The organism is Microbulbifer agarilyticus (genome assembly GCF_001999945.1).
GTDB classification, from domain to species: Bacteria; Pseudomonadota; Gammaproteobacteria; order Pseudomonadales; family Cellvibrionaceae; genus Microbulbifer; species Microbulbifer agarilyticus_A.
In genome coordinates, this window is record NZ_CP019650.1 from 1,095,757 (window position 1) to 1,153,427 (window position 57,671).

At 57.1% G+C, this 57,671-nt stretch carries 46 protein-coding genes and 3 tRNA genes; 29 read left to right on the forward strand and 20 right to left on the reverse strand.

What is annotated here, in order from left to right:
- Nucleotides 1-42: 42 nt before the first annotated feature.
- The 7 genes from gap (at nucleotide 43) to Mag101_RS04480 (ending at nucleotide 10,624) form a co-directional block, all read left to right on the forward strand.
- Nucleotides 43-1,056 carry a type I glyceraldehyde-3-phosphate dehydrogenase gene (gene gap, locus Mag101_RS04445; protein ID WP_077401374.1) on the forward strand — a complete coding sequence of 338 codons (1,014 nt, stop codon included), beginning with the start codon at nucleotides 43-45 and terminating at the stop codon, nucleotides 1,054-1,056.
- Between the two features lie 177 nt (nucleotides 1,057-1,233).
- Complete coding sequence (gene pyk, locus Mag101_RS04450) at nucleotides 1,234-2,670, forward strand: pyruvate kinase (RefSeq protein ID WP_077401377.1); 1,437 nt, start codon at nucleotides 1,234-1,236, stop codon at nucleotides 2,668-2,670.
- Between the two features lie 406 nt (nucleotides 2,671-3,076).
- Entirely contained in the window at nucleotides 3,077-5,620 is a 2,544-nt protein-coding gene (locus tag Mag101_RS04460; protein ID WP_077401382.1) for a TonB-dependent receptor, read from the forward strand.
- A 116-nt stretch (nucleotides 5,621-5,736) separates the two neighbouring features.
- A complete protein-coding gene (locus tag Mag101_RS04465; RefSeq protein ID WP_077401385.1) occupies nucleotides 5,737-6,453 on the forward strand; it encodes a SapC family protein in 717 nt (238 codons plus the stop codon).
- A 22-nt stretch (nucleotides 6,454-6,475) separates the two neighbouring features.
- A complete protein-coding gene (locus Mag101_RS04470) occupies nucleotides 6,476-8,041 on the forward strand; it encodes a tryptophan halogenase family protein (RefSeq protein WP_198040087.1) in 1,566 nt (521 codons plus the stop codon).
- A gap of 6 nt (nucleotides 8,042-8,047) precedes the next feature.
- The gene (locus Mag101_RS04475) at nucleotides 8,048-9,562 is read left to right on the forward strand and encodes a tryptophan halogenase family protein (protein ID WP_077401388.1); all 1,515 of its coding nucleotides are present in this window, start codon (nucleotides 8,048-8,050) and stop codon (nucleotides 9,560-9,562) included.
- Nucleotides 9,563-9,583: 21 nt separating this feature from the next.
- Nucleotides 9,584-10,624, forward strand: coding sequence for a sulfite exporter TauE/SafE family protein (locus Mag101_RS04480; protein WP_077408049.1), 1,041 nt, complete (start codon nucleotides 9,584-9,586; stop codon nucleotides 10,622-10,624).
- 102 nt (nucleotides 10,625-10,726) lie between these two features.
- Here Mag101_RS04480 and Mag101_RS04485 read toward each other — a convergent pair.
- The 11 genes from Mag101_RS04485 to Mag101_RS04535 all read right to left on the reverse strand — a co-directional run bounded on the left by Mag101_RS04485 (nucleotide 10,727) and on the right by Mag101_RS04535 (nucleotide 19,621).
- Nucleotides 10,727-10,801 (reverse strand) — tRNA-Gln (locus Mag101_RS04485).
- Between the two features lie 36 nt (nucleotides 10,802-10,837).
- A tRNA-Met gene (locus Mag101_RS04490) sits at nucleotides 10,838-10,914 on the reverse strand.
- Nucleotides 10,915-11,042: 128 nt separating this feature from the next.
- Complete coding sequence (locus Mag101_RS04495) at nucleotides 11,043-11,957, reverse strand: DMT family transporter (RefSeq protein ID WP_077401391.1); 915 nt, start codon at nucleotides 11,955-11,957, stop codon at nucleotides 11,043-11,045.
- A 136-nt stretch (nucleotides 11,958-12,093) separates the two neighbouring features.
- The gene (gene ychF / locus Mag101_RS04500) at nucleotides 12,094-13,185 is read right to left on the reverse strand and encodes a redox-regulated ATPase YchF (RefSeq protein WP_077401394.1); all 1,092 of its coding nucleotides are present in this window, start codon (nucleotides 13,183-13,185) and stop codon (nucleotides 12,094-12,096) included.
- Between the two features lie 77 nt (nucleotides 13,186-13,262).
- Nucleotides 13,263-13,862, reverse strand: coding sequence for an aminoacyl-tRNA hydrolase (pth, locus tag Mag101_RS04505; RefSeq protein ID WP_077401398.1), 600 nt, complete (start codon nucleotides 13,860-13,862; stop codon nucleotides 13,263-13,265).
- A gap of 39 nt (nucleotides 13,863-13,901) precedes the next feature.
- On the reverse strand, nucleotides 13,902-14,534 hold the full coding sequence (locus tag Mag101_RS04510; RefSeq protein WP_077401401.1) for a 50S ribosomal protein L25/general stress protein Ctc: 633 nt from the start codon (nucleotides 14,532-14,534) through the stop codon (nucleotides 13,902-13,904).
- Between the two features lie 255 nt (nucleotides 14,535-14,789).
- A complete protein-coding gene (locus Mag101_RS04515) occupies nucleotides 14,790-15,722 on the reverse strand; it encodes a ribose-phosphate pyrophosphokinase (protein ID WP_077401404.1) in 933 nt (310 codons plus the stop codon).
- A gap of 219 nt (nucleotides 15,723-15,941) precedes the next feature.
- Nucleotides 15,942-16,016, reverse strand: a tRNA-Gln gene (locus Mag101_RS04520).
- A 21-nt stretch (nucleotides 16,017-16,037) separates the two neighbouring features.
- Nucleotides 16,038-16,943, reverse strand: a complete 906-nt coding sequence (ispE, locus tag Mag101_RS04525; RefSeq protein WP_077401408.1) for a 4-(cytidine 5'-diphospho)-2-C-methyl-D-erythritol kinase — start codon at nucleotides 16,941-16,943, stop codon at nucleotides 16,038-16,040.
- 82 nt (nucleotides 16,944-17,025) lie between these two features.
- The gene (gene lolB / locus Mag101_RS04530) at nucleotides 17,026-17,679 is read right to left on the reverse strand and encodes a lipoprotein insertase outer membrane protein LolB (RefSeq protein WP_077401411.1); all 654 of its coding nucleotides are present in this window, start codon (nucleotides 17,677-17,679) and stop codon (nucleotides 17,026-17,028) included.
- Nucleotides 17,663-19,621, reverse strand: a complete 1,959-nt coding sequence (locus Mag101_RS04535; RefSeq protein WP_077401413.1) for a tetratricopeptide repeat protein — start codon at nucleotides 19,619-19,621, stop codon at nucleotides 17,663-17,665. Before Mag101_RS04535 ends, lolB begins: the two co-directional genes overlap by 17 nt.
- Nucleotides 19,622-19,991: 370 nt before the next feature.
- On the opposite strand from Mag101_RS04535, the gene hemA reads away from it, so the two are divergent.
- The 4 genes from hemA (at nucleotide 19,992) to Mag101_RS04555 (ending at nucleotide 24,210) form a co-directional block, all read left to right on the forward strand.
- Nucleotides 19,992-21,308: a glutamyl-tRNA reductase gene (hemA, locus tag Mag101_RS04540; RefSeq protein ID WP_077401416.1), complete on the forward strand. Its 1,317-nt coding sequence runs from the start codon at nucleotides 19,992-19,994 to the stop codon at nucleotides 21,306-21,308.
- On the forward strand, nucleotides 21,308-22,393 hold the full coding sequence (gene prfA / locus Mag101_RS04545) for a peptide chain release factor 1 (RefSeq protein ID WP_077401419.1): 1,086 nt from the start codon (nucleotides 21,308-21,310) through the stop codon (nucleotides 22,391-22,393). Before hemA ends, prfA begins: the two co-directional genes overlap by 1 nt.
- Nucleotides 22,394-22,398: 5 nt before the next feature.
- Nucleotides 22,399-23,226 carry a peptide chain release factor N(5)-glutamine methyltransferase gene (gene prmC / locus Mag101_RS04550; protein WP_077401422.1) on the forward strand — a complete coding sequence of 276 codons (828 nt, stop codon included), beginning with the start codon at nucleotides 22,399-22,401 and terminating at the stop codon, nucleotides 23,224-23,226.
- 72 nt (nucleotides 23,227-23,298) lie between these two features.
- Complete coding sequence (locus tag Mag101_RS04555; protein ID WP_077401424.1) at nucleotides 23,299-24,210, forward strand: cation diffusion facilitator family transporter; 912 nt, start codon at nucleotides 23,299-23,301, stop codon at nucleotides 24,208-24,210.
- A 76-nt stretch (nucleotides 24,211-24,286) separates the two neighbouring features.
- Here the strand turns inward: Mag101_RS04555 and Mag101_RS04560 are convergent, their stop codons facing one another.
- Together Mag101_RS04560 and Mag101_RS04565 are read right to left on the reverse strand one after the other, a co-directional pair.
- The gene (locus tag Mag101_RS04560) at nucleotides 24,287-25,780 is read right to left on the reverse strand and encodes a succinylglutamate desuccinylase/aspartoacylase family protein (RefSeq protein WP_077401428.1); all 1,494 of its coding nucleotides are present in this window, start codon (nucleotides 25,778-25,780) and stop codon (nucleotides 24,287-24,289) included.
- Between the two features lie 174 nt (nucleotides 25,781-25,954).
- Complete coding sequence (locus tag Mag101_RS04565; RefSeq protein WP_077401431.1) at nucleotides 25,955-27,322, reverse strand: MATE family efflux transporter; 1,368 nt, start codon at nucleotides 27,320-27,322, stop codon at nucleotides 25,955-25,957.
- Between the two features lie 155 nt (nucleotides 27,323-27,477).
- Here Mag101_RS04565 and Mag101_RS04570 point away from each other — a divergent pair, with 155 nt between their 5' ends.
- Together Mag101_RS04570 and rhlB are read left to right on the forward strand one after the other, a co-directional pair.
- Nucleotides 27,478-28,104, forward strand: a complete 627-nt coding sequence (locus tag Mag101_RS04570; protein ID WP_157520163.1) for a DoxX family protein — start codon at nucleotides 27,478-27,480, stop codon at nucleotides 28,102-28,104.
- A gap of 176 nt (nucleotides 28,105-28,280) precedes the next feature.
- Nucleotides 28,281-29,798: an ATP-dependent RNA helicase RhlB gene (gene rhlB / locus Mag101_RS04575; RefSeq protein ID WP_077401434.1), complete on the forward strand. Its 1,518-nt coding sequence runs from the start codon at nucleotides 28,281-28,283 to the stop codon at nucleotides 29,796-29,798.
- Nucleotides 29,799-29,859: 61 nt separating this feature from the next.
- On the opposite strand, the gene cysZ is transcribed toward rhlB, so the two are convergent.
- The 5 genes from cysZ to gatC form a co-directional block, all read right to left on the reverse strand.
- Nucleotides 29,860-30,765 carry a sulfate transporter CysZ gene (gene cysZ, locus Mag101_RS04580; protein WP_077401437.1) on the reverse strand — a complete coding sequence of 302 codons (906 nt, stop codon included), beginning with the start codon at nucleotides 30,763-30,765 and terminating at the stop codon, nucleotides 29,860-29,862.
- 3 nt (nucleotides 30,766-30,768) lie between these two features.
- Nucleotides 30,769-31,065 (reverse strand): PA4642 family protein, encoded by a 297-nt coding sequence (locus Mag101_RS04585; RefSeq protein WP_077401440.1) that lies wholly within the window; start codon nucleotides 31,063-31,065, stop codon nucleotides 30,769-30,771.
- 99 nt (nucleotides 31,066-31,164) lie between these two features.
- Nucleotides 31,165-32,628 (reverse strand): Asp-tRNA(Asn)/Glu-tRNA(Gln) amidotransferase subunit GatB, encoded by a 1,464-nt coding sequence (gatB, locus tag Mag101_RS04590; RefSeq protein WP_077401443.1) that lies wholly within the window; start codon nucleotides 32,626-32,628, stop codon nucleotides 31,165-31,167.
- Nucleotides 32,629-32,639: 11 nt separating this feature from the next.
- Nucleotides 32,640-34,094, reverse strand: a complete 1,455-nt coding sequence (gene gatA, locus Mag101_RS04595) for an Asp-tRNA(Asn)/Glu-tRNA(Gln) amidotransferase subunit GatA (protein WP_077401446.1) — start codon at nucleotides 34,092-34,094, stop codon at nucleotides 32,640-32,642.
- A gap of 75 nt (nucleotides 34,095-34,169) precedes the next feature.
- The gene (gene gatC / locus Mag101_RS04600; protein WP_077401449.1) at nucleotides 34,170-34,457 is read right to left on the reverse strand and encodes an Asp-tRNA(Asn)/Glu-tRNA(Gln) amidotransferase subunit GatC; all 288 of its coding nucleotides are present in this window, start codon (nucleotides 34,455-34,457) and stop codon (nucleotides 34,170-34,172) included.
- A gap of 376 nt (nucleotides 34,458-34,833) precedes the next feature.
- Here gatC and Mag101_RS04605 point away from each other — a divergent pair, with 376 nt between their 5' ends.
- The 7 genes from Mag101_RS04605 to Mag101_RS04635 all read left to right on the forward strand — a co-directional run bounded on the left by Mag101_RS04605 (nucleotide 34,834) and on the right by Mag101_RS04635 (nucleotide 44,998).
- Complete coding sequence (locus Mag101_RS04605) at nucleotides 34,834-35,868, forward strand: rod shape-determining protein (RefSeq protein WP_010132216.1); 1,035 nt, start codon at nucleotides 34,834-34,836, stop codon at nucleotides 35,866-35,868.
- Nucleotides 35,869-36,105: 237 nt separating this feature from the next.
- Nucleotides 36,106-36,897: a rod shape-determining protein MreC gene (mreC, locus tag Mag101_RS04610; protein ID WP_232325133.1), complete on the forward strand. Its 792-nt coding sequence runs from the start codon at nucleotides 36,106-36,108 to the stop codon at nucleotides 36,895-36,897.
- Between the two features lie 4 nt (nucleotides 36,898-36,901).
- Nucleotides 36,902-37,381 carry a rod shape-determining protein MreD gene (gene mreD / locus Mag101_RS04615; protein WP_077401455.1) on the forward strand — a complete coding sequence of 160 codons (480 nt, stop codon included), beginning with the start codon at nucleotides 36,902-36,904 and terminating at the stop codon, nucleotides 37,379-37,381.
- Between the two features lie 243 nt (nucleotides 37,382-37,624).
- Nucleotides 37,625-38,281, forward strand: coding sequence for a Maf family protein (locus Mag101_RS04620; protein ID WP_232325134.1), 657 nt, complete (start codon nucleotides 37,625-37,627; stop codon nucleotides 38,279-38,281).
- A 7-nt stretch (nucleotides 38,282-38,288) separates the two neighbouring features.
- The gene (gene rng, locus Mag101_RS04625; RefSeq protein ID WP_077401463.1) at nucleotides 38,289-39,776 is read left to right on the forward strand and encodes a ribonuclease G; all 1,488 of its coding nucleotides are present in this window, start codon (nucleotides 38,289-38,291) and stop codon (nucleotides 39,774-39,776) included.
- A 63-nt stretch (nucleotides 39,777-39,839) separates the two neighbouring features.
- Entirely contained in the window at nucleotides 39,840-43,940 is a 4,101-nt protein-coding gene (locus Mag101_RS04630) for a YhdP family protein (protein ID WP_077401465.1), read from the forward strand.
- Nucleotides 43,941-44,146: 206 nt separating this feature from the next.
- Nucleotides 44,147-44,998, forward strand: coding sequence for a hypothetical protein (locus tag Mag101_RS04635; protein WP_077401469.1), 852 nt, complete (start codon nucleotides 44,147-44,149; stop codon nucleotides 44,996-44,998).
- A gap of 201 nt (nucleotides 44,999-45,199) precedes the next feature.
- On the opposite strand, the gene Mag101_RS04640 is transcribed toward Mag101_RS04635, so the two are convergent.
- Nucleotides 45,200-45,481 (reverse strand): peptidylprolyl isomerase, encoded by a 282-nt coding sequence (locus tag Mag101_RS04640; RefSeq protein ID WP_077401472.1) that lies wholly within the window; start codon nucleotides 45,479-45,481, stop codon nucleotides 45,200-45,202.
- A gap of 75 nt (nucleotides 45,482-45,556) precedes the next feature.
- The gene (locus Mag101_RS04645) at nucleotides 45,557-46,462 is read right to left on the reverse strand and encodes a neutral zinc metallopeptidase (protein WP_077401475.1); all 906 of its coding nucleotides are present in this window, start codon (nucleotides 46,460-46,462) and stop codon (nucleotides 45,557-45,559) included.
- 188 nt (nucleotides 46,463-46,650) lie between these two features.
- Here Mag101_RS04645 and Mag101_RS04650 point away from each other — a divergent pair, with 188 nt between their 5' ends.
- The 9 genes from Mag101_RS04650 (at nucleotide 46,651) to mltB (ending at nucleotide 57,518) form a co-directional block, all read left to right on the forward strand.
- On the forward strand, nucleotides 46,651-47,226 hold the full coding sequence (locus Mag101_RS04650; protein WP_077401478.1) for an LON peptidase substrate-binding domain-containing protein: 576 nt from the start codon (nucleotides 46,651-46,653) through the stop codon (nucleotides 47,224-47,226).
- A 118-nt stretch (nucleotides 47,227-47,344) separates the two neighbouring features.
- Nucleotides 47,345-50,014: a DUF2339 domain-containing protein gene (locus Mag101_RS04655; protein WP_077401480.1), complete on the forward strand. Its 2,670-nt coding sequence runs from the start codon at nucleotides 47,345-47,347 to the stop codon at nucleotides 50,012-50,014.
- Between the two features lie 253 nt (nucleotides 50,015-50,267).
- A complete protein-coding gene (locus tag Mag101_RS04660) occupies nucleotides 50,268-51,506 on the forward strand; it encodes a glutamate-5-semialdehyde dehydrogenase (protein ID WP_232325195.1) in 1,239 nt (412 codons plus the stop codon).
- The gene (gene nadD / locus Mag101_RS04665) at nucleotides 51,503-52,159 is read left to right on the forward strand and encodes a nicotinate-nucleotide adenylyltransferase (RefSeq protein WP_077401486.1); all 657 of its coding nucleotides are present in this window, start codon (nucleotides 51,503-51,505) and stop codon (nucleotides 52,157-52,159) included. Before Mag101_RS04660 ends, nadD begins: the two co-directional genes overlap by 4 nt.
- Before the next feature lie 33 nt (nucleotides 52,160-52,192).
- Nucleotides 52,193-52,555: a ribosome silencing factor gene (gene rsfS, locus Mag101_RS04670; RefSeq protein ID WP_077401489.1), complete on the forward strand. Its 363-nt coding sequence runs from the start codon at nucleotides 52,193-52,195 to the stop codon at nucleotides 52,553-52,555.
- 36 nt (nucleotides 52,556-52,591) lie between these two features.
- Entirely contained in the window at nucleotides 52,592-53,068 is a 477-nt protein-coding gene (rlmH, locus tag Mag101_RS04675; protein WP_010132200.1) for a 23S rRNA (pseudouridine(1915)-N(3))-methyltransferase RlmH, read from the forward strand.
- Between the two features lie 158 nt (nucleotides 53,069-53,226).
- On the forward strand, nucleotides 53,227-55,149 hold the full coding sequence (gene mrdA / locus Mag101_RS04680) for a penicillin-binding protein 2 (RefSeq protein ID WP_077401492.1): 1,923 nt from the start codon (nucleotides 53,227-53,229) through the stop codon (nucleotides 55,147-55,149).
- Nucleotides 55,142-56,287, forward strand: coding sequence for a rod shape-determining protein RodA (gene rodA / locus Mag101_RS04685; protein WP_077401495.1), 1,146 nt, complete (start codon nucleotides 55,142-55,144; stop codon nucleotides 56,285-56,287). Before mrdA ends, rodA begins: the two co-directional genes overlap by 8 nt.
- A gap of 241 nt (nucleotides 56,288-56,528) precedes the next feature.
- Nucleotides 56,529-57,518 carry a lytic murein transglycosylase B gene (gene mltB / locus Mag101_RS04690; protein WP_077401497.1) on the forward strand — a complete coding sequence of 330 codons (990 nt, stop codon included), beginning with the start codon at nucleotides 56,529-56,531 and terminating at the stop codon, nucleotides 57,516-57,518.
- Nucleotides 57,519-57,671 lie beyond the last annotated feature (153 nt).

The window sequence follows — 57,671 nt, forward strand, 5'->3', positions numbered from 1 at the left end:
ATACAAAATTCATAAACTTTACAAGACAAAGGGTGTAGCGATATGAAACTCAAAATTGCTATTAACGGATATGGTCGTATTGGCCGCAATGTCACTCGTGCAATTTACGAGTCTGGCTATAACGACCGTATCCAACTGGTTGCGATTAACGATCTGGCACCGGTGGAAGCCAATGCCCATCTGACCCGCTTCGATACCGTACACGGCCGCTTCAATACCGAAGTTGTGGTTGAGGGTGAGAACCTGGTTATTGGTGGTGACACTGTGAAAGTTTGCCAGGAGCGCGATCCTGCCGCCTTGCCATGGGCGGAACTGGAAGTGGATCTGGTACTTGAGTGTACCGGTCTGTTCACTGATAAAGCTGCAGCGTCCAAGCACATGGAAGCTGGTGCAAAAGCGGTACTGATTTCTGCTCCGTCCAAAGACGCAGATCTGACCGTGGTTTACGGTGTGAACGACGACAAGCTGACGGCAGAGCACAAAGTTGTGTCCAACGCTTCCTGTACCACTAACTGTCTGGCACCGGTTGCCAAGGTGCTGAATGAAGCGATTGGTATCGAGCGCGGCTTTATGACCACCGTTCACGCTTACACCAACGATCAGAACACCCAGGATGCGGTGCACAAAGATATCTATCGTGCACGTGCAGCCGCAGACAACATGATTCCGACCAAGACTGGCGCGGCTGCCGCGGTAGGTCTGGTGCTGCCGGAACTGCAGGGCAAGCTGGACGGTATGGCGGTACGTGTACCAGTGAACAATGTTTCCCTGGTGGACTGCCAGTTTATTGCTAGCCGCGAAACCACTGCAGACGAAATCAATGCGATTCTGCAGGACGCTGCCGGTACCATGAAAGGCGGTGTGCTGTCCTACTGCGATCAGCCTCTGGTTTCTGTGGACTTTAACCACACCGCAGCTTCCAGCCACTTTGACGCCAACCACACCCGTGTAAACGGTAACCTGGTGAAAGTGATGTCCTGGTACGACAACGAGTGGGGCTTCTCTCACCGTATGCTCGACACCAGTCTGGCCATGGCCAAAGCCCAGGGTCTGTAATTACTTCTGTAATAGCAGCCGGATAACCTTGCGTTATCCCGCCCGGGTGAGTGCAAGACTCACTCGGGCCTGTTCTTGACCTTGCTAGCGGGTTTGGTAGCGAGGTAAGCGGTCAACGATGACTGCGATCACAATGAATCGGTCTCACTTCACATTCAAATACAAAAAACCACCACTATGATTCGCCATACAAAAATTGTTGCCACACTCGGCCCGGGCACGGACAAGCCGCGTGTAATTGACGAGATTATCCGCGCCGGCGTAAATGTTGTACGCCTGAACTTTTCCCACGGCAGTGCCGATGACCACCGCAAACGTGTGGAAGAAGTGCGCCGCGCCGCTGCAGAGCAAAACAAACTGGTTGCTGTTCTGGGCGACCTGCAGGGCCCGAAAATTCGAATTGCCCGTTTTGCGGAAGGCAGTATCTTCCTGGAAAACAACGCCGAGTTCACCCTCGACGCCGATTGCCCGAAAGAGGGTGGTAACCAGCAGCGTGTGGGTGTCGATTACCCTTCACTGATCGCAGACTGTAAGCCCGGTAATATTCTGCTGTTGGACGATGGCAAGATTCGCCTGGAAGTCACCGGTGGTACCAATAGCAAGCTGTTCTGTCGTGTACTGCAGGGCGGCAAGCTGTCCAATAACAAGGGTATTAACCTGTTAGGCGGTGGCCTTTCCGCGCCGGCGCTTACCGAAAAAGACTACGGCGATATCAAACTCGCTGCTGAATTGGATGTGGACTTCCTCGCTGTGAGCTTCCCGCGCAGCGGTGAAGACCTGGATATCGCGCGCAAGGCGATGCGTGAAGCGGGTAGCAATGCCGCGATCGTTGCCAAGGTGGAGCGCGCTGAAGCGGTCAACGATGATGCGCAGATGGACGGTATTATTCTGGCGTCTGATGTGATCATGGTGGCCCGTGGTGACCTGGGTGTAGAAATCGGTGATTCGGCGCTGGTAGGCGTGCAGAAGAAACTGATCAACCGAGCCAATGAACTGAACCGCGGTGTGATCACTGCGACTCAAATGATGGAATCCATGATCACCAACCCGACCCCGACCCGCGCCGAAGTGATGGACGTGGCCAACGCGGTTCTGGATGGCACCGATGCAGTGATGCTGTCTGCGGAAACCGCCGCTGGCGACTTCCCGGTAGCGGCGGTAGAGTCCATGGCGGAAGTAGTTGTTGGTGCGGAGCAGTACCTGGGTACTACCTCTCGCCCGGCTGCTGATCGCTCTTCTTCCGAGACCATCGATACCGTGATTGCTCAGGCAGCAATTGAGTCTGCGGCCCGCGTTGAGAACCTGTGTGCGGTAGCAGCACTGACCGAGTCTGGCCGTACCCCACGTATCATGTCTCGTGCCACCAGTCAGTTGCCGATCTTTGCAATGACTCGCCACTCGCGTGTTGCCCGTCAGTTGGTACTGCTGCGTGGTGTGGAGCCGATTGAGTTTGACCCGGCGTCTGTGCCGCTCGGCCACCTGACCGACGCGATCGTTGAGGTATTGGGTTCCCGTATCGATCTGGAAAAAGGCCAGCGTATCCTGATTACCCAGGGTGAGCGCCTGAACATGGGCGGTGGTACCAGCTCCATGCGCATCAAGGAAATCGAATAGGTCAAGATTGACCTGTCGTTTGAAAACCCCGGTCTTGCCGGGGTTTTTTTATGGGTGGTTGTTTTACATTCTGCCCTGTGTGGTCAAGGGGCATGAGCCAGTCGGCCTCTCATGTGGGGTCCGCCCAAAAAGTTTGTACAAATTTTGTACTGCACCTGCCCGAAATTAGAGTAAATCTCACTTCGAACTGTCATAAATGACAGTTAGTGAGATTAGAAAGACGGCAATTACCCAGATATTTTCCTTCCCGAGCGGTAGCTTTTTCTTTCCAGAGTGTGTATTGTCGATCGTGAGAATGACAGCGCTATCAAAGCTATCAAATGACAGCGCTATCATTTGGCGGTACAAGGTGAATAAAAAATTTCTAACCAAACCTTTATATCTATAAAAAAGGAAGGGGAAATCGATGCTTAAGCGCAACAAACTCGCTCTCTCGATCAGTGCGGCTGTACTGAGTGGTGGCCTGATGGCTCCGCTGGCAGTTGCTCAAACTGATGCTCTCGAAGAAGTTACCGTTACCGGTATTCGTGGAGCTCTACAGGATGCAATCAGCACCAAACGCGATTCCTACTCTATTGTGGACGCGATCTCTGCAGAAGATATTGGCAAGTTCCCAGACAAAAACGTTGCAGAATCACTGCAGCGCGTTCCTGGTGTAACTATCCAGCGCCAGTTCGGTGAAGGCGCAGCGGTATCTATCCGTGGTGCCGGTAATGACCTGACTCTTACCACGCTGAACGGCCAGAACGTTGCGTCTACCGGTTGGTTTGTACTGGAGCCTGCCAAGCGTAGCTTCAACTATGAACTGCTGCCGTCCGAGCTGGTTGGAAACATCGAAGTGTACAAAACTTCCCAGGCTGACCTTGCTGAAGGCGGCGTGGGCGGTACCGTAGTTATTAATACTCGCAAGCCTCTGGATCTCGATCCGCTGACTCTTCAGGCTTCAGTCGAAGCTTCTCGTCAGTCTGATTCCGACTCTACCGACCCGCAGTTCTCCGGTCTGGCGAGCTGGAAAAATGATTCCGAAACTTTCGGTGTTCTGGTTTCCGCTGTTTCCCAAGAGCGTCTGCTGCAGCGTCAAGGTAACGAAGCGTTCTGGGAGTGGGGTGCCGGCCCAGTTGCATTTGAGCAGGAGCGTAAGCGCTCTGCGTTGAACGCAACTTTCCAGTACCAGCCTACTGAAAACCTGGATATCGTGCTGAATGCCATCGATATGCAGATGGAGGCAGACAACACCAACTACGCACTGTGGCTGACTCAGGGTAACTGTGGCTGGTGTGGTGTTGATGTCGATCCGGCAGACCAGCTGAATGGCACCACTGCACGTGGTCCGTTGAACGTGGCGTTCCTGCAGGCGCGTCCGCGTGAAGCAACCATGAATTCCGACGTGTTTGACCTGTCTGTCACCTATTCTGGTGAAGGTTACGAAGCGAGCTTCCAGGCTGGTTCGACTTCTTCAACCGGTGGAACCGACTTTGAAATGGCTGTCGACGACGGCTCTGGTGGCTTTGCACTGGACGGCGCTAGCTACGACTTCTTCGGTGGCGGTCAATCCTGGGATCTGAACGGTTTCGACTTGGGTAGCTACGATCCAGGTTCCCTGTCTATGCAGACTGGAGCTAACTTCAATGCGACCCCGAAAACCGACGAAGAAACTTACTTCCAGGCGGACGTAGAGTTTGACGTGGAATTTGGTGCGATTAACGCAATCAAGACCGGTATTAAAACTGCTGATCACAACTCCACCAGCCGTCGCTTTGAGTTCACCCAGGTAGATGGCTTTGATCCGATTATCTCCACCGACGGCATTATCAACGGCACAATCGATGCGGGTGCTGGTAGTTACCAGATTCCTCGCCTGAATGACGATGCGCTGAAAGCGTGGGCCAAAGCTTCCGTTACCGGTAAGGTTGAGGATCTCGGCTCTTACAGTGAGATCGATGAGACCAATTCTTCGGTCTACGCTATGGCTACCTACGAGGTTGGTGATGTACGCGGTAACTTCGGTCTGCGCTACGTAACCACAGATGCCACTTCTGTCTACTACATTGACGGTGTGCGCACCGAAACTGACGCTGACTACTCTGTTGTTCTGCCGAGCTTTAACCTGGCATACAACTTGAGCGACGATGTGGTTGTCCGCGCTGCAGCCGCCAAGGTAATGGCTCGTCCGCAATACGTAGACATGTACGTAAACCCGAGCCCCATCGGTGCCAACGACGAAATCGACAATAACCAGTTCTGGGTGGTTGGTAACGTTGGTCTTGAGCCTTTCCTGGCTAACCAGTTTGATCTGGGCTTGGAGTACTACTTCGCAGAGGGCTCTCTGATTTCTGGTGGTGTTTTCTACAAAGACGTTAGTAACTTTGTAACCATCAGTGAGTACAGTGCTTCCGCGAGCGAGGTTCCGTTTGAATTGCCTGCTAGTGAGCAGCCATTTGGCTGGACTGTTCAGGAAAAAGACAACGGTGAAAGCGCAACAATTACCGGTATCGAGCTGGGTTATCAGCAAGACTTCGGTAACGGTTTCGGCGCTATCGTGAACTACACCTGGACCGACACTGATACCGATGAGGCAACTTTCACCGACGGTAACCCGTTCCTGAGCGATAGTTCCGAGAATGTGTATAACCTGACTGGTTACTACGAAAACGACATGTTCTCTGCTCGTATTGCATACAACTGGCGCAGTGAGTACATGCTCCGTGAGTCGGGCTCATACGGAAACCGTTTGCACGACGATTTCGGTAGTCTGGATCTGAGCGCGGTTTGGTATGCCACTGAGAACCTGGATGTTAAGCTCGACGTGAACAACCTGCTGGCAGAAGAATCTGTTCAGCTGGGTAATAATGCTCAGCCCGCTCCGGGAAGTGGTTTCACTGGCGGCTTCCCGCTGTACGAGTACGAAACCGCTCGCCGCATCAACATTGGAGCTTCTTACAAGTTCTAATAGCGAAGTAATTTCGTGATGTGACGGAAAAAGGGAAGTTTTTGCTTCCCTTTTTTCGTATGAAAAATATACTAGGCGGGCTTTTTAGAATAACTTCCAATTGAATAAGGTGTTGTATGGCCACTGTAGAAGCCCCAAAAATCGTACCACTACGCAGTGACGTTCACGGTAAGCTGAAAGTTCGTGAATTGGGGACCTTTGAGCACGTTAAAGAGGCTCACATGGTGCCGGTAACTGCCCATGAGTTCTCTCGCCTGGGTGCTGAGTACCCGATCGTTTTCGTGAAGAACTCCGATACTGGACAATTCCAATCTGTTGCGCTTCTGAGCCTTAAAGTAGGTGAAAACCTGTTTGTTGATGGCGAAAACTGGAAAGGTGTTTTCGTTCCGGGTGCTGTGCGCAACCATCCTTTCGTTCTGGCTCCTGCCGGCGAAGATCAAGAGAAACTGATGGTTGGCTTGGTAGAGAACAGCCCCGTTGTCGGCGAAGAAGAGGGTAATGCCCTGTTCGACGACGCAGGCGAAGAGTCTGAGTACCTGAAGGCGAAGAAAGAGTCTCTGGTGGGCTACCTGGAAAGTGATCAGATGACTAAAGCTTTCATCGCGATTCTTGCCGAGAAGGACCTGCTGACCACTCAGAATGTTGCTGTTAATGCTGGTGGTGAGAAGATCAACCTGACCGGTATTTACATGATCGATGAGAAGAAGCTGAACGAGCTGAGCGAAGAAGACTTTGCGGACTTCCGTAAGCGTGGCTTCCTGCCGCCGCTGTACGCGCAGCTGGGTTCCATGCATCAGTTCTCCCGACTGGCCAAAATGCAGGCTGGTGTTTAATTTTTGAACTTAGTTCAATAGCATGACTATCGATAGTAGTGAGCAAATCAAACGCGTATTGATAGTCGGAGGTGGCACAGCTGGCTGGTTGTCAGCTTGCCACCTTGCTAAAAAGCTAGCCTCCTCCTCCCCAGCTGGCGTTCAGGTTACGCTGGTTGAGTCTGAAAATATCCCCACAATTGGTGTTGGTGAAGGTACGGTTCCGGCGATTAGGGATTCCCTCCGTTACCTCGGCATCAGTGAAACCGAATTCATACGTGAGTGTGATGCCACATTCAAGCAGGGTATCAAGTTTGCGAATTGGGTCCGCCCTCCCGGAACCTCTGGAGCAGACTACTACCACCATATTTTTGATTACCCGGATAATCAGTTTGGCGATTTAACACCTTACTGGTTGCAAGGTGCGGCAGACGGCAGTTATGTGGATACCGTAGCCGTACAGGGTGCGGTCTGTGATAGCGGGCTTGGCCCCAAAGATATGACGGTACCCGAGTACGAGGGACATACCAGTTATGCTTATCATTTGGATGCTGCCAAGTTTGCGCGCTTACTCACACGTCACGGTGTAAAGAAGCTGGGTGTAAAACACCTGCTCGCTGATGTTCAGAGTGTTTTGCGCGATGAGTCTGGTGATATTACTGCGGTTAAAACGGTCGCGGGTGAGCAGCTGGAAGCTGATTTATTCGTCGACTGTACGGGATTCGCCTCACTTCTGCTTGGGCAGTCGTTAGGGGTGAAGTTCGTAGATAAGCGCGATGTATTGTTTGCGGACTATGCGTTGGCTGCACAAATACCCAACCAGAGCAAAGACGCCCCAATTCCAAGCTTTACTATATCCACTGCTCAAGAAAGCGGGTGGATATGGGACATTGGTCTATCCGAACGTCGTGGTACCGGGTATGTCTATTCAAGCGATCACACGAGCCATGACAGGGCTGAATCCGTTTTTCGGGATTATCTGGACGATAAGACGGGTGATCTGTCTATTCGAAGAATTCCGATGCGAGTGGGATATCGCGAAACTTTTTGGCAAAACAATTGTGTGGCTATTGGTTTGTCCCAGGGGTTTGTTGAGCCTTTAGAGGCAACCGGCATACTTGTTTATGATGCCGCAGCACGAATGCTCGCAGATATTTTCCCGGCAAATAAATCGGCGATGCCGATAGTCGCGAAACAGTTTAATCAGGCTGTGCAGTACTCATGGGATTGTGTAATTGACTTTATCAAATTGCACTATTGCATTAGTGGTCGTCGAGATCATGCGTTTTGGGTTGATAACTGTGACACACGCTCAATTCCTGATTCGCTCCAGGAAAAATTAGCTCTCTGGAAATTCCAGCCGCCAAGTGCATATGATTTTCCGAGTAAATTCGGAATTTTTAATTTGGCAAACTATCAGTACGTTCTATACGGAATGGAATTTGAGACGACGCTGTCCGCAGGAAGTTCTGGGTGGTACACGCGTATGTCAGAAGCTGTAAGCAGAATTCAAGAAATTTCGATGTTCTCTAAGCAGTTGCTAGGTGCGTTGCCTGAGCATCGGGTGCTTATTGAACGTATTAAAAAATACGGTCTACAAAAAATTTAGCAACCTATGAAGTCTCGCGCGATCAAAACATTGAATATTGTAGGTGGTGGTAGTGCGGGATGGATGACCGCAATTTACCTCAATCGCTATTTTAATCGCGATGTCAAGAACTATCAGATCAATGTCATAGAAAGCCCAGATATTGGAATTATCGGGGTTGGTGAAGCTACCGTTCACAGCATTCGTTTCTTTTTTGCTGCCATGGGGTTGGATGAACGTGAGTTAATGGCAGAGACGAATGCAACCATCAAGTCGGGGATCATGTTCCGTAACTGGATGAAGCCGGTTGATGGTAATACCCATGAATATTTCCATCCATTTGATCAGCAGCAACCCGGTGGCTCGGTAGATATCTCTACGGCATGGTTCGTCGGGGGGCGGTCTGATCGGCAGCGTTATGATGAAGGTGTCAGCTTAAATTCTCACCTAATTAAATCGGGGCAGTGTCCTAAAAGTGGCTCCTCTCCCCAGTTTCAAGCCATTGCGCCTTATGGATACCATCTCGACGCAACGCTTTTGGCGCGTTTTCTGCGTCGAAAAGCGGTCGAGCAAGGCGTTTGCCATATTGAAGCAACTGTTCTCGATGCTGAGGTTGAGCAGGGGGAGATTCTTTCTGTAGCAACGGATCAGGGAAGTTTTTCCGGGGATTTCTTTGTTGATTGCACAGGGTTTCGCGGTTTATTAATCGATAAGCTTCAGAAAGATAATTGGGAGTCATTCTCTGGCGTTTTGCCTTGCGACAAGGCTGTCGCTATTCAGCGGGAGATGCCAGAAGGTGCGACTCCGCGTCCGTATACGGTTGCTACAGCGCTATCCAGTGGTTGGGCTTGGCAAATCGATTTGGTTAATCGGCAGGGTAGTGGCTATGTCTATGACAGTAGCCGGCTGTCGCCGGAGCAGGCCGAAAGTGAGTTGCGGAGCTTTTTGGGGACTGATGCTAGCGTAATCAAGTGTACGCATTTGGATATGAAAGTTGGCTGCCGAAAAGATACTTGGGTTGGAAACTGTGTTGCAGTTGGGTTGTCGGGGGGCTTTATCGAGCCTTTGGAGTCTACAGGCCTGCACATGATTCACTTGGGCGTGAGTTTGCTGGCAACGCACTTGGCAGGCGATGACGGAAGTGCTGTGTTACGCGCTTCATACAATGAAAAAATGCGGGGCTTCTACCAAGACCTAAAGCAGTTCATCGTCTTGCACTACTGCCTGTCTAATCGTGATGATTCTGAATTCTGGCGCAATGCTCCTGCGACCGTTGAGGGGTGTCACTGGTTGAACTCCAGATTGCCACTGTGGAAGCACAAGATCTGTGAATACCAGGATTTTGCTGGTAGCTATGCGAGTATCTTTACGGATACGAATTATCGTTATGTGCTGTACGGGATGCAGCATTATCCCTCTCCCCGTTTTTCCATGTCTGATACGGAAGTTGGCACCATCTTTGGGCGGTTTGAGCAGCTTGTGGGTCGTGCGAAAACTGCCTCAATGGAACATGACAAATTTCTAAAGCTTGTACACGGCTAACGTTGAGTGTGGGTCAAGTTTATGAAACGCGCCTTATCCCGTTATTTGCCCTGGCTGCTGTGGCTCGGTGTGTTCTATTCGCTATGGGCTGTTTACGTCTTCGGCAATAATTTCTGGCCTCTTGTCACTGAACACTGGCCCATGGCTCTGTCTATGGCTGTTGGCAGCTATGCTGCCGGCTCTACCCCTATGGGTGGTGGTACGGTGGGATTTCCGGTTCTGGTGCTGTTATTTGATATGCCCGCGAGTCTAGGACGGGATTTCAGTTTTGCCGTACAGTCCATCGGCATGGTCAGTGCCAGTATCTATATATTTTGTCGTCGGCAGGCGCTTGCCTGGGCGATGTTGCGCGGTGCCCTGCTCGGCAGTCTGATCGCTACGCCGCTGGGGATATTGTTTTTTGCCCCACTGGTACCGGATTTGTGGGTAAAGCTGACCTTTGCGGTGATCTGGGGAAGTTTTGGTCTGCTGCACCTCTATCGTCTCCGCGAGATTACCGCTCATGACCACCATGGTGACCCCCGGTGCCCGAAGGATTTCCGCATCGGTGTGCTGCTTGGTGCTGCTTCCGGATTTGTCGCTGTGTCGGTGACCGGTGTCGGTATTGATATGGTGGTGTATGCGGCGCTGGTTCTGCTATCCCGTGTGGATCTGAAGGTGGCCATCCCCACTTCTGTAGTCATCATGGCGTTTTCTTCCGTGGTCGGAGTGGCGGTCAAGAGTGTCGCTGGCGACTGGCAGCCGGGGGTGCTGGACAATTGGCTCGCTGCGGCGCCTGTGGTGGCCCTTGGGGCGCCGTTAGGGGTGTTTGTGGTGGGTTTAATAGGCCGCACGCCCACACTGCTGGTGGTGGCGCTATTGTGCGTGGTTCAGTTCGTGTGGACCTGTGTGTCTGAGTGGGGCTCTTTGGGTGCATCCGGGGTGGCGCTGGCGCTTCTCGGAATGGTGGCGTGTCTGGCGGGCTTTGAGGCGCTCAGATTGCTTGGGCTGCGCCGGGAGCAGCTGCGCAAGCGCAACTTTACTGCGTCTTCCGAGACTGAGGGCGTTGTTGCTGCGACTTGATAGGGGTGAATCTGGCAGGCTTGGATGAGTGAGCAGAGGGCGGGTCAGATAGACGGCAAATAAAAAAGGCGATTCCCTAGGGAATCGCCTTTTTTATAAAGATGGCTGGGGTGGAAGGATTCGAACCTTCGCATGACGGGATCAAAACCCGCTGCCTTACCGCTTGGCTACACCCCAGTGGTGTTCCGTGATGCTGGAATCACGAGAAGAAAATGGTAGCAAGGGGGAGACTTGAACTCCCGACCTCAGCATTATGAGTGCTGCGCTCTAACCAGCTGAGCTACCTTGCCACAAATAATCTCGGCTAACCGAGGGCGCGCATTATCGGGCGACCTAGGGGGGCTGTCAACACCTTTTTGGTAAATTAATCAGTAGCTTAGCGCGCTATGCACTTTTACCACAGATTCCCGTGAGTGGATCAGCGGCCACGCCCAATGGCAGCTAGCAGAGAGCCGAGCACAACGGTTATGGCGCCAACCCAGCTGATCCAGTTCATCGGCTCCATATCGATGTAACCCGGCCATATTGCGCCGATAATCGTGCTCAGTCCGAGGGTCATTAGCGGTACCAGCGCGAGTGTCGCGCTGACTCTTGAGGCCTCCCATACCTCCATGGCTTTGGCGAAAGCGCCATAGGCGATGAGGGTATTGGCAGTGAGGAACAGGAGGAGACCCCAGCCCAGCCAGTCCAGCTGTAGCGCGGTGCCCGGGTGGGAAACCGGCAGGAAGCAGAGGGTACCGGCTACATAGATCAGTGTAAGAAGGTTCTGCGGGCGGGATTGGGCGACGATCTTTTTCTGGAAGAGTCCGTACACTGCCCAGGTAATTGCCGCGATTACCACCAGGCCCACGCCAATCAGGTATTCACGATCTTCTCCGGCCCAGAGCTCTCCGAGGCGCTGATTGAAGAACATCAGCAGGCCGGCGCAGACTAGAACAACCCCCATCCACTGGCGGGGTGAGAAGCGTTCGCCGAGCCAAAACACGCTGAAAATCAGCAGGAGTAGCGGGGCCAGCTGAATAAGGACCTGGAGTGCTCCCGGCGTAATGTAATTGAGGCCGGTGGCATAGGCGATGTAGTTCGCCAGCAGGCCGCCTACTGCCAGCACTGTATAGGGCAGAAGTTTGCCGCTAAACAGGTTTTTCAGTTCCAGCTCCTGACGCCATCCATACCAGGTCACCGCAAACAATGCGGCACCAAAGAACCGGTACCAGGTCACCGTGGTGGAATCCATGTCCTCGATCAGTCCCTTCATGGCGATGGGCAGCAGGCCCCAGAGAAAGGCAGTGGTGAGGGCGAGTGGAAGACCAACTCTCCAGTTGGATTGGTGCATGGCAACCTTCGGTGTTGGTTATGGTGCTGCTATTGCAGTCGGGGGCTGCGGGTGGCGAGTTATCCCGGCAGGCGCTTGCATTGAGTGGTCAAGCGCCCACCGGAAATCGGCTAGCGGGAGTAGCCGGAGAGGGAGCTTAAACGTTAAAGCGGAAGTGGACTACGTCGCCGTCGGCAACGATATATTCCTTGCCTTCAAGGCGCCACTTGCCCGCTTCCTTGGCACCGGCCTCGCCATTGTTGTCCACGAAGTCGGTGTAGCTGACAACTTCCGCGCGAATAAAGCCTTTTTCGAAGTCGGTGTGGATCTTGCCCGCCGCCTGCGGTGCGGTTGCGCCGAGCGGGATGGTCCAGGCGCGCACTTCTTTTACCCCGGCAGTGAAGTAGGTGTGCAGGCCCAGCAGCTCGTAGCCCGCGCGGATTACGCGGTTCAGGCCGGGTTCTTCCATGCCCAGTTCTTCCAGAAACTCCAGCTTTTCATCGTCGTCGAGTTCGGCGATCTCGGATTCCAACTTGTTGCAGATGGGCACCAGTACCGCGTTTTCTTCCGTGGCGATAGCGGCAACCGCGTCCAGGTGTGCGTTACCTTCAAACCCGTCTTCATCCACGTTGGCGATGTACATGGTGGGCTTTACGGTAAGCAGGCTCAGCTCGCGCAGGTCCGCCAGTTCATCTTCGCTCAGACTGAAGGAGCGCAGCGGCTTGGCTTCGTCCAGATGTGGCTGAATTTTCTCCAGCAGCGCTTTCATTTTGATCGCGTGCTTGTCCTGGCCTTTGGCGGCGCGGGTGTAGCGTTGCAACGCTTTTTCCACGGTATCTAGGTCGGCCAGAGCCAGCTCGGTGTTGATCACTTCAATGTCGGCAACCGGATTTACCTGGTTGGCTACGTGAATGACGTTGTCGTTGTCGAAGCAGCGCACCACGTGGGCGATGGCGTCGGTCTCGCGGATATTGGCGAGGAACTTGTTGCCCAGACCTTCACCCTTGGAAGCGCCGGCCACGAGGCCCGCGATATCGGTGAATTCCATGGTGGTGGGAATCAGCTTCTGCGGATTGACGATCTCCGCCAGTTTGTCCAGGCGCGTATCCGGTACCGGTACGATACCCGCGTTGGGTTCAATTGTGCAGAAGGGGAAGTTCTCTGCATCGATACCCGCTTTGGTCAGGGCATTGAACAGAGTGGATTTGCCCACATTGGGCAGGCCGACGATGCCGCAAGTAAAACCCATGGTCTGAATCCTGTTGGTGTGGTCGGTACGTCTGCGCGTGCCGCCTTTCGTTGAATGTGTTTCGCAGCGAAATGCCGCTACTTGGAGTTGGTATGCAGTGTTTTCATGGCCCCGTTCCAGTCGCCAGTAGCGGCGGTGGGTAGTGCGTCCACCGCGCGGTCGATGGCTTCCGCCAGCTGGTCCTGTTCGGTGCGGGGCGCGCGCTGCAAAACGTACTTGGCTACATCGCGGGCGTTACCCGGGTGGTCAATACCGAGACGCAGGCGCATGAATTCACGATTGTTTCCCAGTGCCGCGATGATATCGCGCAAGCCATTGTGGCCTCCGTGGCCGCCACCTTTTTTCAGGCGCGCGGTGCCGCAGGGCAGGTCCAGCTCGTCGTGAGCGACCAGAATAGCTTCGGCGGGAATCTTGAAGAAGTTCGCCAGTGGGCCCACTGCTTGGCCACTGCGATTCATATAGGTGGTGGGAATCAGCAGGCGGATATCCTGCCCGCCGATCCGCACACGGCCAGAGTGGCCGTGATACTTGCTGTCTGGCGCGAGTTGGGTGCCGTGAATACGGGCCAGCTCGGAGACAAAGTCGGCCCCGGCGTTGTGTCGCGTCCGGTCGTATTCCGGGCCTGGATTACCCAGGCCCACAATCAACTGGATGGGCGTGTCCGGAGCCTTACTCAAGGTGCTGATCCTGAGAAGAAGTCGACTTGGAGAGTCGGCTTATTCTTCGCCGGACTCTTCGCCTTCTGCAGCTTCAGCGTCGGCTTCAACAGCGCCGCGTGGCTTGTGTACAGAGGCAACAACCAGATCGTGGGATTCACCGTGGGCCAGATCCACAGACTCAACGCCAGCAGGCAGTTTGATGTCGGAAATGTGGATGGTGTCGTCCAGTTCCAGGTCCGCCAGGTCTACTTCGATGAACTCGGGCAGCTTGGAAGCCGGTGCAGTGATGTCCAGCTCATTCAGGGTGTGAGACACGATGCCGCCAGCTTTAACGCCTGCACAGGACTCTTCGTTCAGGAAGTGCAGAGGTACTTTTACGTTTACCTTGGTGTTGGCAGAAACGCGCTGGAAGTCAGCGTGCAGCAGGATGGCTTTGGCCGGGTGACGCTGCAGGTCGCGCAGGATTACGGTCTCATCTTTGCCGTCAACACTCAGGGTAACAACGGAAGAGAAGAAAGATTCGCTTTCCAGAGCCTTGAACAGGTCTTTCTGCAGCAGGGATACGGACTGCGGCTCAGCTTTGCCACCGTAGATGATGGCCGGTACTTTTGCTTCCAGGCGACGCAGGCGGCGGCTCGCACCTTTCCCTTCGTCGGAGCGGAGGCTGGCATTCAGTTTGAAATCAGACATGGGGTAAACCTCAGGTTGTCTGTCCAGAAGGACCTGCGACCGGAACCTTCTGGCGTTGCTATAAGTCAGGCGTAAGCTATTGAAACGCCCAATAGTAAACGCCCGGCAGTGCCGGGCGGGCGCGTATTCTAAGTGTAAGCGCCGGCGAATGCCAGCGCTTATGGGGAGAAGATCGCGGGGGAGCCAGGGCCGGCTCTTAATAGGTGCTGTAAGAGCGGAGCCCTTAGGTAGGGCCGGAACTCTTAGGGGCAACCCTTAAGATCTAAACATCGCCGACAGTGATTCTTCGTTGCTGATGCGGCGCATGGATTCGGCCAGCATGGCGGACAGGGTGAGCTGGCGGATCTTGGGGGCTTTCTCCATTTTGTCGCCCAGTGGGATGGAGTCGGTGACTACCAGTTCATCCATTACCGAGTTGTTCAGGTTGTCGATGGCCTTGCCGGACAGAACCGGGTGGGTACAGTAGGCAACAACCTTCTTGGCGCCGTGGTCTTTCAGGGCTTTGGCGGCGTTACACAGAGTGCCGGCGGTGTCGACCATATCGTCCACCAGTAGGCAGGTGCGGCCGCTGACTTCACCGATGATGTTCATCACTTCCGCCACGTTGGCTGCGGGGCGACGTTTGTCGATGATCGCCAGTTCGCAGTCGAGGCTTTTCGCTACCGCACGCGCGCGCACAACACCGCCGATATCCGGGGAAACAACCACCAGGTCTTCGTATTTCTGGCGCTCGATATCGTCGAGCAGCACGGAGGAGCCGTAAACGTTATCCACTGGCACATCGAAGAAGCCCTGGATCTGCTCTGCGTGCAGGTCAACGGTCAGCACGCGGTCGATGCCCACGCTCACCATCATGTCGGCTACAACCTTGGCGGAAATCGGCACACGCTGGGAGCGAACACGGCGATCCTGGCGGGCGTAACCAAAGTAGGGGACTACCGCGGTAATACGGCCGGCAGAAGCGCGGCGCAGTGCGTCAACCAGCAGGATCAGTTCCATGATGTTGCGGTTGGTCGGCTGGCAGGTGGACTGAACGACGAAAACGTCGCGGCCGCGCACGTTATCGGTAATCTCCACAGCAATTTCGCCATCGGAGAAGCGCTTAACCACTGCTTCCCCGAGGGGTATCGCCATATGCTCAACAACCTTTTGTGCCAGTTCCGGGTTTGCGTTGCCGGTGAAGACCATTAAGTCAGCCACTGCGAGTACCTTTTTCGTCGGGATAGAAGATAGTAGTAAAAATTAGGCGGAATACGGAGCGGGAACTGCTTGCAGGGTGTTGTATTGCCAATTCATTGGGCGACCGTTGTGCAAGTGTCGTGTTGTGGCTGGGTTGCCAGTTTTTCCGGCTGGGCCGGAGGCTCCGTCTGTACCCCAAGGTGGTAGGGATACCTATAAATAAGGAAATGGCTGGGGTGGAAGGATTCGAACCTTCGCATGACGGGATCAAAACCCGCTGCCTTACCGCTTGGCTACACCCCAGCAAAGTTGCAGTTAGTCAATTTAGACAGTTGCTGCAAAATTCGCGAGTTGCCGGTGTGTGAGTGATTCATCTGCACCTTTGGCAACAAAACCTTCCCACCCATCTGGTCGTGCTTCAAGCACTTGTCGTGCAGTCGCTTCCGACTCAAATCCGGCAAAAACACAAGCGCCAGTTCCGGTCAAAAATGCGTCTGCATATTGCGCAAGCCACTCTCTGGCTTCGCGCACCTCAGGGTAGAGGTCTTCAACGAGCGGCTGAAAATCGTTGCCGGCATATTGGGTTAGCCAGTCGCTATTCAGCTGCCTGTCGCGAAGGGCCGCTAATGTAATTGCGGCGGAATCTCTTGTCAAACGCGGATTGGAAAAAAGCGCTGCGGTGCTGACATGGCAGGCAGGTTTGAGCACGACGTACCAGCGGGGCTCGATGGATACCGGGGTGAGCTTTTCGCCAACACCTTCGGCAAATGCGGAAGCGCCACGCACGAAGACGGGAATATCTGCGCCCAGTTGCCGGCCCAGTTCCGCCAGAGCGTCCAGGTCCAGTTCACACTGCCACAGGTGATTCAGGGCCAGCAGGGTGGTGGCGGCATCGCTACTGCCTCCGCCAATGCCGCCGCCGGCCGGAAGTACCTTGTCGACCGATATCTTCACCCCGATGTTTTGCCGGCTAATGTTCTGCTGCAGTGCTGCCTCTTGCAGTAACCGGGAAGCGCGCACAATCAGATTTTGCTCCGGGGGAACGTCGACGCCGGGACAATGAAGATGGATTTGTCGATCATTCGTGGGGGTAAAGCTCAGGGTGTCACCGACATCCAGCAATTGAAATACCGTCTGTAGCTCGTGATAGCCGTCTTCGCGGCGCCCAAGGATACGCAGCATCAAGTTCAGTTTTGCGGGTGCGGTAAGAGTGAGGGGAGGCGTATTCATTTCGCTGGAGGGAATGTAGAAACCAGCGGCCAGTTTACCAGCCGCCAGTTTTTTTGGCAGGGAATTAGGGGGGTACCTGTGATTACTTCGGAATCCACTCCTTGACCACGACGGTAACGCTCACCGGGCCGGCGGGATTTGAGCTGGCCGCTTTGATACGGCTTGGCAGCTTGTAGGGGCCCACTACCTGATAATCGCTAAAGTTCAATTGCCAGCCGGCCTGTTGCAGGCTTTGCAGTAGTCCTTCGGCATTCTTCTGCTGACCACTTACTGCACCAGGTGCCGCCAGACCACGCACCCAGTAAAACATTTCGGAGACCGGCAGCGGCCAGCCCATGATTTGCTCGGTGAGTTGCGCAGGATTGGATGCAAACACGGCGGGGTCGCTGCCTTTCTGCAGGCTGACACCGTTGGGCGCACCGGTGATGGTGGTGGACCCGGCACCGAGAGGCCCGCTCAGGTGAATACGGTAATTGGTGTTGGCTTGTTGCCAAACCAGATTTGCGCTGCCGTTTTCTCTCGGTGAGCGCACGCCCAGTTTTCCTTTGACCTCCCAGCGCTGAAGCGCCGCCGCCGACTGTTGCTGGGTGCTGTGAGAGGGTGTTTGCTGCGGTTGTGGTTTCTGCGCGCTACACGCGGCGAGCGTGAATAGCAAAGCTGCGCCCAGTACTTTCAGGGCGCGGTGTGCGGTTGCTTCATATGAGGTGAAAGAGAGAACGTCAGCTTTCCGTAACATGCTGTTCCAGTCTTTGTTGATCCTGAAGCCGCTGCATGGCTTCTGGAATAAGTTTACTTTCCGGGTTTTGCTGCAATCCTTGCTCCCACACCTGCATGGCCTGTTGGTGTTCGCCGAGGGCCCAAAGGGCTTCTCCAAGGTGCGCGGCAATTTCATGGTCTTGCAGCAAGCTCAATGCTTTTTGCAAGTAGGTGACTGCTTCGGTGTAGTTGCCAAGGCGGTAATGCGCCCAGCCCATACTGTCGATGATTGCAGGATCATCCGGGCTGAGTTCAATGGCCTTGGAAATAAGCACCATCGCTTCTTCGACGCGGTCATCGTAAGAAAGCAGTTTGTAACCCAATGTGTTTAGCAGGTTCGCATTATCCGGGTCGCGGGACAATAGCTTGCGTAAACCCTGTTCAAAGTTTTCCACATCGCCTAACTGTTCGCTGGCCATAGCGTGTGCATAAATCAGGCGATTGCTGTCCTCGTTTTCTTTTATCGCGTCAGCCAACAGGGTCTGCGCTTCTTCCAAATACCCATTTTTTGTTAGCAGGTCGGTCTGCATTAAATAAAACTGCTCCTGCTGGGTCGAGTGGCGCTGGCGCAGTTCAGAGAACCATTTGTGCACTTCTTCGGTTTCCCCGAGCTTGGCGAGCAGGCTCGTACCGCGGGTGATGGCCTGCACATAGTCACTGCCTGGGCGCACTAGGCGGTAGTGAATCACCGCTTGCTGTGGGTTGTCTGTTTGCTCGGCAATGCCGCCCAGGTAAAAGTGTGCGATGGATTCGTGATCCTCCAGCTTGAGCAGCTTGTTGAGCAGCGGTGCGGCCTTATCGAATTGCTTAGTTTCGTAGTGAATAAGTGCCAGGGAGAGGATGAGGTTGCCATCGTTGGGGCGCTGCTTTACCAGCTCGGCAAACTGTTGTTGCGCCAGATCCAGATCCTGGCGAATAAGAAGTCGGGCGTATTGCAGGCGCAGTCGGCTCTCTTTGGGGTAAAGTTCTACCAGGTTTTCCAGCAGGCGGCGGGCCTCATTTTCTCGGCCCATGTCGATCAGGGCGTGAGACTCAAGCAGTGGCGCATCCAGGTTTGATGGGTCGCGTTCCTGCACCTGACGCGTAATTTTCAAGGCCTCCTGAGAGCGCTTGTTTGCGCGTAATAGCATGGCATAGGCTAGCGAGACTTCAGAATTCCCTGGGTATTTTAGATGGAGGCGCTCGAACTCTGGCAATACTTTTGCCGCGAGCTCTTCGTTATCAACTGCGGTAGCGGCCACCGACTGCAATGGCGCGTTACCGCCGAGCGCCAGTGCCAGTTCCGCATGGTGCAGGGCCTCATCCAGCTTGCCGGCAAGGGTTAGTTCGGCGGTTGCCGCCAATTGTGCGTCGGCACTGTCTGGTGCCAGTTTTACCCACAATTGCGCCGAGCGCAGCGCGGCGCGGCGCGCATTGAGATAGCGGGCTATGCGAGTAGCGCGGGCAGCAACGCCCGCGTCCTTGGTGCGCTCGGCCTGAAAGTAGTAGTTTGCCAGGGCCAAATCGTATTGCTCTCTATTGCCCGCAATCTCGGCGACGAGCAGCGTATAAAGCGTTTCGATGGGGAAGGGTTTGGCTTTTGCATCCGCTGTGGTCGCGGCCGTGTCTGGCTGGTCGGACGCATCGGCAGTTGCAGAGGTCTCTGCGGGCTCGGATGCGCCGTCCTCTCCGCTGTCTTGTGCGGGAGTCTGAGTGCCGGCTTCGCTGACTGCTTCGGTCTCCCACTGGTCGCGCCAGTCGCCCTGTTCCTCGTTTGCAACCTGTGGTTGCTGTGCGCACGCACAGAGAATGGCAAGTGAGGAGGCCATGGCGGCCCCGCGCAGGTGGCGCCTGAGGTTCGCCGGCTGGCTGTAAGCCAGGGCGGTTTCGAGGGCCTTGTGGGGTTGGCGGCAGGCGAGCAAAAAGGGAAGGAGCAGCTGCATAGAAACGTGTCCGTACGTTCGCGCCTCATGAATCGCGTGTTGCTCAGGGTGTCGGTCCAGGCCTCGCTTGGTAAGCGGGGCGCGCACTGGGGTATTTGGCCAGATACGCTGGAAACCGTGGCAATTTGGCTAACGAGGCGCCTATTGGCGTATTTTTCCGGGTTATCGCCGTATAATTCTAGTTCTGAATTTGCCCCCCGTTGCCAGCAGGCCGGGTCCGGTGACAAAGTCAGCATCTATTTAAACTAGGAAGATTTTGTGCGTCGCCGGATTCCGCTTGCACCAGCCGCGGCGGGCCCGGACAATATGCGGCCATTTTTGCACCGCGCTCGCTTGTTGCGTTGGCGCGTGGAAGTAGTGACGAGAATCTATGCCAATCCTTGCCCTGGGAATCAATCATGACAGCGCGCCGGTCGCCGTGCGCGAGCGGGTGGCCTTTGCCCCCGAAGTGATGCCCAGTGCCCTGGCAGAGGCGCGAATTGCCCTTGAGTGCCCGGAATTGGCCATTCTTTCTACCTGCAACCGCACCGAAATCTACGGTGAAGTGGCTTCGGAAGCCGTTTTGGCCTGGATTGCCGAGTACCACTCGGTCACTCTGGAGGAGCTGACCAGCTGTTACTACCAGTTTACGGATGAAGCCGCCGTACGGCATATGATGCGGGTGGCCTGCGGACTGGATTCCCTGGTGCTGGGTGAGCCGCAGATCCTCGGGCAAATCAAGTCTGCCTACGCGGTGGCCCGTGAATCCGGCAGTGTGGGTCCCACGTTACATAATGTCTTTCAACAGGTGTTCTCGGTGGCCAAGAAGGTGCGTACCGAGACCGCCATTGGTGAAAACCCGGTATCCGTTGCCTTTGCTGCGGTGTCGCTCGCTTCGCGCATCTTTACCGACCTGGCTGAACAGACCGCTCTGTTGATCGGCGCCGGTGAGACGATCGAGCTGGTGGCCCGCCATTTGCTTGATAAAGGCGTCAAGCGGTTGATCGTGGCCAACCGGACTTTGAAGCGAGCCCAGTCTCTGGCGGAAGACTTTGGTGCTGAAGCGATTTTGCTGGCAGATATTCCCGAGCATTTGCCCCGTGCAGACATTGTTATCAGCTCTACCGCCAGTCAGTTGCCGATTCTCGGCAAAGGTGCGGTGGAAACTGCGTTGAAAGAGCGTCGCCATCGCCCCGTTTTCATGGTCGACATTGCGGTACCGCGGGATATTGAGCCGCAAGTCGGTGAACTCGACGATATCTACCTCTATACCGTGGATGACTTGCGCGGTGTGATTGACGAGGGCAAACGCCTGCGGGAGCAGGCCGCCCAGGCGGCGGATGAGATTGTAAATGTAGCTGCCTCGGCATTTATGCGCGAGCACCGCAGTCTGCGCGCCGTGGACTCCATTCGCAGTTACCGCCAACAGGCCCAGGCGATCAGCAAAGATGAACTGGAAAAAGCGCTGATTCAATTGCGTGCGGGCAGTGAGCCGGAGCAATTGCTGGAGCAGCTCGCACGCACATTAACCAATAAACTGATTCACGCTCCTACTGTGGCCTTGCGACAGGCCACTGCGGAGGGTGATCTGGAACGATTGCGTCTGGCCCGACAGATCATCGGGTTAAGCCCGGATGACGCGGGTTCGGACGCGTCCGCAGGAACCGAGGGTTCCGCGGACAAGCAGGACAAGAAGAAACTCAAGTAATGAAAGCTTCGGTACAAAGCAAACTCGACAATCTGGTGGAGCGTCACGAAGAAGTATCTGCCCTGTTGGGCGATGCGGAAATCATTAGTGACCAGGATAAATTCCGCGACCTTTCGCGCGAGTATTCCGAGCTCGAAGAAGTGGTCAGCTGTTATGGCCGCTACAAGATCCTGCTGGACGATATGGCCGGCGCGCGCGAAATGCTGGATGAGAACGACGCAGAAATGCGCGAGATGGCCCAGGAAGAACTGCGCGAAGCGGAAGCACAACTGGAGCCGTTGGAAAAAGAGCTGCAGACGTTGCTGCTACCTCGCGACCCCAACGATCGCAAAAACGTTTATCTGGAAATTCGCGCCGGTACCGGTGGTGACGAAGCGGCGATATTCTCCGGCGACCTGTTCCGTATGTATTCCCGCTATGCGGAGAAGCAGGGCTGGCGCATTGAAATCATCAGCGAAAACGCCGGTGAACACGGCGGCTACAAGGAAATTATTACCCGCGTCGCGGGTGAAGATGTGTACGCAAAGCTGAAATTTGAATCCGGTGCGCACCGCGTGCAGCGAGTGCCGGAAACCGAATCCCAGGGGCGTATTCACACTTCCGCGTGTACCGTGGCGGTGATGCCGGAGCCCGACGAGCGCGACGCGATCGAAATTAATAAAGCGGACCTGCGTGTGGATACCTACCGCGCCTCCGGTGCCGGTGGCCAGCACGTGAACAAGACGGATTCAGCGGTGCGCCTTACCCATATCCCTACCGGTATTGTGGTGGAGTGTCAGGATGAGCGCTCCCAGCATAAAAACAAGGCCAAGGCGATGGCGTTGCTGCAGGCAAAGCTCAACAGCGCCCAAGAATCTGCCGCTGCCCAGGAAATCTCCGATGCGCGCCGCAACCTGGTAGGCAGCGGTGACCGCTCCGAGCGTATTCGCACCTATAACTTCCCGCAGGGACGTGTCACCGATCACCGTATTAGCCTGACTTTGTACAAGCTGGATGAAGTGATGCAGGGTGCGGTGGACGAGGTTATTGGTCCGTTGCGCACCGAATATCAGGCGGATCAGCTGGCGGCGTTGGGACAGAATTAATCGGTATGGCAACGGTTAAGGAAAACCTGCAGCGCGCGATAGAACTGACCGAAAGTGATAGCCCGCGATTGGATCTCGAGGTGCTGTTATGCCATCTGTTGGGTAAATCGCGCGCCTGGCTATATACCTGGCCAGAGCATCAGCTAAACGACGACCAGCAAGCGGACTTTGAGCAGCTGCTCAAGCGGCGTATTGCCGGCGAGCCGGTAGCCCACCTTACCGGTAGCCGCGAATTCTGGTCGCTACCTCTCAAGGTGAATCGCTCCACACTGATTCCCCGCCCGGATACGGAAGTACTTGTCGAAACTGTACTGGCCCTCTGCCCCCAGGATACTGTGCGGCTGCTCGACCTTGGCACCGGCACCGGTGCCATTGCCCTGGCCCTGGCGAGTGAAAAAAAGCACTGGCAAATTACCGCCGTGGACACCATGCCGGCGGCAGTCGCCTTGGCCGAGGAAAACCGAGCGGTGCAGGGCTTCGGTAACGTACAAATTCTACAGAGCGACTGGTTTTCTGCCCTGGGTGGTGCCACCTTTGATGTTATCGTCAGCAATCCTCCCTATATCGATACTCAGGACCCGCATTTGCGCCAAGGGGATGTGCGCTTTGAGCCGGTGTCTGCGCTGGTGGCGGATGAAAAGGGACTTGCCGATATTCGCAAGATAGCGGCGCAGGCAGCCGGTCACCTCTCCGAGAGTGGTCTGCTGTTGGTGGAGCACGGCTGGGAGCAAGGCAAGGCTGTGCGCAATATTTTTTCCGAGTACGGATACAAGGATGTGGAAACCCGGCTGGACTATGCCGGGCGGGAACGTATTACGCTCGGGCGTACGTAGTCACATCAGTTTTTTCCCTCCGTCTATCGCGGAGGGGAGTGGCCAGTAAGGAAACCGGCTAGGACATCACGCATGCACGATCATGCCCACCACCATCATGGTAGCGGCCGCTTGAAGCCCCTTGTCTGGGGGCTTGTTATCACCTTTTTGTTCGCCATCGTTGAGGCCATCGGCGGTTGGCTTTCCGGTTCTCTCGCTTTGCTGGGCGATGCCGGGCATATGATTACCGATTCCTTTTCTCTCGCCCTCGGCGCGGTGGCGGCATTGATTGCGCGCAAACCTGCAAGCCGGGTGATGTCATTTGGTTGGGGGCGTGCGGAAGTGCTCGCGGCGATGGTCAATGCGCTACTGATGCTGTTGATAGTAGTGGGCATTTCTATTGCCGCATTTGATCGCCTGCAAAACCCGCAGCCGGTTGCCGGCGGGGTGGTGATGCTGATCGCGGCGATTGGCCTGCTGGTAAATGTTGCCGTGGCCTGGGTGCTGCACCGAGGCGAGCAGACCCTGAATATTCGCGGTGCGTTACTGCATGTAATGGGCGATTTGCTGGGCTCGGTGGCAGCGCTGGTGGCCGGAGGGGTGATTTATTTCACCGGCTGGACGCCGATCGACCCGTTGCTGTCCATGTTGATCTGCATCCTGATCCTGATCGCCAGTGTGCGTTTAATCAGGGATGCGGTGGATGTGTTGATGGCGCGCGTACCCCGTGAATTGAGTCTGCCGATAGTGGCGGAAGCCATGGCGCTGGAGGAGGGAGTGCGGTCGGTGCACGACCTGCATATATGGCGTTTCGACAGCAGCACGATTTTGCTGTCTGCACATATCATCGTCGATGATTTGGTGGCCTGGCCACGGGTGCTCGAGCGGCTGCGCAACACCTTGAATCAGCGATTTGGTATTCACCACATCACGTTGCAGCCCGAGCCGTTAAATCTTGATCCTACGCCGGTGATCGATCGGGTGAGTGGCTCGCCGCCATACTGAATCGTTACCCTGCAGGGAAATACGTATCCACTTGTTGCGGCGAGTTGACCTCAGTGAGCCTGTTTGCCCGCTCTCCTCACTCATCCTCTTCGCTTTGCTCTTCCGGGTCGCCGGATGGTTCGGTTTCAGTGCTTTGTGCGGGCTGTTCCACGGTTGCTCCCGTGTCTTGCTGCGGCGGCTCGCTGGTAGTCGTTTCAGGTGCGGCGGGTGCAGGTTCAGCTTTTACTGTCACTTCCTGTGGTGCGGAAATCTGTTCTTCCGGTGCCTGAATACCAATGTGGTACGCGGCAAAGCCCGGTTGCACCACCTGATTCATAGCCATGCCAAGAATGCGCCCGTTGTACTGGGAGCGAATTTCTTTGCGCACGTTGGTGATCGGGTTGGTGACAGTGCCGAGCAGGTCGCCTTTGCGCACGGTGGAGCCAAGTTTTACGTTGCTGAAAATAATGCCGCCGGTAGTCGCACGCTGCCAGGTGGAGTTGTAATACACCGGCTCCGGGTCACCCCAGAGACTGAATTTACTCATCATGCCAAGCTGGTTGAGCAGGGTGCGAATACCTTTCACGCTGTGACTGACCGACAACTCATCCAGCACCATGGGGGCGCCGGCTTCCAGGGTGACCGTGGGAATACCAGCTTCCACTGCGGCCCGACGCAAGGTGCCCTTGGCACCATCGCTGTGCAGTACCACGGTGGAGCCAAAACCTTTGGTCAACTTAACGACTTTGGGATCCTTCAGGTCGCCGCGCAACTGGGGCAAGTTAGTGCGGTAAAACGACCCGGTATGCAGGTCGACGATGGCGTTACAGTGCACCACTACCTCATCAAAAAAGGAGCGCGCGATACGCGAGGCCGAGGAGCCGCGATTGTCTCCGGGGAAGTGGCGATTCAGATCGCGGCGGTCGGTCAGATAGCGGGAGCTGCGGTGAAACCCTTGCAGGTTTACGATCGGCACACCGATGACCGCGCCCTTCAAGGTCTCTGTATCCAGGTTGTACATTACCCTGCGCACGGTTTCGATGCCGTTCAATTCGTCGCCGTGAATGGCGGCAAACAAACACAGGGTGGGTCCCGTTTCCGCGCCATTTACTACCAGTACCGGGGTGGCACTGTAGACACCTTCGAAATGCTGGCGAGGTGACCAGGCCAGGCGCGTAGTCGTGGCTGGCGGCACTTCGGCGCCCAGCAACTGTAGCGGGCGACCGATGGGCTCTTGTTCCTCGACTGTCGGTGTCTCCGCGGGAGCTTCGGGCTGGGCGGTTTCTAGTGTGGGGGCGGGCTCTTCATCGGTCGCGGGTGGCGCAACCAGTTCACTTTCGCTTACGGGCTTGTCGAGCTCGACGCTCTTCGCCTTGGGGATTGGCTTTTCCGGCTGGTCGCCCGTGTTGCGCTGTGCGCCTTCCTGCAGCGCATTTGTGTCGAGTGACGGTTCTGCTGGAGCGGTTTGCTGGGCAGATGGCTCGGGCTTTGGAGCCTTGTCGCTTTGGGTTGATTCGTCCAGTGCCAGTGAGGGTGCCGCCAGGCAATACAGGGCAAGCAGGAGGGAGGGGCGCAGAGCGCGATGACGCATGAAAAGCTCCGTTTTACTGGAAATCCCGTGCTGGCCAAAGCGATTTGGCCGCGCGCGATGATTCGGATGTCTGGAAACTGAGAGCGCGAGTATAGCCAATCGGTTCCCGGCGAATTGCGCGGCACTTGGCGATTCTGCGATTCTGGCCGGTCAGCGCGCAGGTCGGCCAGGAAATTAGGCGGGGACGGCGCGTGCGGAGGGTAGGGCCTTGTTGCTGGTGCGCTGGAGTCGCCAGAGCAGCAGTAGCGATGCTGTGCCGAGGCCGATACAGATTCCTACCCAGTAGCCGTATACCCCCCAGAACTGCTCGCCCAGCCAGTAGGCGGAGGGTAGGCCAATCAACCAGTAGGAAAACAGCTGTATATACATTGGCACCCGGGTGTCCTTGTAGCCACGCAGAGCACCCCAGGCCATGGCCTGGGCAACGTCCACCAGCTGGAAGGCGGCCGCGAGCAGCAGCAAGTTGGTGGCCACCGCAATGATTTCGGCGTTGCTTGTGTAAGCGAGTACCAACAAATTGCGCAGGCTGATGAGTACCACGCCGGTGCCCAGTGCATAGATCAGGCCGCTGCCGACGCCCACCATACTGACAAAGCGCGCGCGCTTTGGCCGCTGCTGGCCCAAAACCTGGGCTGTGCGGATACTGACTGCCTGTGCCAGTGCCAGTGCCACCAAGTAAAAAACGGAACCAATGCTCATACCAATCTGGTGTGCCGATACGATGGTGGCGCCGTAGGAGGCGAGCAGCAGGGTAAGGCTGGCAAAGAAGGTTACTTCGCCGGCGGCGCCAACACAGATCGGCATGCCGACCGCCAGCAGGTGCTTCAGGGTCGGCCAGTGTGGCCGCTCCGGCAATAAACGCAGCTTCAACGCCCGGTAAGCGGAGTCGTTGCCCGCATGCCAGTAAAGTGCGATGGCAATTGCCCAGCACACCAGGCTGGTGGCCCAGCCACAGCCGGCGCCGCCCATGGCGGGTATTGGGCCCCAGCCAAACACAAACAGGATATCCAGCGGCACGTTGAGCACCGCCGCGGCCAGGTAAATACGCATTACCGGGCGCACTTGTGCCATCCCTTCACAGTAACCGCGCAGTGCACTGCCAAAGGCAAAGGGCAGGACTCCGGTGGCCAGCGCCAGCAGGTACTGCACCATGATTTTGCGCACCGGTTCCTCGGTCTGGATCCACTGGCTCCACAGCGGTGCGGCCAGCAGAGCGCCGGCCACCAGCAAGCCACCCACCAGCGCAATCCACACCGACTGGCTCATCTGCCGCGCGCAACCCTGTTCATCGCGGGCGCCGCGCAGGTTGGCCACTACCGGTGACACTGCCGCCAGCATGCCGATCAGGGTCACAGCACATACGGCCCAGATACTCGAACCCAGCGCGAGACCAGCCAGGTCCACTTCCCCCGAGCGTCCAGCGACGATGGTGTCGGTAACCCCCATGCTAACCACCGCGAGGTTGCTTACGACCAGCGGCCCACCAAGATTGGTGAGGTGGCGTAGCTCGGTGACTGTGGCGCGTTTATAGATGCGAAACATGCGTGTACGGCGAGATCTGCTCGGTTAATGAGTGGGGACTAAACTGTTCGGGACCAGATTGGCGGCTGAAGTGTAAGCATTTCAAGCTTTCAGCGACTACTGAACAGGTTGGATCAAACGGATTCAGTCGCAATACACCAAAACGGGAGCGGATTATGGATGGGGCGCACAGTGGGTTCAATCGATTCTATGAGGGATTTTTGCGCTTTTTGCGGCCGCTGGATGGCTTGGGGCCACTAGCCTTGCGGCTGTTCCTCGGACCGATCTTTATTCTCGCCGGTTGGAACAAGTTGATGGGTATTGGTGATGTTGCGGCCTGGTTCGGAAACCCGGACTGGGGGCTGGGACTACCCGCGCCCATGCTGTTGGCCTGGTTGGCCGCGCTCACCGAGTTTTTTGGTGGCATCGCACTGGTGCTTGGTTTGGGCGTGCGCCTTGCTGCGATCCCGCTGATGTTCACCATGGTGGTCGCCGCGGTAGCGGCCCATTGGCAATACGGCTGGCACGCGCTGCCGGAGCAAACGCTCACTATGCCCTGGGAATGGCGCAAGGATCTGATTGCGGAAGCCGTGGTGCGCAAGGATAAAGCGGTTGAGTTACTCAAAGAGTACGGGCACTACGAATGGCTGACCGAGGCTGGAAACTTTACCGTGCTCAAAAACGGTATCGAGTTTGCGGCCACTTACTTCATCATGCTGCTGGCGCTGCTGTTTACCGGTGGCGGGCGCTTTGTGAGCCTCGACTACTGGATCGCCCGGCGCCGCGGCCTGCTGAGGGATTAAGTCGCACCAGTGGCCGGGCGCAAGATTTGCGGCGCTTACACGCCGCTTCCCGCGCCGGTCACATATAGATGATATACTCGCCGATTATTTAACCCGTTTCTGTGGCCATATGGTCACAGAAGCTACCTGAATCAGTCGGTTTGCGGCTGTGCCGGTGCAATTGAGCGAGCAATCTTTTGATAGGCAAGTTTTTCCGTCGTTCCTCCGACAAATCTGAAAATGCATCCAAGCCGCAGGCTAAAGGCCCGAAGGCTGGCCCGGGTGCCGAAAAGCGTTCTGCGGAGGGCAAGTCCACTTCCGGAAAGGATGGCCGCTCCCGCGGGCGTCAGCGCAACCGTCGCCGTGACCAGCGTACAGATGGCCGCAAGGATACTCGCACAAAGGCCCCACAGAAGCCCTGGACACTGGACGAGTTCCAAGTGCCTGAGCAGGAAGGCAAGGTGCGCTTCCACGATCTGGACCTGCCACTGCCGGTAATGCACGCCATTGCGGACCTTGGCTTTCAGTACGCTTCCCCGATTCAGGGCCAGTCTCTCCCGCACACGCTGAATGGTCACGACCTGGTAGGCAAGGCGCAGACCGGTACCGGTAAAACCGCCGCCTTCCTGATTACCGTAATCGATGACCTGCTCAAGCACCCGTTCGATGGTGAGCGCTACGCCGGTGAAGCTCGCGCGCTGATTATTGCGCCGACCCGCGAACTGGTGATGCAAATCGCCGACGATGCCAAGAACCTGTGTAAATACACCGATCTGGAAATCCATACCTTGGTTGGCGGGATGGATTATGAGAAGCAGCAGCGGGCGCTGAACGAACGCCTGGTGGATATTTTGGTGGCAACGCCGGGCCGTCTGCTGGATTTCGTCAACAAGCGCGACTGTTACCTCGATCAGACTGAAATCCTGGTGATCGACGAAGCGGATCGCATGCTGGATATGGGCTTTATCCCCGACGTGCGCCGTATTGTGCGTCAGACGCCGCGCAAGACCCATCGTCAGACCATGTTCTTCTCTGCCACCTTCACCCCCGAGGTGGACGATCTGGTAGAGCAGTGGACCACCGAGCCGACCATTGTGGAAATCGAGCCGGAGCGCGTGGCGACCGATACCGTTACCCAGCATGTGTATCTGGTTTCAAGTGATGAAAAATACCCACTGTTGTACAACATCGTGCAGCAGGATGATGTGGACAGCCTGATTGTGTTCGCTAACCGCCGCGACCAGTGCCGCCGTCTGCACGACCACCTGCTTGCCCATGGCATCAAGGCTGGGCTGCTCTCTGGTGAAGTGGCGCAGAACAAGCGTGTGCGTACCCTGGAAGATTTCAAAACCGGCAAATCCAAAGTGCTGGTGGCTACTGACGTCGCGGGCCGTGGTATTCACATCGATGGTATCAGCCACGTAGTGAATTACACCCTGCCGGAAGAGCCGGAAGATTACGTACACCGTATCGGCCGTACCGGACGTGCGGGCAAGAAGGGCACCTCCATCAGCTTCGCCTGTGAAGACGATGCGATGCGTCTGGAGCCAATCGAGACTTTGCTCGGCAGCAAACTGAAGTGCGAAGTACCGCCGGAAGAGCTGCTGGTTGCGCCGCCTAAGGTGGAAGTGAAGCGCAGTAGTGGTGGCGATCGCAATGACCGTGGCGGTCATCGTGGTGGGCGTCGCGGTGGCGGCGGTCGCTCTCGCCGCTGATCCTTCAGCGGTTCGTTGTGTATAAAAAAACGCGGGAAATACCCGCGTTTTTTATGCCTGCTTACTTGCCGTTTTTCGGCCCCTCAATACCTTTTGGCCATTTCTTTGTCTCGGTGGCCGGTGCCGGATCGATTGGGAAGCTCCGTCCGTTTGGTCCCTTGCCAGGATCGCCATCGGACCAGATGCGTTCCACCCACAACGCCGTTCCACCGGCAACCGCCGCCGGCATCACAAAGATGTTCAGGATCGGCACCATCTTCGCCAGCATCACACTGCCGCCAAAACCGAGGGTGGTGAATTTTTTGCGCATCAGCACGCTTTTCAGTTCGCTGAAAGAACGCTGATGGTTATCCAGCGGGTAATCCACATACTGAATCGCCATACACCAGGCGCCCCAGAGTGCGCCGAGCAGGGCAGGGATAAATACGGTCCAGCTGGTGAGCAGGGCGATCACAAAGATCACGATACCCCAGCCAATAAAGTACATCAGCTTGCGCAGTTCCCGGCCGAGGGTGCGGAAGACCATGCTGTGCAAGGCTTCCGGGGGCGGCGGGTGGCCGGTCAACAGTTCTTCGACTTTCTCTGCCAGCAGGCCGTTAAACGGGGCGGCGATGATGTTGGTGATAATGCCGAACAGGTAGCCGTATACGAAGAAGAACAGCAGCACGACAACAATGGCGATTAACCAAGCCAGCCACTGGAATACGCTTGCCGCCCAGTCTGCGCCGGTGGCGAGAATGGCGCGCCACCAGGACATGTTGGAGGTGTCTACCGGGGTGTCGGTGAGTAGGCTGCCGATGTAGCGGCCGAGGTCGTCGAACTGGCTGATCATCACGAAGCCCAGTGCGATAAACAGCACCAGATTGATGAGCAGAGGGATGATAATGAACGGGCGCAGCTCTTTTCGGGTAAGCAGCTGCGCCCCCCGGATCAGTGCGTGTACGCCATGTGCCGGGTTGGAAGTCATGGGTTACTGCGCTCCCGCGGCCTTCAGGATTTCTCCGTACTCGGCACCCTGTTCGTGCTCGCCAATGCGCGCCAGCAAGGTCTGGCCTTCCGGGCTCTGGCTGTTCAGGTCGAGGCCCTGTTCCTTGAACAGGCGCACGAAGGTTTCAAAATTTTCTGCTTTCATGCCGCGATATGCGCGCTCCAGCAGGTAGAAGTCGCGGTTAAACCCTTCCGGGGCTTCACCTTCGAGAAAGCCGGCGATACGTGCATCGTCGAACACTTCACCGAGAACTTTTTGTTTGTCTTTTTTCAGGCTCACTTATTAATTCCTTGCGTGGTCTGTTGTAGCTCTTGTCTGGACACCACCGGAGGTGGGGTGATACCACCAATGCCTCCGGTCTCAGTCCCAGTCTCAACCTCAGAGTAGGGCGTCCAGTTTCTCTTTCAGGATCTTGTTGATCATCTGCGGGTTCGCCTGGCCTTTGGACGCCTTCATGATCTGACCCACAAAGAAGCCCATCATCTTGGGGCGCTTATCCGGATCGGCGTTGCGGTAGTTATCTACCTGCGCAGTGGAGGCGGCAATCACATCGTCCACCAGCTTCTCGATGGCGCCGGTGTCGGAGACCTGCTTCAGCCCTTTGGCTTCAATTACGGCATCCGCGTCACCATCGCCATTGGCCATCGCCTCAAACACCTGCTTGGCGATTTTTGAGGAGATGGTTCCGTCCTTGATACGCGCAATCAGGCCCGCCAAATGCTCGGCGTTTACCGGGGACTGTTCAATAGATTTTTCTTCGCGGTTCAGTAGTGCCGCGAGTTCACCCATCACCCAGTTGGCCGCCAGTTTGGCTTCGCCACTTTTTGCCGCAACCTGCTCAAAGTAGTTTGCAGTGGGGCGCTCCTGAGTCAGCTGGTCTGCGTCGTAGGCAGACAGGCCGTATTCCTTTTCAAAGCGTGCGCACTTTGCGTCTGGCAGTTCCGGCAGATCGCCGCGCACCTGTTCCACGTATTCGTCCGACAGTACCACCGGCAGTAAGTCCGGGCAGGGGAAGTAGCGGTAGTCGTTGGCCACTTCCTTGCTACGCATGGAGCGGGTTTCGTTCTTGTCTGCATCGTACAGGCGGGTTTCCTGTACCACCTTGCCGCCGTCTTCGATCAAATCGATCTGGCGCTGGGCTTCTACCTTGATCGCCTTCTCGATAAAACGGAAGGAATTCAGGTTTTTGATCTCGGCACGGGTGCCCAGCTCTTCCTCGCCCTTGAGGCGTACGGAAACGTTGGCGTCACAGCGCAGCGAACCCTGGGACATGTCGCCGTCGGAAATGCCCAGGTAAGTCACAATGCTGTGGATCTTTTTCAGGTAGGCCACGGCCTCGGCGGCGCTGCGCATATCCGGCTCGGATACAATCTCGATCAGCGGGGTGCCGGCACGGTTCAGGTCAATGCCAGACATGCCGTGGCCAGTATCAAAAACAGCATCGTGCAGGGATTTACCTGCATCTTCTTCCAGGTGGGCGTGGTGCAGGCGCACGGTCTTGCTACTGCCGTCTTCCAGGTGGATCTCGACCTGGCCTTCGCCAACGATCGGTTGTTCCAGCTGGGTGGTCTGGTAGCCCTTGGGCAGGTCCGGGTAAAAATAGTTTTTGCGCTCGAAAACGGAGCGCTTGCCGATTTCCGCGTTCATCGCCAGGCCAAACATCACTGCAAAGCGGAAGGCTTCTTCATTGGGTACCGGCAAAGTGCCGGGCATGGCCAGGTCTACCGCGCAGGCCTGGGTGTTCGGATCGGCACCAAATGCGGTGCTGGCGCCGGAGAAAATTTTTGATTGGGTGGCCAGTTGTACATGCACTTCCAGCCCGATTACGACTTCCCATTCCATGTCGCGTCTCCTTATTTTACTGCCGGGGCGGTTTGTTGATGCCAGTCACTGGCTTGCTGGAACTGGTGCGCCACATTCAACATGCGTGCTTCGTCCAGGTAGTTGCCAATGATCTGCAGGCCGACGGGCAGGCCGTGGGCAAAACCGCAGGGGATGGACATGCCGGGCAGGCCGGCCAGGTTGGTGGCGATGGTGTAAATGTCTTCCAGATACATAGCCACCGGGTCGGCATTCTTCTCGCCCAGCTTGAATGCGGGGTTGGGTGCAGTTGGACCCATGATGACATCGACCTTATCGAAGGCGTCGACAAAGTCCTGCTTGATCAGGCGGCGCACCTGCTGGGCTTTGTTGTAGTAAGCATCGTAATAGCCGGCAGACAGGGCGTAGCTGCCGACTAAAATGCGGCGTTTCACTTCTTCGCCGAAGCCTTCACCACGGGAGCGCATATACAGATCGCGCAGATCCGCGGGGTTTTCACAGCGGTAGCCGTAGCGCACGCCATCGAAGCGCGACAGGTTGGCGGAGGCTTCCGCCGGTGCGATTACGTAATAAGCCGGCACCGCCAGCTTGCTGTGCGGCAGGCTGATTTCCACCAGCTCGGCACCGAGTTTCTCGTATTCCTTCAGTGCGTCCTGAACGCGGGCGCCCACTTCGCTATCGAGGCCTTCCCCGAAGTATTCACTTGGTACACCGATCTTGAGGCCAGCGATGGAGTCGTTCAGTTGCGCGGTGTAGTCCTGCACCGGGCGATCCAGGCAGGTGGAGTCTTTCGCATCGGGGCTTGCCATTACCGACAGCATCAGCGCGGCGTCTTCCGCGGTACGCGTGATCGGGCCGCCCTGGTCCAGGCTGGAGGCGAACGCAATCATGCCCCAGCGTGACACCCGGCCATAGGTCGGTTTGAGGCCAGTGGTACCGGTCATGGCGGCTGGCTGGCGAATCGAGCCACCGGTGTCGGTAGCTGTTGCGCCCGGTGCCAGCAGTGCCGCGACCGCAGCGGCGGAACCACCGGAGGAGCCGCCGGGAATGCGCTCTACATCCCAAGGGTTTTTCACCGCGCCGTAAAAACTGGTTTCGTTGGAGGAGCCCATGGCGAACTCATCCATATTGGTCTTGCCCAGACTGATGGCGCCGGCCTGCTGGAAGTTGTCGATCACGGTGGCGTCGTAGGGCGGTACGAAGTTGTCCAGCATCTTCGAGCCACAGCTGGTGCGTACGCCGTTGGTGCAGAAAATGTCCTTGTGCGCCACAGGTACACCACACAGGGCCGGGGCATCGCCCTGCGCCAGGCGGGCGTCGGCAGTTGCGGCCTCATTCAGTGCCTGCTCGCTGGTGACGGTGATAAAACTGTTGAACTGGCTGTCGAGCTGCTGGATGCGTTCCAGATAGTGGCTGGTGAGTTCAACGCTGGAGAATTGTTTGTCGCGCAGGCCGCGGATGATCTCGGCGATGGTCAACTGATGCATTGGAAATCCGGTTTCTTGTCTATTCTGTGGTGGCCCAAGTCGGTGCTTGTGCGGTCGGGCAGGTCAGGTCCTGGGTCAGTCGATGACTTTAGGGACCAGATAGAGGCCCGCTTCCGATTGGGGTGCCAGGGCGAGGAACGCTTCGCGGCGGTTGGGCTCGGTCACGGCGTCTTTGCGCAGGACCTGAACCTCATCCAGCGGATGGGCCATGGGTTCAACACCGTCGGTATTGACCGCCTGCAACTGGTCCACCAGCTGCAATACGTCGCCCAGGCGGCTGCTGACATCGTCTATGGTTTCTTCGGAAATGGCGATGCGGGCCAGTTCGGCCAGCTTTTCAATGGTTTGCGCGTCCACGGCCATGGGGATAGAGACTCCAGCTTCTCATTGGCTAATTTGCGGCCAGGCCCGGATTCGCGGGGCTGGCGGGAATAGAAGGAGCGCAAATTTACCATACCTGTCGGGGAAACTCTTTATGGATATAAATCAGAGGGCGCTGAGCCTTGCCCTTAACCCCCGCCATTGTTAGAGTTTGCCGATTCTGGCCAGGTCACCGTTGTCTCTGGCTTATTCGTCGAAGAGCGGACGAAAACGCCGTCCGGAACACAGAATTGTTTGCGTGGACTAATTATCCTGTGACGCATCTCCAGCTGGGGGCGCTGTTCACACTAGTTTGCGCTCTCGGCACCTGATCCCGCTCGGGTGTTGTACTACAGAAGAATTAAGGTAATCGAATTCCATGTTTAAACGTTTGCGGGGCATGTTCTCCAGTGATCTCTCTATCGACCTGGGTACTGCCAACACGCTTATCTACGTGCGCGATCGCGGCGTAGTCCTCGACGAGCCGTCTGTTGTTGCTATCCGTCACTACAACGGAACCAAAATTGTGGAAGCGGTTGGCGTGGAAGCCAAGCGTATGCTGGGCCGTACCCCAGGTAATATCACTGCGATTCGCCCGCTGAAAGACGGCGTGATTGCAGACTTCCAGGTCACCGAGAAGATGCTGCAGCACTTTATCAAGAAAGTGCATGAGAACAGCTGGATGCGCCCGAGCCCGCGGGTTCTGGTGTGCGTGCCCTGTCAGTCCACCGAAGTTGAGCGTCGCGCGATTCGCGAATCTGCCCTCGGTGCCGGCGCCCGTGAGGTCTGGCTGATCGAAGAGCCTATGGCGGCGGCGATCGGTGCCGGCCTGAAGGTGGAAGAAGCCAGTGGTTCCATGGTGGTGGATATCGGTGGTGGTACCACTGAGATCGCAATCATCTCGCTGAATGGTGTGGTGTACTCCGATTCCGTACGCATTGGCGGCGACCGTTTTGACGAGGCCATCGTTAACTATGTGCGCCGCAACTACGGCAGCGTGATTGGTGATGCCACCGCTGAGCGCATCAAAGAAGAAATTGGCTGTGCCTATGCCGGCAGCGAAGTGCGTGAGATCGACGTGCGCGGTCGCAATCTGGCAGAAGGTGTGCCGCGTAGCTTCACCCTAAATAGCGACGAGATTCTGGAAGCCCTGCAAGAACCGCTCACCGGCATCGTGCAGGCAGTGAAAAGCGCGCTGGAACAGTCTCCCCCCGAATTGGCTTCCGATATCGCCGAGCGCGGCATGGTGCTGACTGGTGGTGGTGCGCTGTTGCGCGACCTGGATCGCCTGCTGATGGAAGAGTCCGGTCTGCCGGTCATTGTCGCTGATGATCCGTTGACCTGTGTTGCCCGTGGCGGTGGCCAGGCGCTGGATATGATGGATAAGAGCCGTCTGTACCTAGTTTCGAGTTGAGTTTCCAGCTAATCCCGACACGCAGCTGGTTTCGGCCGGTCTGCGACGGCGGTGCTCATGGAGCGCTTGTCGCGTCTTGGTGACTTCCTGACGGAATACCCGGGCCGAGCGCCGCCGAATCACCCGCGTACGGATACGCGCACAGACCAATAAGAACATTATTGCTGAACAGGTCGATGGGGGCCGCCCATTAAACCGCTATTTACCCGAGGCCCGTCACCGGAATCCCGCATACTTGTGCTGGGGCTGGTGGCGACGGCGCTGATCCTGATCAACCTCTACACCGACTGGCTAAACCCGGTGCGCGAGCGCCTTTCCAGTTTGGCTGCTCCCTTTTACTGGCTGACCGGAACTCCCTCCCGAGTAGGTGATTGGGCGGGCGAGCAGTGGCGCACCCGCGATGAGCTGCTGGATGAAAATAGCCGTCTCAAGCATCAGGTGATGTTGCTGGAGCAGCAGGCCCAGTTGCTCGCCGCGGTCCGCGCGGAAAACACCCAGCTAAAAGAATTGATGAACTCCGCCGAGAGTGTGAACCAGCGAGTACTGGTGGCGCAGGTGATCGGTGTGTCGCCGGATCCGCTCGAGCACGTGCTGATTATCGACAAGGGCCGCAGCGATGGCGTGGTACAGGGTGCCGCGATCATGGATGCCAGCGGCCTGCTTGGGCAGGTGATTGAGGCCGGGGATTTTTCCAGTCGGGTTCTGCTGATTACCGATGCCAACCATGCGCTGCCGGTACAGGTGCTGCGCAACAGTGTGCGTGCGGTGGCCGAGGGCACCGGGGATCTGTATCGGCTCAAGTTGCGCCATCTGGCCAATACCAGTGATATCCGCGAGGGTGATCTTCTGCTGAGTTCTGGACTCGGCGGGCGCTTTCCCGCGGGCTATCCAGTGGGTGAAGTGATTTCGGTCAAACGTGACCCCGGGCGTGCCTTTGCCGAGGTGGATGTGGAGCCTCGTGGGCGCATGAACCGCAGTCGTTTTGTGTTGGCGGTACTGAATACGCCCACTGACGAGGGGCAGGACTGAACGGATGGATGCCCACAATCGCTGGTTTATCCTGTTCACCGTGGTGGTTGCGCTACTGCTGGCAGTGATGCCGCTACCCACAGATTGGCTGTGGTTCCGGCCCGCATTCTGCGCGCTGGTTGTTATCTTCTGGACTACACGCATGCCCCAGGAATTGGGGGTGGGCTTTGCCTGGATGGTGGGGTTCGCGGAAGATCTGGTGACCGGGGCCACCCTCGGGGCGCATGCCCTTTCTCTGGCGGTGCTCGCCTATTTCAGCCTGTTGACCTATCGCCGCACCCGCGCGTTTAACCCCGGGCAGCAGCTGATGTGGGTATTTGTATTGGTGGGGATCAATCAGTTGCTGGGCAACTGGGTGCACAGTCTGGCGGGCAAGTCGGTGCCGGGATTGACCTTCCTGTGGCCGGCGCTGACCACGGCGGTACTGTGGCCGGTGATCACCCCCTGGCTGCACCGCACCGCTTCTAGCCTGCGGGTCCGATAGTTTTGGGGCCTCTGGCTCTGACTCTGTCTCTGCCGCGAGCAGCGACCGAAATCCTGAGACCAGAGTCCCGAGTCCCGAAGTCAATATCCTGAAACCAGAGCCCCGGAACCAGAGCCCCGGAACAAAAACTCGACCGAAATTTGCGTTAAGTATCCTTAAGGGGCGGTTATTTTTCGAGCGTGGCCGCTATAATCAGGCGTTCTGATATTTCGTCCAGCAAATACATAATCATAAGCGTTGCCCGTGCCACAGCCAGACACTCGACAAGCCACCCCAGTGCCGCGCCTGCTTCTCGCTTCGGGATCCCCCCGGCGCGCCGAGCTGTTATCGCAGATAGGGGTTCCGTTTTTCTCTGCTGCCACTTCAGTAGAAGAATGTCGTCGCCCTGAGGAGTCCGGGCGGGAATATGTGCTGCGCCTGGCTCAGGAGAAGGCGCGGGCCGGTCTCGCGCAATCGGAGGTGGAAGCGGGTGCCGCCGCCTGGTCTCTGGGTGCCGATACCCTGGGTATCGTGCAAGAAGAGGTGCTGGAAAAACCGCGGGATTTCACCGACTTTCGCCGCATGATGGGCCTTATGTCGGGTGCTGAGCACGCGGTGCTCACCGCCATTTGTCTGACCGACGGGGATCAGTCGTTCAATGCTGTGGTCGAAACCCGGGTGCGCTTTCGTGAATTGAGCGATCGTCTGATCGAAGACTACTGGAATACCGGCGAGCCTCGCGATAAGGCGGGTGGTTACGGTATTCAAGGCAAGGGCGCTCTGCTGGTGGCGTCTATTCAGGGTAGTTATAGCAATGTGGTGGGATTGCCGCTGGAGACCCTGTCGGGTTTTCTGGAGCGCGCAGGCATTCCATTCTGGCAATTTGATCGGCGCGTCGATGCAGGGATGATCGAGGAGTAGCGGTCCGGTGAGTGAAGAATTATTGATCAATGTGGCGCCCATGGAGACCCGTGTGGCGCTGGTGGAAAACGGCGTGCTACAGGAGGTTTACCTGGAGCGCACCGCGAGCCGCGGAATTGTCGGCAATATCTACAAAGGCAAAGTAGTGCGAGTATTGCCGGGTATGCAGGCGGCGTTCGTCGATATCGGCCTGGAGCGCGCTGGGTTTATCCACGCTTCGGACATTGCGCCCCTGGATGAAGAGGGTATGGAGTCCCGCGAAGGGGAGGTGGCCGATATCCGTGCACTGGTGCGCGAGGGGCAGTCGCTGGTGGTGCAGGTGGTCAAGGACCCTATCTCCAGTAAAGGTGCACGCCTCACTACGCACTTGTCGGTTTCTGCCCGTTACCTGGTGTATATGCCGCAGACCCGGCACATCGGTATCTCCAATCGCATCGAGGATGAGTCGGAGCGAGAGCGCCTGCGCACTCTGGTTGATCTGGCTTCCACCAAGCTGGCGGACGAGGGGCTGAGCGGCGATGGCGGCTTTATTCTGCGCACCGTCGCCGAAGGGGTCAGCGAAGAAGAGTTACTGCGCGACATTCCATTTTTGTACAAGCTTTGGAAAGAGCTGGAGCAGCGCATCAAGGCAGAAAAAGAGCCCTCGATCATCTACGAGGACCTGCCGCTGTTTATGCGCGCGTTGCGGGACCTGGCTCGCCCGCATACAGAAAAGATTCGAATTGACTCGCGCGAGGCCCACGCCCGCGCGGCCAAGTTCACCAGCAAGTATGCGCCGGAAATTGCTCCGCGCATCGAGCACTATCCCGGTGAGCGCCCGCTGTTTGATTTGTACGGTGTGGAGGAGGAAATTCGCAAGGCACTGCAAAACAAGGTGACCCTGAAATCTGGGGGTTACCTGATTGTCGAGCAGACCGAGGCGATGAGTACCATCGACGTTAACACCGGCGCGTTTGTGGGGCACCGCAATCTCGAAGAAACCATCTTTAAGACCAATCTGGAAGCCGCCACCGCAATCGCCCGCCAGCTGCGCCTGCGCAACCTGGGCGGTATCATCATTATCGACTTTATCGATATGCAGGATACCGAGCACCAGCGTCAGGTATTGCGTACTCTGGAGAAAACGCTGGAGCGCGATCACGCGAAAAGCAGTATCACCGGTGTGTCTGAGCTTGGCTTGGTAGAGATGACCCGCAAGCGCACCCGCGAGTCCCTCGGCCAGATGCTGTGTGAACCCTGCTCGGTATGCGCGGGGCGCGGCACCCTGAAGACTGCGGAAACTGTGTGCTACGAAATCTTCCGCGAAATTATTCGCGAAGCGCGCGCCTACGACAGCGACAAGATTATGGTGTTGGCCAGCCAGGTGGTGATTGACCTGTTGCTGGATGAGGAATCGGCCAACGTGGCCGATTTGGAAGAATTTATTGCCCGCCCGATTCAGTTTCAGGTGGAGCCTATATATAACCAGGAGCAGTACGACATTGTACTGGTGTGATCGTCCAACCAAGACTGCGTGCGTGCGCCCGAGCATGGCCTTTCCTGTAGGAGAGTTGGCCTAATGCTGTGGTTGCGCTGGTTCGTCCGCAAGTTCTGGTTACTGGTGGTGGTCCTGGTGATCTCCCTGGCGATCCTGGTGCAGACCGGGCGTATTCTCTCGCCTCAAGTAAGCAAGTACAGCCCGCAAATTAGTGGCTGGTTGTCGCAACAGCTCGGCGCGCCGGTGGCGCTCGAACATATCTCGCTGCGGTGGCAGGCGCTGGAAGTTGCCCTGCAGGTAGATGGCCTCAAGATTGGTGAAGAAGGCCAGGTCGCGCTGCGCCGTGGCCTGTTCCATCTGGATCTGTTGGCGAGTCTGTGGAACCGCGAACTGATCTGGAAAAACCTGGAAGTTGATGGGTTCTCCGCGTCGCTGGAGCAGCGCGCGCAAGGTGGCTGGCAAGTCCGTGGATTCCCTCGCGCTACGCAGCCGGCAACACCAAATACCGATGGCGTGCGTCTCGGTGACCCCGCACGTATTTTCCAGTTGGGTCCCAAGGTACTGGTGCGCGACGCCAGTATTGCGCTCGCCCTTACCGATGGGCAGTCGGCGAATGTCAATCTGAAGGAAATCCAGCTCGAGAACAGTGGTGGCTTCCATCGTCTGGTAGCGCGGGCATTCGTCACTGGCGCGGTGCAGAGCCTGAACAGTGGTGAAGAGAGCCTGCGACTGGTGCTGGAAGGGCGCGGTGACCCGCGTCATAGCGAAGCATTCACTCTGCGCGGTTACGCGCAGTTAAATGAACTATTGATCGATGCCGACCTGATTGGCTTGATCTATGAGCTGTCGCCTCTCCCCGAGAAACTTTACTGGCCCGGCCGCAAATTGGCAGGTGGGCGCCTGTGGCTCAATTCGGATGCGGATTCTGGTTACAGCCTGCGCGGTAATTTGAGCCTCGCACAGGTTGCTGCGGACGCTGCAGCAGCGGGTGAGACTGACACACAGGAGGCACCTGTCGGAGCGCTGGGTACGCTGAACGCCCTGTCGAGCAATATTTCGGGCAACTGGCGTCCTGGCGAAAAGTGGGAGTTAGTACTGCAAGATCTGGGGCTTAACTGGCAGCAGTTGGAAGTACCAGACGTGAACCTGCAGGCGAGCGGTGACCAGCAGGGGAACCTGCAGTTGGCGCTGGATCAGATTGAGTTGCAGGCCTGGCACCGGGTGCTGCGGGTACTGGAGTTAATTCCACCGAAAGCCGACGAGTGGCTGCAGGCGCTGGAGCCTACCGGCGAGCTGCAAAATGTACGTCTGTCCCGGGTGAATGGCGAAGTGACCATTGCCGCCAACCTGCATGACGTAGCCGCGGGCGCACATCGCGGCGCGCCGGCAGTGACGGGGGTGAATGGTTTCCTGTCACTGAACGGGCAGGGCGGTCGTGTAGAGCTCGATAGCCATAATGGTTTCAGCGCGCATTTTCCCCTGCTGTACAAAGCACCATTCAATTTTTCCTCCGCGCGCGGCACTGTGGCCTGGGATGTGGATCGCGAGCACGACACCGTATCTGTGTATTCCGGCCCTCTTATGTTGGACGCGGAGGCGATCGGTCAGCAAGGCCAGGTACCCGCTGAAGGTGCTTTCCGTGGGCAATTCCTGCTGCAGATTCCCCTGGTTCCGTTTACCCGCCCATCCGACTTCACCCTGGCGCTTGGCCTGCGCAATGTCGCGGTAGCCGAGCAGCGCCATCTGGTACCGACGGTCGTTAGCGCCGATTTGCGCAAATGGCTGAACAACAGTATTGGTGTGGATAACACGGGGCAGATTCCTGCCGCCGGGTTTATTTATCGCGGATACAGTTACCGTAAAGGCGAAGATCCCGTACTCCTCGCGTTGGGCAAGAGCAAGCAGCGACAGACGGTTCAGTTGCAGGCCGATATTGCCGACAGCAGTTTGCGCTATGCCAGCGGCTGGCCAATTGCAGAACAAGTGAATGGCCATCTGGGAATTAATGATACGGAAGTGTTGGTGGTGGCTCCCACAGCGAAGCTGTGGCAGGTGGACGGCGAAAATGTCTCGGTGCGTGTTTCACCGGCGCCGGGCGGTTCGCGTCTGGATGTCTCCGCGGACCTGAAAGGGCCTGCTGCAGATGGTTTGAAGCTACTGCGGGAGTCTCCCTTGCGCGACAAGTTGGGTGATGCCTTTGATCACTGGTCGCTGAATGGTGATATGCAGGGCACGCTCAAAATCGCCCAGCCCATGGGCGGTGCCAAATTTGCGCCGTTGCAGGATATTGACCTGACGCTTGCCGGGAGTGAACTGAACCTGCAGAAATTGAACCTGCAGATCGACCAGTTGAGCGGTAGGGTGCGTTACCACAGTGAGAAAGGTCTGCAAGGTTCCAGCTTCCGTGGCGCCTTGTGGGGGCAACCCTTACAGGCATCCATTCAGCACCTGGGTGCAGGTGATGAGCGCGATACGCAAGTGGTCGTGAATGGCAGCGCGAACACCGCAGCTATCGGCAGTTGGAGTGGGCGCCCGGAATTGCAGTGGATGGATGGCGACCTCGACTATCAGGCACTGGTTACCATTCCGGCAAAATCCAAGGACAAGCCGTATGGTGCAATTCTGGAAATTTCCTCCGACCTGCAGCAGGTAGCCGTTGGGCTGCCGGCACCGTTGGGGAAAACCGCGGGTGAAAAATCCCGGTTTGTTATGCGGGTACCAATCGGCGATGAAGGCAACCTGTACCACCTCAGTTATGGTGAGCATTTGCAGGGGCAATTGTGGCAGGTCGACGGCAAGTTGGAGCGTGCCGCTATTGCCCTAAATGCGCCCGCCACGCTGCCAGACTCCCCGGGTATTTCGGTGTTTGGTGATCTTGCGGTCGTGGATTTTGCGCCCTTGAAAGAAGCGCTGGAAATCTACACCGGCGGTGCTGGCGAGTCAGCGACCGAGGGGGATGCCTCCGCACTACCGATTGTTCTCGATCTCAGTACCGATCTGTTGCGAGTATCTGAGGCGGTGCAAATCGAAAATATCCATGCGCGCGGTCGCGGGCTGGGTGCCGACTGGCAACTGCAGTTTGATAGTGAAACCGCTGCCGGCGAGTTGACCGGGCTTCTCAATTCCACCTCACCGCTGAACTTGAAACTCGAACACCTTCGATTGCCGGCGCTGGCCAAGGCGGAAGCCCAGAGCGGCGACGGAGAAGAGGAAAACCGCGAACTGACGGCAGCCGCAGTACGTGACGCTGTGCAGGACCGCTGGAAAGGGTTCGATTTCACCGCTTTGCCACGGGTGGATTTTTCCACCGAAAACCTGTGGCTCGGTGAAGAGGATATGGGGCCCTGGTCGTTCCGTTTACGCCCCTCGGAAGAACGTCTGGTGGTCAGTGAAATCCAGGGGGCAATGCGCGGCTTGCGTATCGAGGGGCGCGGCGAAGGAGAGAATCGCCTGGGTGCTCAGCTGATGTGGATGCGCGACGCCGACGGCAGCGAGTCTACTCAGTTCATTGGTCGCCTGAGAGGCGATAACCTCGGTGACGTACTGCAGGCCTGGGGTCAGGAGGCGGCCATTGAAAGCCGCTCCGCGGTATTTGACACCGCGCTGCGCTGGAGCGGTTCGCCGGCAATGGTGCGCCCCAACGGTATGAACGGCGAAATCCGCATCGATATCCGCAACGGTCACTTTCTCCGTGCCAGTGACAACGCCGGCACATCCCTGTTGCGGCTGCTCTCCCTGTTCAACTTCGACACCTGGGCGCGGCGCCTGCGTCTGGATTTTTCCGATCTGGTGCAAAGTGGCCTGACGTTTGACCGGGTGCGCGGCGAGGTATATTTCGAAGGGGACGGCGAACTGTTGATCGCGGTACCCATTCAGGTGGAAGGCCCTACCAGTGAGTTGCAGATGGCGGGGCGCGTGAACCTGCAGCGGGAAGATCTGAACCTGACCCTGGTGGCGACCCTGCCCGTGGGCAATAACCTCGCTTTTGTCGCGGCGCTGGCCGGTGGCCTGCCGGCGGCAGCGGGGGTTTATCTGATCAGTAAGGTGTTTAAGAAGCAGGTGGATCGAGTCGCCAGTGTCAGCTATCGCATTAACGGTGCCTGGTCTGAACCCGAGGTGCGCTTTGACCGTTTGTTTGACGACGGGGCTGCAGTCGAACCAGAGCGCGCGGTGGCCAACTGAAACAGTTTCCGCTTTTACTCACAGCTTGAGAAATATTGTGCTATGAGGTGAAATTGCGCGCTGGCGGTTGCAAAAACCGAATAATTATTCGATATTGCTGTTTCTTGCGGCAAATTCAACAGCTGCGAGACCCGCAGCTAACCGTGCAACGCATGCAGCACTTGAGTAAGTAACAACAATAATCACGCTATCGAGGTTCTTCGCCAATGTCCGAGGTGGTTTCTTTGGCCGGTTTATCCGCTAATCGCTATACCCTGTTCAAGATTTTTAAGTACGTTGTGTACAGTTTGCTGGCGTACAACGTATATGCGTTTTTCTTAGAAAACCACGCGGCCGCGGGTACCGTATTCGCCGATGGCGTTAGCCTCGGCAAAATTATTGAGGCCTACAACGATTCGATCGATACCCTGGCATGGGTGGTGTTGCTGCTGGTGTTCGAATTGGAAACCTGGGTGCTGTCCGACGAGAAGCTGAAGGGCGCAACCAAGTGGGCGCTGAACGCGGTGTCCGCGTTCTGTTATGTGTTTATTGTTTACTCTTTCTACGGTTACTTCTCCGAGATGGTAACCGTGACTAATCTTCTCCCTGCGTCGGCGGCAGCCTGTGACCTGGTGGCGAATGGCGGCTGGTCTATTGTGCTGGAGCAGGATGACTATGTGGCGCTGACGGCGGCCAATTGTGGCTCACTGGTAGACGCGAGTCTGCTGCAGCTGGCGGATGCGCAGGTTGTTGGCTCTGCGGAAGTCTGGCGTGAGATTCAGTGGCTGGCGTGGGTAGACGTAATTAACTCCGGCGCCTGGCTGCTGGTGGTTGCGATTTTGACTTTTGATGTATGGCTACAGCTGCGTCACCAGCTGTCCGATTCCATCATGCGTTATTCCCAGGTCATTAAAGGCATTCTCTACTTCACCCTGTTGCTGTGCGCGATCTACTGGGGTGTAAATGGCAGCTTCCTGGATTTCTGGGATGCCTTTCTGTGGCTGGTAGCCTTCTTCTTTATCGAAATGAACCTGTTCGAATGGCAGGCTGAGACAAGCACTGAGACAAGCTCTGAGTAAGGGGTAACCCGGGGGCGGAGATACTTTGTTCTGGCTCTGGTGGCGGTACCGCCACCGTGCAAGACATTGTGAGACACGCCGTAAATCCATCCCTGGGGGCTCTTCTAAAACATCCCTGTTTTAGAAGGTCTCACAATGCCTTGCCCGGCATCGGCACCTTAGCTTCGGGCATCTGTGTTTTTGATGCCCTGAGCCTTTAAATCAAGCGGTGCGGCTGGTCACTTCCAGCAGGTGATAACCAAACTGGGTTTTCACCGGGCCGTGTACCTTGTTCAACTCATCGTTGAAAACCACTGTGTCGAATTCCGGCACCATCTGGCCCTGACCGAATTCACCCAGGTCGCCGCCATTGCGGCCGGAAGGGCACTTGGAATATTGCTGCGCAATTTTTCCGAAATCGGCGCCGTCTTCAATTTGCTTTTTCAGGTCCTGACACTGGGCTTCAGTTTCTACCAGAATGTGGCGTGCTGTTGCTCTTGGCACGGGTATCTCCCTATTTATTGGTGATGAAGTGTTTCTTGAGCGGCAAGCTTAGTGCGTAACGAACTTGGGCGCTACTCAGCGCCCGGATAGCGCCGCAAACGTGTTGCACTTGTTCACATCTCCGGTACTAAATCCCTGATTAAACCAGTAGGCCCGCTGCTCTGCGCTGCCGTGGGTAAACGCGTCGGGGGACACTGCGCGGCCGGCACGGCGTTGCAGGTGGTCATCACCGACGGCCGCTGCTGCGCGCAAGCCTTCCTCAATGTCGCCGGGTTCCAGCATTTGCTTGTCGCGATTGGCGTAAAACGCCCAAACGCCGGCGTAGCAGTCTGCCTGTAGCTCCAGCATTACCGACAGCCGGTTTGCGGTGACTTTATCCGCGCGCATGCGCGCCTGTTGTATTTGAGCGGATGTGCCCTGGAGGTTTTGCACATGGTGGCCTACCTCGTGGGCAATCACGTAGGCGAAGGCAAAGTCCCCGGGAGCGCCCAGTTTCTTGAGTTCATTGAGGAAGCTCAGGTCCAGATACACCTTCTGGTCACCGGGGCAGTAAAACGGGCCGACTGCCGCAGAGCTCAAGCCGCAGGCGGAGCGCACAGCGTCGGTATACAGCACCAGTTTGGGTGCCGTGTACTGAGAACCCGCCTGCTGGAAAATGCCGCCCCACACGTCTTCGGTGGATCCGAGCACCACCGCAACAAACTCCGCGAGTTCGTCGGTGGCGCCAGGTGTGCCCGGTGCGGTTTGTGCATCCGGGCCGAGGCTTGGGGACTCGGTTGTTTGCATGCCGCTAAACAAGTTGCCACCAAAGAAGTAGAGGGCAGCGAGGGCGGCGAGAATCAGCCAGCCGGTTTTGCTACGCAGCAGGAAAGGGGCCAGCGCGAGCAGGTTGCCCATCCCTCCCAGGCCGCCGCCTCCGGGGGATTGTTCTCCGCGGCGGTCTTCAACATTTGAGCTTTTGCGACCCTGACGCCAACGCATGGTGATACCTCTCGATTCACGACCGTTGATGGGCAACGGCGTTGCACATCTGCGATTTCACTTCGCACATAGTTCTGAGCATAGATCAGATGGCGCGATTTTTTGTTTGCACGCCGGGAGATTATTCTTGTGCCATCCGCAGGAGTGGTATCGTTGTCCCATTCACGTTCAACCAGAGAGTCAGTACCTTGTCCCTTATTCCGCTCTTTCCCCTCAACATGGCCCTGTTTCCCGGGGTGACGCTACCGCTGCGCATCTTCGAGCAGCGCTATCTGCGGTTGGTGACTGAATCCTTGAAGTCCGACACCGGTTTCGGGGTGGTATTGATTCGCAGTGGCAAGGAAGTGGGGCCATCGGAAGTCTGGCCGCTGGGGTTGTATGTCCGCGTGGTGGATTGGAGTCAGGGCGAAGAGGGGTTGCTGCATATCGACGTGGCCGGTGAGTCTCGCTTCCGCGTGCTGGAAACACATCGGGAAGAAGACGGTTTGCTGATGGCGGAAGTAGAGTGGCTGCCCGACGAGGAGTCCCACCCGGTGCCGGAGAGCTGCGACGGCCTGCTTGCGGTGCTGAACGAGCTGAAGCAACACGCGGCAACCCTGGCGCTGAAATTTGCGCCGGTTGAGTCCGCGGAGGTGCTGTCCTGGCAGTTGGCACAGCTGCTGCCTTTAGAGGATTCTGCGCGGGTGGAATTGCTGGCAAGTCACGATCCGCTGGAGCGGCTGGCAAGTATTGCCGCCAATCTGGATCAATGGGCGAAGGAATAACGGCGACGGCAACCGCGCCGGGGGAGTGGATCGCAATGGCTTGCGCCCGCGCGATTCGCAGCTAGGCCGCAACAAGCAAGCGGTTAGAAAACAGAACAATAAAACCTGAAAGATCACTATGGAAAACTTTGTCCTGCTCGGCGTCCTGCTGGTTATCACCATTATTGTTGGCGCATTCATGGGGATATTTGCCTTCGCCGAGGTTAAACAGCTGCGCAGAGAGGTGCGCAGCTTAACGGCGCGGTTGGACGAACGGTTGGACGAAGTATCTGAGCTGGGGGAAGCCACGGGCCAGAACCGCAGTACTGCGGGCGATAACGAAGTGTTTTCCACCGCCGCGCAATCCCCAGCAGAGTCCGATACGCTCGAACTGGATCTCGATTTGGAGCAGCCTACGCCGGCTACGCCGCAGAAACCCCGCAGCCAGCGCTGGGCCAGGCAACCCGAGAAACGTTCGCCCGCAGGGCCCTCCGCAGGCGGTCGTTTCTTCGCGAACTTACAGAAAAACTGGATGGTGTGGCTCGGTGGTGCCTGTGTGGCGCTATCCGGGGTATTTCTTGCCCGCTATGGTATCGAGCAGGGAATGCTCGGGCCCAAGGTCAGAGTGGTAATGGGGTTGGTCACGGCGCTTGCGCTGTATATTGCGGCGGAAGTGTTGCGCCGTAAAACCGGTGGTACCCACCCGACCTTTGCCGCCCTCGCCGGCGGTGGTGCCATAACCGCATTTGCGGCCGTTCTTTCCGCGGTGCACCTGTATCACTTTATCGAGCCCGGGGTGGCGTTTGGTGCCCTGGCACTGGTGGCCTTGGTGACTATGTGGCTCGCGCGCTTGCACGGTCCGGTACTGGCGGCGATCGGCATGCTCGGTGCTTATTCGGTGCCGATTCTGGTCTCCAGTGATTCGGGCAACGTACTCGGCGCGATGGTGTATGCGCTCATCATCTCCGCATCGGTATTGCTGCTCCTGCGCCACGTTTACCGCAGCTGGCTCTGGCTCGGGTTGTTGGCCGGAGCACTGCTGTGGTGGTTGATTTCCCTGGCTGGGCATCAGGCAGATGGTTGGCGTGGCCCCTACTTGGCAATAGTCGCTTACCTGATTTTGGCCGTTATTCCCCGGGACTGGCTGCTGCGCCTGCGTATTCCAGATGCGAGTCAACAGGGCGCGCTGGTGCTTCCCAGCCTGCTGTTGCTGGTCGCCGCACAGTGCATATCCATTTTGCGTGAAGGTTTCCTCTCTTCGGCAATATGGTCCTGGAGCCCGCTCGCCATCGTGACCTTGCTCGCCGCGCGTCAGACCCCGCGCCTGGCGCCGGTACCCTGGGTGCTGTTTCTCGGGCAGGTGGCGGTCTGGTTTGCCAATCAGGTTGGCGGCGAGCCCTTGCGGTTGTCGCCAATGGCCCCAGAGCTGCACAGTCCATTTTTGACCTACCTGCTGGTGAACACGCTGCTGTTTAGCGGTTTTGCCGTGTACAACTATTTCGCGGTGGATGGCGGCGCGAATAAAGAGCGTGCGGTAACCGCGGCCTGGTGGGCGTCGCTGGCGGTGATGGTGCCACTGTTGTCGTTGTTGCTGGGGTATTCCCTTGCCGGGGACTTCCTGCCGCGGTACCTGTGGTGTCTGTATGCGGCAATATTCGGCGCAATCTTTATGTTCCTCGGCAGTCGTGGCGTCGGTAAACACTGGTCGCGCGGTATGGTGGTGTGGTTGTTTATCGCCGCCCATTTCGCCTATAGCCTGGCGGTGTGCCTGTGGCTGAAACAGGCGAGCCTTACCTTGGCGCTCGCGCTGCAGGCGATATCCCTGGCGTGGGTGATTCGTCGTTTCGATATGCCCGCGCTCGGCTGGTTGCTGAAGGCGGTATTGCTGGTGGTGGTGGTGCGGCTGACGTTAAACCCATGGCTGCTCAGTTATGAAAATGTCGCTCACTGGTCGCTGTGGACTTATGGCGGTGCGACATTGTGTGCCTGGATCGCTGCGCGCTTACTTTCCTCTTCTCAGCCGGCGGATTCTGTACAGGCGGGGTTGGCACGCTGGGCGGAAGCGGGTGCCCTGCACCTTTTGGTGCTCACCCTGTGGGCGGAGTGCCGTTACTGGCTCTACAGCGGGAATGCGCTCGCTGCCGAGTTTAGTTTTACCGAGGCAGTCATCGATATGTGGCTGTTTACCTGCCTGGGCCTTGTCTATTACCGCAAGAGTTTGCTCAGTGGCCATTTTGGCCGCTGGTACGACGGCTATGGTCGCGTACTGATGCTGGCCGGGCTGGCCTGTTACGTCGGGATTCTGCTGGCGACTGCATTGAGCGCGCCCTGGGTGTGGCGCGGCATTGGCGAGCGCCCGCTGCTCAATATGCTGATACCGGCGTTTGCCGGCCCCGTGTTACTGGCAGTACTGGCCAGTCGCTACTACCTGCCCAGTGTGCGCCGGTTCGCCGGGCTGTTGGCGGCACTGGCGGCGTTTGTGTGGGTTTCCCTAGAGGTGCGGCACTTGTGGCAAGGCAGCATCCGCCTGGATGTCTCGGCAAGCACCGGCGAGCTCTATACCTACTCGGCAGTGTGGCTGGCACTGGCGGTAACCGCGATCCTGGTTGCCAGCTGGCGTGGTTGGCGCAGTTGTTATCAGGGCGGTATGGCGCTTCTGGCACTGGTGATCGTCAAGCTGTTTCTGGTGGATATGTCCGGGCTTGAGGGACTGCTGCGGGTGGCCTCGTTTATGGGAATGGGCCTCGCATTGCTGGGGATCGCCTATCTCCACCAGAAATTGGGGGTGAAACCGGAGGATTCCGCTTAACTCGAGCTGATCCAGGCCAATACAGGCCAATTTTTGGCCGCGCTTGCGGTATACTGCGCGGCCTTTTTCCGGCGGCTTTTTTCCGACAGCTTTCTTCTTGGCGGGAATGGCGAATATCGTCGCCGGTATCAGGACAAAATGACGCGGGACTGGTAATGGTCCCGGACCGATAGCGTGTAATGCATGGAGATTAGCAGTGAACAGTGTCAGTGCCACCGAGCAGCAGGGCAGTCAACAAAGTACTGAGCAGAAAATGCAGGCCATGGGCCGCGCCGCGCGCGCAGCAGCCCGTCTGATGGCTCGCGCCGACACTGGAGTTAAAAACGCTGCACTCAAGGCTATCGCCGCGGAACTGGATAAGCAGCGACCGCAACTGGCGGCGGCCAACGCCCAGGACATGCAGAACGGCCGTGACAACGGCCTGGACGCGGCCCTGTTGGACCGCCTGGAACTGAATGACGGGCGCATCGACGCCATGATCGAAGGCCTGCTGCAAATCGCAGAGCTACCTGACCCGGTGGGTGAGGTGAGCGATCTCAAATACCGCCCCAGTGGTATTCAGCTTGGCAAAATGCGCGTGCCTCTCGGGGTGGTTGGGATTATTTACGAATCCCGCCCTAACGTGACCATCGATGCCGCCAGCCTGTGCCTGAAGTCGGGCAACGCCACTATCTTGCGTGGCGGCAGCGAAGCGCTGCACTCCAACGGCGCCATTGCTGCGTGTATTACCGCTGGTCTCAAGCAGGTTGGTTTGCCGGAAGCGGCGGTGCAGGTGGTGGGCACCACCGATCGCGCTGCGGTGGGCGCACTGATTTCGATGCCGGAGTATGTGGACGTGATCGTACCGCGCGGTGGCAAGGGGCTGATCGAACGTATCAGCCGCGAGGCTCGGGTTCCGGTGATCAAGCATCTCGATGGTATCTGTCACGTGTACCTGGATGACCGGGCGGATACGGAGAAGGCATTTAATATTGCGCTAAATGCCAAGACCCATCGCTATGGCGTGTGCAATGCGATGGAGACCCTACTGGTGGCTGAGGCGGTGGCGACAGAATTCCTGCCGCGTCTGGCCGCCGCTTACGCTGAAAAGGGTGTGGAGCTGCGCGGCTGCGAAAAAACACGTTCGATTCTGCCGCAGGCGTTACCCGCTACCGAGGAAGACTGGGGCACTGAATATCTGGCACCGGTACTGTCGATTCGCGTGGTGGCGGATATGGATGCGGCGATGGAACACATCGCGCAGTACAGCTCCGGCCATACCGAAGCGATCGTTACCGAGGACTACACCCGCGCGCGCCGGTTTATGGCGGAAGTGGATTCCAGTTCCGTGATCGTAAATGCGTCCACACGTTTTGCCGATGGCTTCGAATACGGCCTGGGTGCGGAAATCGGTATCAGTACCGATAAAATTCACGCCCGCGGCCCGGTGGGTCTGGAAGGCCTGACTTCGCAAAAATGGATCGTGTTCGGGGACGGGCAAATTCGTCAATGAGTTCGCACTCGTCAAAAACCCTGGCGCTGTTCGGCGGCACCTTTGACCCGATTCACTTCGGTCATCTGCGCATGGCACTGGAGCTGAAGCAGGTGCTGGCTTTTGACGAGATGCGCTTGCTGCCGTCGCACCAGCCCGCGCACCGCGCGGCGCCCGGTGTTACGGCGGAAAAGCGGCGGGATATGTTGGCGTTGGCTCTGGAGGATTGCCCGGAACTGGTGCTGGACGCACGCGAACTGCTGCGTGCCGGCCCCACATACACCGTGGATACGCTGGAAGAGTTGCGCAGTGAGTTGGGCACTGAGTTGCCTATCTCCTTCTGCATGGGGATGGATTCCCTGCTGGGACTACCCAGCTGGCACCGCTGGCAGCGACTGCTGGAGTTGGCCCACCTGGTGGTGGTGGCACGGCCGGGTTGGGAGATGCCGGCAAGCGGGCAGGTCGCGGATCTATTGGCGGCCCATCGCGGCGAGCTGGCGGATATTCAGCAGCAACCCGCAGGCAAAATTTTGGTGCAGGAGCGGCGTTTATTGCCTATTTCTGCCACCGATATTCGCAACCAAATACACAGTGGTCGCTCCCCGCAGTTTTTGCTGCCGGAGCGGGTGCTGGACTACATTCAATCTCAAGGGCTCTATCAACAAGAGCGCTAAAACGGTGGAGCACAGGCTCCCGATACAGGTGTTATGACTGATATCAAATCAATTGCGGTAAACGCACTGGAAGACCTCAAGGGTAAAGACATTGTTTCCATGGATGTGTCCGGACTCAGCGATGTGATGGAAACTCTGATCATCTGCACGGGTACCTCCAACCGTCAGGTGAAATCTCTGGCCAACAATGTGGTCGAGGATGGCAAGGAAGCGGGTATTCGCCCTATCGGCGTCGAGGGTATGGACTCGGGTGAGTGGGTACTGGTGGATTACGGTGACGTGGTGGTGCACGTGATGCAGGCGGAGACCCGCGGCTTCTACGACCTGGAAAAGCTCTGGTCCATGACCCCGAACACCCGCGAAGATGCGGACGGTTCCGACCCTCATCAAGACTGATCTTGTCAGCTTGTCTTTCTTTAAGATGCCATTCTCGTGAAGATCAGAATAATCGCTGCTGGCGGCAAGATGCCCGGGTGGGTGCAGGAAGGGTACAACGAGTACGCCAAGCGCCTGCCGCGGGAATTGACCCTGGAAATGGTCGAAATCCCGCTGGGTAACCGCGGCCAGAAAAACTCCCCCGCACTGGTGGAGAAAGCCCGCCAGAAAGAGGGCGAGGCGATGCTCGCCGCAATCCAACCCCGTGAACATGTGGTCGCCCTGGAAGTGAAGGGCAAGTCCTGGAGCACAGAGCAGTTGTCCCGTGAGCTGGCGGACTGGCAGATGGGCGGCGACAACGTGTGCCTGCTAATCGGTGGGCCCGACGGGCTGGCCCCGGAGTGCGTGGCGCGCGCGAATCAGAAGTGGTCGCTGTCGGCACTGACCATGCCGCACCCGCTGGTGCGCGTGCTGTTGGCTGAACAGCTATACCGTGCCTGGACACTGCTTGCGGGTCATCCTTATCACAAGTGAACCGGCGCCCGTGGGCGGGGTCTTAGTAGCTGGATAACCGTGCCTACTGATGCACTGTAAATGCCTGCTACGAGCAGTGGTTTACTTCCGCAGGGACAGCAAACTTGTGTACACTTCGTGGTCATTTTCGCGCCACAGAATAATCTGTATCCACCAGCATGTCTGAAAACCTGCATTTTAAAGATCACCACACGGAGCAGCGGCTATTCCGCAACCGTATGCTGGTGGCCATCTGCGGGGTTGTGGTACTGCTGGGGGTGCTGGTTGCCCGTTTTTACAATCTGCAGGTGGTGCACTTCGAGGATTACCGCACCCAGTCCGACGAGAACCGCATTCAGGTTCGCCCGGTCCCACCTACCCGGGGGCTGATCTATGACCGCAACGGCCAGCTGTTGGCCGACAACCGCCCCAGCTACACCCTGTCGATTGTGCGCGAGCGAGTCAGAGACCTGGATGCCACCCTGGAACTGCTCGGTCAGCTGGTCCAGCTGAACGACAGTGACGTCGAGAAATTCAAACGCCGTCTGCCACGGCGCCGTCCATTTGAACCCGTCCCCCTCCGCTATCGCCTCAGCGAAGAAGAAATTGCCCGCATCAGTGTCAATGAATTCCACCTCGTGGGTGTGTCGGTGGAGGCTGAACTGGTGCGCTTTTACCCCGAGCAGGACCTGTTTGCCCACAGTGTTGGCTACGTCGGCCGTATCAATGAACGCGAACTTTCCGGCTTTACCCAGGAAGATGTGCGCCGCTATCGCGGTACCCAGAGTATTGGCAAGGTCGGTCTCGAGCGCTCTTATGAAGAGTTACTGCTAGGTGAGGTCGGGTTTGAGAATGTGGAAACCAATGCCCGTGGCCGGGTACTGCGTGTGCTGGAACGCCAGGATCCCAAGCCCGGTGCGGAACTGACCCTGCACCTGGATACCCGCCTGCAAGAGGTTGCCACCCGCGCACTCGGCGACAAGCGCGGTGCGGTGGTGGCGATCGACGTGAAAACCGGCGGGGTACTGGCGTTTGTCAGCCAGCCGTCATTTGACCCCAACCTGTTTGTGACCGGTATCAGCTTCAAAGACTACAGTGCCTTGAGGGACTCGCTGGATGTGCCGCTGTTCAACCGCGTGGTGCAGGGGCAGTATCCGCCGGGGTCGACGCTGAAGCCGATGATGGGACTCGGTGGCCTGGCGGATGGCATCATCGAAGTAGATACCAAAATTCGCGATCCCGGTTTCTTTAAATTGCCCAATGACCCGCGCATCTATCGAGACTGGAAACGCACCGGACATGGCAACCATGTCGATTTGGTGCAGGGACTCGCGGAGAGCTGCGATACCTATTTTTGGGATATGGCGTCGCGCTGGAGCATCGATCAGATGCACGACATCGCCACGCGCTTTGGCCTTGGCGAAAAGACCGGTATCGACCTGCCCCGCGAATACCCCGGCCTGTTTCCATCGCGGGACTGGAAGCGCGGTGCCCGCGGCGTCCCCTGGTTTCCCGGTGACAGCCTCAATGCGGTACTGGGGCAGGGCTTTGTACTGGCGACTCCGCTGCAGTTGGCGGTGATGACCGCCACCATTGCCAATCGCGGTACCCACTATCGCCCACAGATGGTGATGGCGGTGGACGGTGTCGAACAGCCGCCGGAAGTACTGCACCACGTGGACGCGCGTCCTGAACACTGGGATGTGGTGTTCGAGGGAATGGAAGCGGTTGTATACGCCACCAATGGTACCGGCAAGCGCGCCGGTGCCGGCCTGGACTTCAAAGTGGCGGGTAAAACTGGTACCGCGCAGGTTGTGGGTATTGCCCAGGGGGCAAAGTACGATTCGGAAGCCCTGAAGGAGCGTCACCGCGACCACGCCTTGTTTGTTGCCTTCGCGCCGATGGATGACCCGCAGATCGCAGTATCGGTACTGGTGGAAAATGGTGAAGGCGGTGGCCTGGTCGCCGCACCGGTAGCCAGAGAGCTGTTCTTCGACTGGATGTCGCGGCCGCTGGAAGACACCGCGAGTATCCAGCCCTTGTACATTCCGCATCTCGGCGAACAGTGCACAGAACCGATGGGGAGAGCATTTAATGGCTAGTCGCGATTATATGCACCGGCTGCCGGATGCCGGCAGCAGTCTGCGTCGCCCGGAGAGCTTTGCCCGTCGCTGGCATGTCGATCTACCCTTACTGCTGCTATTGCTGTTATTGGCAGGAGCGGGGCTGGGTGTCCTCTACAGTGCTGCCGGTGATGAGTTTCACTATGTGAAGCGTCAGGCCGTATTTATGGCGCTGGCCTTTGTCGGCATGTTCATTGCCGCGCAGATTCCCCTGGAATTTTACCGCCGCTGGTCGCCTTGGTTTTACGTGGCGGGTTGCTGCTTGCTCGTTGCCGTATTATTGATCGGCGTTGGCGCTAAGGGCGCACAGCGCTGGCTGCAGATTGGTGGCTTCCGCTTCCAGCCATCGGAAGCACTGAAACTGGCGGTACCCATCGCGGTGGCCGCCTACCTGCACAAACGCACCTTGCCGCCTTCATTGTTAACGGTCTTTACTACGCTGGTGATTATCGGCGTGCCGGCGCTGTTGATTGTGCGCCAGCCGGACCTGGGTACCTCCATCCTGATCGCCGCGTCGGGCATCTTCGCGCTCTACCTGTCGGGTCTCAGCTGGAAGTTGATTGGCAGTGCAGTGGTGATGTTGTTGATGGCAGCCTGGCCCATGTGGATGTGGGGCCTTAGGGACTATCAGAAGCAGCGAATCCTCACCCTATTCAATCCGGACGCGGATCGACTTGGCGCTGGCTGGAACATTTTCCAGTCGAAAGCGGCCATCGGCTCTGGTGGCTGGTCTGGCAAGGGGTACATGCAGGGCACCCAGTCGCAACTGGATTTTCTGCCGGAGAGTCACACCGATTTCATTATTGCGGTACTGGCGGAAGAGTGGGGCATGCGCGGTGCGCTGATACTTCTCGCCCTGTACCTGTTGATCATTGCCCGGGGCATCTATATTAGTTTTATGGCCCAACACGTATTCGGACGCTTGTTGGCGGGTAGTATCACGCTGACCTTCTTCGTGTACGTGTTTGTGAATATCGGAATGGTGACCGGCTTGCTGCCGGTGGTGGGGGTGCCCCTGCCATTGGTGAGTCACGGTGGTACCTCGGTCATCACCTTGATGGCAGGCTTCGGTATTTTGATGGCCGTCAGCACGGAAAGACGCAGAGTACTTTTCTGATTACGTCTCTGATTACGTCGTCTGGATTTCGCCGCGTTTGCCAATAACGTGAGCCGGTTCAGGCTGGCTTTACTTTTTCACGTGTATCGTGCCACTTTTTGGCGCGCTTGTAGTCACAATAGCCAGAGAGGTGCCGGGACGGCACGCCGCAGTCAAAGGCGATTGTGATGGATACAGCGATTTACACAGTGATTAGTGAACAAGTAGTTGGAAGTACTTTATGAAGACAGGAGCGGTTGTTTTGAAGTGGACCACGGGATTGTTGGCTGGCTTGGGGCTGGTGCTCAGCGCCTGCGCTCAGGAGCAGGGGCATGACGAAAATGTCCAGGCCAAAGCCTTCGTGGATTATATGGTCGCCGAGCACAACTTCAGCCGCGACGAACTCGAAACACTGATGCGCGAGGCGAAGCGCAAAGACTCCATTCTCAAGGCCATCAAGCGCCCGGCAGAGAAAGCCAAGCCCTGGTACGACTACCGCAACATCTTCATCACTGATGCCCGTATTCGCGGTGGCGTCGAGTTTTGGGATAAGAATGCGGAAGCGCTGAAAGCCGCAGAAGAAAAGTACGGTGTGCCGCCAGAAATTATTGTGGCCATCATCGGTGTAGAGACGCGCTACGGTGGCAATATGGGTAGCTACCGGGTGATTGATGCGCTGTCCACGCTCGCGTTTAATTACCCCCGTCGCTCCAAGTTCTTTACCAAGGAGTTGGAAAACTACCTGTTACTTACCCGCGATGAGAAGATCGACCCAACCAGTCTGAAAGGTTCTTACGCCGGTGCCATGGGATTCGGGCAGTTTATGCCCTCCAGTTATCGCTTCTATGCGGTGGATTTTAACGGTGACGGCCGCGTAGACATCTGGACCGATACTGAAGATGCGATTGGCAGTGTGGCCAATTACTTTGTGCAGCACGGCTGGAAGACCGGTGAACCGGTTGCCGTCATCACCAAACCGCTGCCCAACGCGGATATGACCATTGTAAACGACAGCCTGAAGCCCAAGTGGACAGTGGGAGAGGTCGAGGCAAAAGGCTTCCCGACCACGGCGCAGGTAACCAAGGAAATGCCGGCCAACGTGTTCTCGCTGCAAACAAAAAAAGGCGAACAGTTCTGGATCGGACTGAATAATTTCTACACCATTACCCGCTACAACCACAGCCGTATGTACGCGATGGCGGTGTATGAACTGGGGCAGGAAATCATCAAGGCTCGCGGTGGTCGTTCCTGAAGCGACTTAGCCCGAGTCGACTTAGCCCGAAGCCAAATAGATTGAAAGGCGCCAGAGTGCGCCGCAATATTGCACAGTAAATAATTAACCGTACAAAACGGAATAGATCGATAAAAAACGGTAGCGAAAGCAGTTATCTCGCGCCGGGGGGAA

Excerpts from the sequence above, each read along its gene's own strand:
- gap (WP_077401374.1), top strand. The coding sequence starts at position 43 with ATGAAACTCAAAATTGCTATTAACGGATATGGTCGTATTGGCCGCAAT.
- pyk (WP_077401377.1), top strand. The coding sequence starts at position 1,234 with ATGATTCGCCATACAAAAATTGTTGCCACACTCGGCCCGGGCACGGAC.
- Mag101_RS04460 (WP_077401382.1), top strand. The coding sequence starts at position 3,077 with ATGCTTAAGCGCAACAAACTCGCTCTCTCGATCAGTGCGGCTGTACTG.
- Mag101_RS04465 (WP_077401385.1), top strand. The coding sequence starts at position 5,737 with ATGGCCACTGTAGAAGCCCCAAAAATCGTACCACTACGCAGTGACGTT.
- Mag101_RS04470 (WP_198040087.1), top strand. The coding sequence starts at position 6,476 with ATGACTATCGATAGTAGTGAGCAAATCAAACGCGTATTGATAGTCGGA.
- Mag101_RS04475 (WP_077401388.1), top strand. The coding sequence starts at position 8,048 with ATGAAGTCTCGCGCGATCAAAACATTGAATATTGTAGGTGGTGGTAGT.
- Mag101_RS04480 (WP_077408049.1), top strand. The coding sequence starts at position 9,584 with ATGAAACGCGCCTTATCCCGTTATTTGCCCTGGCTGCTGTGGCTCGGT.
- Mag101_RS04495 (WP_077401391.1), bottom strand. The coding sequence starts at position 11,957 with ATGCACCAATCCAACTGGAGAGTTGGTCTTCCACTCGCCCTCACCACT.
- ychF (WP_077401394.1), bottom strand. The coding sequence starts at position 13,185 with ATGGGTTTTACTTGCGGCATCGTCGGCCTGCCCAATGTGGGCAAATCC.
- Mag101_RS04510 (WP_077401401.1), bottom strand. The coding sequence starts at position 14,534 with ATGTCTGATTTCAAACTGAATGCCAGCCTCCGCTCCGACGAAGGGAAA.
- Mag101_RS04515 (WP_077401404.1), bottom strand. The coding sequence starts at position 15,722 with ATGGTCTTCACCGGCAACGCAAACCCGGAACTGGCACAAAAGGTTGTT.
- ispE (WP_077401408.1), bottom strand. The coding sequence starts at position 16,943 with ATGAATACGCCTCCCCTCACTCTTACCGCACCCGCAAAACTGAACTTG.
- lolB (WP_077401411.1), bottom strand. The coding sequence starts at position 17,679 with ATGTTACGGAAAGCTGACGTTCTCTCTTTCACCTCATATGAAGCAACC.
- Mag101_RS04535 (WP_077401413.1), bottom strand. The coding sequence starts at position 19,621 with ATGCAGCTGCTCCTTCCCTTTTTGCTCGCCTGCCGCCAACCCCACAAG.
- hemA (WP_077401416.1), top strand. The coding sequence starts at position 19,992 with ATGCCAATCCTTGCCCTGGGAATCAATCATGACAGCGCGCCGGTCGCC.
- prfA (WP_077401419.1), top strand. The coding sequence starts at position 21,308 with ATGAAAGCTTCGGTACAAAGCAAACTCGACAATCTGGTGGAGCGTCAC.
- prmC (WP_077401422.1), top strand. The coding sequence starts at position 22,399 with ATGGCAACGGTTAAGGAAAACCTGCAGCGCGCGATAGAACTGACCGAA.
- Mag101_RS04555 (WP_077401424.1), top strand. The coding sequence starts at position 23,299 with ATGCACGATCATGCCCACCACCATCATGGTAGCGGCCGCTTGAAGCCC.
- Mag101_RS04560 (WP_077401428.1), bottom strand. The coding sequence starts at position 25,780 with ATGCGTCATCGCGCTCTGCGCCCCTCCCTCCTGCTTGCCCTGTATTGC.
- Mag101_RS04565 (WP_077401431.1), bottom strand. The coding sequence starts at position 27,322 with ATGTTTCGCATCTATAAACGCGCCACAGTCACCGAGCTACGCCACCTC.
- Mag101_RS04570 (WP_157520163.1), top strand. The coding sequence starts at position 27,478 with ATGGATGGGGCGCACAGTGGGTTCAATCGATTCTATGAGGGATTTTTG.
- cysZ (WP_077401437.1), bottom strand. The coding sequence starts at position 30,765 with ATGACTTCCAACCCGGCACATGGCGTACACGCACTGATCCGGGGGGCG.
- gatB (WP_077401443.1), bottom strand. The coding sequence starts at position 32,628 with ATGGAATGGGAAGTCGTAATCGGGCTGGAAGTGCATGTACAACTGGCC.
- gatA (WP_077401446.1), bottom strand. The coding sequence starts at position 34,094 with ATGCATCAGTTGACCATCGCCGAGATCATCCGCGGCCTGCGCGACAAA.
- gatC (WP_077401449.1), bottom strand. The coding sequence starts at position 34,457 with ATGGCCGTGGACGCGCAAACCATTGAAAAGCTGGCCGAACTGGCCCGC.
- Mag101_RS04605 (WP_010132216.1), top strand. The coding sequence starts at position 34,834 with ATGTTTAAACGTTTGCGGGGCATGTTCTCCAGTGATCTCTCTATCGAC.
- mreD (WP_077401455.1), top strand. The coding sequence starts at position 36,902 with ATGGATGCCCACAATCGCTGGTTTATCCTGTTCACCGTGGTGGTTGCG.
- Mag101_RS04630 (WP_077401465.1), top strand. The coding sequence starts at position 39,840 with ATGCTGTGGTTGCGCTGGTTCGTCCGCAAGTTCTGGTTACTGGTGGTG.
- Mag101_RS04635 (WP_077401469.1), top strand. The coding sequence starts at position 44,147 with ATGTCCGAGGTGGTTTCTTTGGCCGGTTTATCCGCTAATCGCTATACC.
- Mag101_RS04645 (WP_077401475.1), bottom strand. The coding sequence starts at position 46,462 with ATGCGTTGGCGTCAGGGTCGCAAAAGCTCAAATGTTGAAGACCGCCGC.
- Mag101_RS04655 (WP_077401480.1), top strand. The coding sequence starts at position 47,345 with ATGGAAAACTTTGTCCTGCTCGGCGTCCTGCTGGTTATCACCATTATT.
- Mag101_RS04660 (WP_232325195.1), top strand. The coding sequence starts at position 50,268 with ATGCAGGCCATGGGCCGCGCCGCGCGCGCAGCAGCCCGTCTGATGGCT.
- nadD (WP_077401486.1), top strand. The coding sequence starts at position 51,503 with ATGAGTTCGCACTCGTCAAAAACCCTGGCGCTGTTCGGCGGCACCTTT.
- rsfS (WP_077401489.1), top strand. The coding sequence starts at position 52,193 with ATGACTGATATCAAATCAATTGCGGTAAACGCACTGGAAGACCTCAAG.
- mrdA (WP_077401492.1), top strand. The coding sequence starts at position 53,227 with ATGTCTGAAAACCTGCATTTTAAAGATCACCACACGGAGCAGCGGCTA.
- rodA (WP_077401495.1), top strand. The coding sequence starts at position 55,142 with ATGGCTAGTCGCGATTATATGCACCGGCTGCCGGATGCCGGCAGCAGT.